This window comes from Streptomyces bungoensis (assembly GCF_001514215.1).
Lineage (GTDB): Bacteria > Actinomycetota > Actinomycetes > Streptomycetales > Streptomycetaceae > Streptomyces > Streptomyces bungoensis.
The window spans coordinates 642,246-696,755 of sequence record NZ_KQ948852.1 but is presented as its reverse complement, the minus strand read 5'-3'; the positions used below and the strand labels follow the sequence as shown (position 1 = coordinate 696,755).

At 73.3% G+C, this 54,510-nt stretch carries 59 protein-coding genes and 1 pseudogene (2 of these 60 running past the window's edge); 31 read left to right on the top strand and 29 right to left on the bottom strand.

Features of this window, described 5'->3' with window-relative positions:
• On the top strand, positions 1-107 hold the end of the coding sequence (gene gcvP / locus AQJ66_RS07405; RefSeq protein WP_061918234.1) for an aminomethyl-transferring glycine dehydrogenase. Its footprint begins 2,779 nt before the window's first position; only the last 107 of its 2,886 coding nucleotides appear in the window; the start codon falls outside the window, past its left edge; its stop codon occupies positions 105-107.
• Positions 108-160: 53 nt separating this feature from the next.
• Here gcvP and AQJ66_RS07400 read toward each other — a convergent pair whose 3' ends face one another.
• From AQJ66_RS07400 to AQJ66_RS07365, 8 genes are all read right to left on the bottom strand, one after another.
• Positions 161-580, bottom strand: a complete 420-nt coding sequence (locus tag AQJ66_RS07400) for a TOBE domain-containing protein (protein WP_061918232.1) — start codon at positions 578-580, stop codon at positions 161-163.
• A gap of 28 nt (positions 581-608) precedes the next feature.
• Positions 609-1,814, bottom strand: coding sequence for an ABC transporter ATP-binding protein (locus AQJ66_RS07395; protein ID WP_079060107.1), 1,206 nt, complete (start codon positions 1,812-1,814; stop codon positions 609-611).
• A gap of 392 nt (positions 1,815-2,206) precedes the next feature.
• A complete protein-coding gene (locus AQJ66_RS07390; protein ID WP_061918230.1) occupies positions 2,207-3,055 on the bottom strand; it encodes an ABC transporter permease in 849 nt (282 codons plus the stop codon).
• A complete protein-coding gene (gene modA / locus AQJ66_RS07385; RefSeq protein ID WP_061918228.1) occupies positions 3,052-3,870 on the bottom strand; it encodes a molybdate ABC transporter substrate-binding protein in 819 nt (272 codons plus the stop codon). The genes AQJ66_RS07390 and modA overlap by 4 nt, the downstream gene beginning before the upstream one ends.
• Positions 3,871-4,061: 191 nt before the next feature.
• Positions 4,062-4,460, bottom strand: a complete 399-nt coding sequence (locus tag AQJ66_RS07380; protein WP_061918226.1) for a TOBE domain-containing protein — start codon at positions 4,458-4,460, stop codon at positions 4,062-4,064.
• Positions 4,461-4,483: 23 nt separating this feature from the next.
• Complete coding sequence (locus AQJ66_RS07375; RefSeq protein ID WP_061918224.1) at positions 4,484-6,436, bottom strand: APC family permease; 1,953 nt, start codon at positions 6,434-6,436, stop codon at positions 4,484-4,486.
• A gap of 336 nt (positions 6,437-6,772) precedes the next feature.
• Positions 6,773-7,330, bottom strand: a complete 558-nt coding sequence (locus AQJ66_RS07370; RefSeq protein ID WP_061918222.1) for a hypothetical protein — start codon at positions 7,328-7,330, stop codon at positions 6,773-6,775.
• A 133-nt stretch (positions 7,331-7,463) separates the two neighbouring features.
• Entirely contained in the window at positions 7,464-7,997 is a 534-nt protein-coding gene (locus AQJ66_RS07365) for a universal stress protein (protein ID WP_061918219.1), read from the bottom strand.
• Positions 7,998-8,289: 292 nt separating this feature from the next.
• Between AQJ66_RS07365 and AQJ66_RS07360 the strand changes: the two genes are divergently transcribed.
• A complete protein-coding gene (locus AQJ66_RS07360; protein WP_061918217.1) occupies positions 8,290-9,333 on the top strand; it encodes an endo-1,4-beta-xylanase in 1,044 nt (347 codons plus the stop codon).
• Positions 9,334-9,450: 117 nt separating this feature from the next.
• Here the strand turns inward: AQJ66_RS07360 and AQJ66_RS07355 are convergent, their stop codons facing one another.
• Positions 9,451-9,657 (bottom strand): DUF5999 family protein, encoded by a 207-nt coding sequence (locus tag AQJ66_RS07355; protein ID WP_061918215.1) that lies wholly within the window; start codon positions 9,655-9,657, stop codon positions 9,451-9,453.
• Between the two features lie 341 nt (positions 9,658-9,998).
• Positions 9,999-10,583: a hypothetical protein gene (locus AQJ66_RS07350; RefSeq protein WP_061918213.1), complete on the bottom strand. Its 585-nt coding sequence runs from the start codon at positions 10,581-10,583 to the stop codon at positions 9,999-10,001.
• 568 nt (positions 10,584-11,151) lie between these two features.
• Between AQJ66_RS07350 and AQJ66_RS07345 the strand changes: the two genes are divergently transcribed.
• Together AQJ66_RS07345 and AQJ66_RS07340 are read left to right on the top strand one after the other, a co-directional pair.
• The gene (locus tag AQJ66_RS07345; RefSeq protein ID WP_061918211.1) at positions 11,152-12,669 is read left to right on the top strand and encodes a glutamate-cysteine ligase family protein; all 1,518 of its coding nucleotides are present in this window, start codon (positions 11,152-11,154) and stop codon (positions 12,667-12,669) included.
• A 404-nt stretch (positions 12,670-13,073) separates the two neighbouring features.
• Entirely contained in the window at positions 13,074-13,868 is a 795-nt protein-coding gene (locus AQJ66_RS07340) for a CPBP family intramembrane glutamic endopeptidase (protein WP_061918210.1), read from the top strand.
• 15 nt (positions 13,869-13,883) lie between these two features.
• On the opposite strand, the gene AQJ66_RS07335 is transcribed toward AQJ66_RS07340, so the two are convergent.
• A complete protein-coding gene (locus AQJ66_RS07335; RefSeq protein WP_061918208.1) occupies positions 13,884-14,696 on the bottom strand; it encodes a PhzF family phenazine biosynthesis protein in 813 nt (270 codons plus the stop codon).
• A gap of 180 nt (positions 14,697-14,876) precedes the next feature.
• Between AQJ66_RS07335 and AQJ66_RS07330 the strand changes: the two genes are divergently transcribed.
• From AQJ66_RS07330 to AQJ66_RS07315, 4 genes are all read left to right on the top strand, one after another.
• On the top strand, positions 14,877-15,512 hold the full coding sequence (locus AQJ66_RS07330) for a PadR family transcriptional regulator (protein WP_061918377.1): 636 nt from the start codon (positions 14,877-14,879) through the stop codon (positions 15,510-15,512).
• Between the two features lie 150 nt (positions 15,513-15,662).
• On the top strand, positions 15,663-16,211 hold the full coding sequence (locus tag AQJ66_RS07325) for a Clp protease N-terminal domain-containing protein (RefSeq protein WP_244162764.1): 549 nt from the start codon (positions 15,663-15,665) through the stop codon (positions 16,209-16,211).
• Between the two features lie 96 nt (positions 16,212-16,307).
• On the top strand, positions 16,308-17,312 hold the full coding sequence (locus tag AQJ66_RS07320; protein WP_061918205.1) for an EamA family transporter: 1,005 nt from the start codon (positions 16,308-16,310) through the stop codon (positions 17,310-17,312).
• Between the two features lie 194 nt (positions 17,313-17,506).
• Positions 17,507-18,451, top strand: coding sequence for a DMT family transporter (locus AQJ66_RS07315; protein ID WP_061918204.1), 945 nt, complete (start codon positions 17,507-17,509; stop codon positions 18,449-18,451).
• 10 nt (positions 18,452-18,461) lie between these two features.
• Here the strand turns inward: AQJ66_RS07315 and AQJ66_RS07310 are convergent, their stop codons facing one another.
• Positions 18,462-19,133 carry a pyridoxamine 5'-phosphate oxidase family protein gene (locus AQJ66_RS07310; RefSeq protein WP_061918202.1) on the bottom strand — a complete coding sequence of 224 codons (672 nt, stop codon included), beginning with the start codon at positions 19,131-19,133 and terminating at the stop codon, positions 18,462-18,464.
• A 35-nt stretch (positions 19,134-19,168) separates the two neighbouring features.
• On the opposite strand from AQJ66_RS07310, the gene AQJ66_RS07305 reads away from it, so the two are divergent.
• On the top strand, positions 19,169-20,500 hold the full coding sequence (locus tag AQJ66_RS07305) for an aminotransferase class I/II-fold pyridoxal phosphate-dependent enzyme (protein ID WP_061918200.1): 1,332 nt from the start codon (positions 19,169-19,171) through the stop codon (positions 20,498-20,500).
• Between the two features lie 61 nt (positions 20,501-20,561).
• Here AQJ66_RS07305 and AQJ66_RS07300 read toward each other — a convergent pair whose 3' ends face one another.
• On the bottom strand, positions 20,562-21,500 hold the full coding sequence (locus AQJ66_RS07300) for a DMT family transporter (RefSeq protein WP_061918198.1): 939 nt from the start codon (positions 21,498-21,500) through the stop codon (positions 20,562-20,564).
• A gap of 75 nt (positions 21,501-21,575) precedes the next feature.
• On the opposite strand from AQJ66_RS07300, the gene AQJ66_RS07295 reads away from it, so the two are divergent.
• Positions 21,576-22,523 (top strand): LysR family transcriptional regulator, encoded by a 948-nt coding sequence (locus tag AQJ66_RS07295; RefSeq protein ID WP_061918196.1) that lies wholly within the window; start codon positions 21,576-21,578, stop codon positions 22,521-22,523.
• Here the strand turns inward: AQJ66_RS07295 and AQJ66_RS07290 are convergent.
• The gene (locus AQJ66_RS07290) at positions 22,520-22,990 is read right to left on the bottom strand and encodes a pyridoxamine 5'-phosphate oxidase family protein (RefSeq protein WP_061918194.1); all 471 of its coding nucleotides are present in this window, start codon (positions 22,988-22,990) and stop codon (positions 22,520-22,522) included. The genes AQJ66_RS07295 and AQJ66_RS07290 overlap by 4 nt on opposite strands.
• A 252-nt stretch (positions 22,991-23,242) precedes the next feature.
• Positions 23,243-23,749 carry a Rieske (2Fe-2S) protein gene (locus AQJ66_RS07285; protein ID WP_061918193.1) on the bottom strand — a complete coding sequence of 169 codons (507 nt, stop codon included), beginning with the start codon at positions 23,747-23,749 and terminating at the stop codon, positions 23,243-23,245.
• Positions 23,750-23,999: 250 nt separating this feature from the next.
• Here AQJ66_RS07285 and AQJ66_RS07280 point away from each other — a divergent pair, with 250 nt between their 5' ends.
• Positions 24,000-24,191: a hypothetical protein gene (locus AQJ66_RS07280; RefSeq protein ID WP_061918191.1), complete on the top strand. Its 192-nt coding sequence runs from the start codon at positions 24,000-24,002 to the stop codon at positions 24,189-24,191.
• A gap of 41 nt (positions 24,192-24,232) precedes the next feature.
• Here the strand turns inward: AQJ66_RS07280 and AQJ66_RS07275 are convergent, their stop codons facing one another.
• The gene (locus AQJ66_RS07275) at positions 24,233-25,003 is read right to left on the bottom strand and encodes an SDR family NAD(P)-dependent oxidoreductase (protein ID WP_061918189.1); all 771 of its coding nucleotides are present in this window, start codon (positions 25,001-25,003) and stop codon (positions 24,233-24,235) included.
• 137 nt (positions 25,004-25,140) lie between these two features.
• Complete coding sequence (locus tag AQJ66_RS07270) at positions 25,141-25,785, bottom strand: CBS domain-containing protein (protein WP_061918374.1); 645 nt, start codon at positions 25,783-25,785, stop codon at positions 25,141-25,143.
• Between the two features lie 165 nt (positions 25,786-25,950).
• On the opposite strand from AQJ66_RS07270, the gene AQJ66_RS07265 reads away from it, so the two are divergent.
• The 7 genes from AQJ66_RS07265 (at position 25,951) to AQJ66_RS07235 (ending at position 32,058) form a co-directional block, all read left to right on the top strand.
• On the top strand, positions 25,951-26,715 hold the full coding sequence (locus tag AQJ66_RS07265) for a HipA family kinase (RefSeq protein WP_061918187.1): 765 nt from the start codon (positions 25,951-25,953) through the stop codon (positions 26,713-26,715).
• Positions 26,716-26,744: 29 nt separating this feature from the next.
• The gene (locus tag AQJ66_RS07260) at positions 26,745-27,161 is read left to right on the top strand and encodes a DUF3037 domain-containing protein (RefSeq protein ID WP_425264267.1); all 417 of its coding nucleotides are present in this window, start codon (positions 26,745-26,747) and stop codon (positions 27,159-27,161) included.
• 145 nt (positions 27,162-27,306) lie between these two features.
• Positions 27,307-28,068: a 3-oxoacyl-ACP reductase FabG gene (fabG, locus tag AQJ66_RS07255; protein ID WP_061918183.1), complete on the top strand. Its 762-nt coding sequence runs from the start codon at positions 27,307-27,309 to the stop codon at positions 28,066-28,068.
• An 11-nt stretch (positions 28,069-28,079) separates the two neighbouring features.
• Positions 28,080-28,832: an SDR family oxidoreductase gene (locus AQJ66_RS07250; protein ID WP_061918181.1), complete on the top strand. Its 753-nt coding sequence runs from the start codon at positions 28,080-28,082 to the stop codon at positions 28,830-28,832.
• A 201-nt stretch (positions 28,833-29,033) separates the two neighbouring features.
• A complete protein-coding gene (locus AQJ66_RS07245; protein ID WP_061918179.1) occupies positions 29,034-30,611 on the top strand; it encodes an ABC transporter substrate-binding protein in 1,578 nt (525 codons plus the stop codon).
• Positions 30,612-30,716: 105 nt separating this feature from the next.
• Positions 30,717-31,400: a uracil-DNA glycosylase gene (gene ung, locus AQJ66_RS07240; protein ID WP_061918176.1), complete on the top strand. Its 684-nt coding sequence runs from the start codon at positions 30,717-30,719 to the stop codon at positions 31,398-31,400.
• A 136-nt stretch (positions 31,401-31,536) separates the two neighbouring features.
• Positions 31,537-32,058: a hypothetical protein gene (locus tag AQJ66_RS07235; protein ID WP_061918174.1), complete on the top strand. Its 522-nt coding sequence runs from the start codon at positions 31,537-31,539 to the stop codon at positions 32,056-32,058.
• 14 nt (positions 32,059-32,072) lie between these two features.
• Here the strand turns inward: AQJ66_RS07235 and AQJ66_RS07230 are convergent, their stop codons facing one another.
• From AQJ66_RS07230 to AQJ66_RS07220, 3 genes and pseudogenes are all read right to left on the bottom strand, one after another.
• A complete protein-coding gene (locus AQJ66_RS07230) occupies positions 32,073-32,543 on the bottom strand; it encodes a hypothetical protein (RefSeq protein WP_061918372.1) in 471 nt (156 codons plus the stop codon).
• Between the two features lie 114 nt (positions 32,544-32,657).
• Complete coding sequence (locus AQJ66_RS07225; RefSeq protein ID WP_061918171.1) at positions 32,658-33,170, bottom strand: DinB family protein; 513 nt, start codon at positions 33,168-33,170, stop codon at positions 32,658-32,660.
• A pseudogene (locus tag AQJ66_RS07220) lies at positions 33,167-33,804 on the bottom strand (TetR/AcrR family transcriptional regulator). Before AQJ66_RS07220 ends, AQJ66_RS07225 begins: the two are co-directional and overlap by 4 nt.
• Between AQJ66_RS07220 and AQJ66_RS38760 the strand changes: the two are divergent.
• Together AQJ66_RS38760 and AQJ66_RS07215 are read left to right on the top strand one after the other, a co-directional pair.
• The gene (locus tag AQJ66_RS38760; RefSeq protein ID WP_159052534.1) at positions 33,709-34,044 is read left to right on the top strand and encodes a hypothetical protein; all 336 of its coding nucleotides are present in this window, start codon (positions 33,709-33,711) and stop codon (positions 34,042-34,044) included. The pseudogene AQJ66_RS07220 and the gene AQJ66_RS38760 sit on opposite strands and share 96 nt — an antisense overlap.
• A gap of 10 nt (positions 34,045-34,054) precedes the next feature.
• Positions 34,055-34,966, top strand: coding sequence for a Gfo/Idh/MocA family protein (locus AQJ66_RS07215; RefSeq protein WP_061918169.1), 912 nt, complete (start codon positions 34,055-34,057; stop codon positions 34,964-34,966).
• On the opposite strand, the gene lnt is transcribed toward AQJ66_RS07215, so the two are convergent.
• The 4 genes from lnt to AQJ66_RS07195 form a co-directional block, all read right to left on the bottom strand.
• Positions 34,884-36,458 carry an apolipoprotein N-acyltransferase gene (gene lnt / locus AQJ66_RS07210; RefSeq protein ID WP_061918167.1) on the bottom strand — a complete coding sequence of 525 codons (1,575 nt, stop codon included), beginning with the start codon at positions 36,456-36,458 and terminating at the stop codon, positions 34,884-34,886. The genes AQJ66_RS07215 and lnt overlap by 83 nt on opposite strands.
• Before the next feature lie 103 nt (positions 36,459-36,561).
• Positions 36,562-37,044 carry a nuclear transport factor 2 family protein gene (locus AQJ66_RS07205; protein ID WP_167359149.1) on the bottom strand — a complete coding sequence of 161 codons (483 nt, stop codon included), beginning with the start codon at positions 37,042-37,044 and terminating at the stop codon, positions 36,562-36,564.
• Between the two features lie 83 nt (positions 37,045-37,127).
• A complete protein-coding gene (locus AQJ66_RS07200) occupies positions 37,128-38,123 on the bottom strand; it encodes a phosphotransferase (RefSeq protein WP_061918164.1) in 996 nt (331 codons plus the stop codon).
• A gap of 28 nt (positions 38,124-38,151) precedes the next feature.
• Entirely contained in the window at positions 38,152-40,212 is a 2,061-nt protein-coding gene (locus AQJ66_RS07195; protein ID WP_208611295.1) for a restriction endonuclease, read from the bottom strand.
• A gap of 279 nt (positions 40,213-40,491) precedes the next feature.
• Here AQJ66_RS07195 and AQJ66_RS07190 point away from each other — a divergent pair, with 279 nt between their 5' ends.
• Entirely contained in the window at positions 40,492-42,027 is a 1,536-nt protein-coding gene (locus AQJ66_RS07190; protein WP_061918162.1) for an MFS transporter, read from the top strand.
• A 27-nt stretch (positions 42,028-42,054) separates the two neighbouring features.
• Here AQJ66_RS07190 and AQJ66_RS37020 read toward each other — a convergent pair whose 3' ends face one another.
• Positions 42,055-42,234: a hypothetical protein gene (locus AQJ66_RS37020; protein ID WP_079060103.1), complete on the bottom strand. Its 180-nt coding sequence runs from the start codon at positions 42,232-42,234 to the stop codon at positions 42,055-42,057.
• A 271-nt stretch (positions 42,235-42,505) separates the two neighbouring features.
• Between AQJ66_RS37020 and AQJ66_RS07185 the strand changes: the two genes are divergently transcribed.
• Genes AQJ66_RS07185 through AQJ66_RS07175 form a run of 3 tightly spaced genes read left to right on the top strand, consistent with a single transcriptional unit; the run spans position 42,506 to position 45,305 of the window.
• On the top strand, positions 42,506-43,663 hold the full coding sequence (locus AQJ66_RS07185) for a Gfo/Idh/MocA family protein (protein ID WP_061918160.1): 1,158 nt from the start codon (positions 42,506-42,508) through the stop codon (positions 43,661-43,663).
• Complete coding sequence (locus tag AQJ66_RS07180; RefSeq protein ID WP_061918158.1) at positions 43,660-44,589, top strand: DUF6807 domain-containing protein; 930 nt, start codon at positions 43,660-43,662, stop codon at positions 44,587-44,589. The genes AQJ66_RS07185 and AQJ66_RS07180 overlap by 4 nt, the downstream gene beginning before the upstream one ends.
• A complete protein-coding gene (locus AQJ66_RS07175) occupies positions 44,583-45,305 on the top strand; it encodes a hypothetical protein (RefSeq protein ID WP_061918156.1) in 723 nt (240 codons plus the stop codon). Before AQJ66_RS07180 ends, AQJ66_RS07175 begins: the two co-directional genes overlap by 7 nt.
• A gap of 34 nt (positions 45,306-45,339) precedes the next feature.
• Here the strand turns inward: AQJ66_RS07175 and AQJ66_RS07170 are convergent, their stop codons facing one another.
• A complete protein-coding gene (locus tag AQJ66_RS07170) occupies positions 45,340-45,810 on the bottom strand; it encodes a winged helix-turn-helix transcriptional regulator (protein WP_061918154.1) in 471 nt (156 codons plus the stop codon).
• 116 nt (positions 45,811-45,926) lie between these two features.
• Between AQJ66_RS07170 and AQJ66_RS07165 the strand changes: the two genes are divergently transcribed.
• A complete protein-coding gene (locus tag AQJ66_RS07165) occupies positions 45,927-47,096 on the top strand; it encodes a thiolase family protein (RefSeq protein WP_061918152.1) in 1,170 nt (389 codons plus the stop codon).
• A 4-nt stretch (positions 47,097-47,100) separates the two neighbouring features.
• On the opposite strand, the gene AQJ66_RS07160 is transcribed toward AQJ66_RS07165, so the two are convergent.
• Entirely contained in the window at positions 47,101-47,886 is a 786-nt protein-coding gene (locus AQJ66_RS07160; protein WP_061918150.1) for a TVP38/TMEM64 family protein, read from the bottom strand.
• Positions 47,887-47,912: 26 nt separating this feature from the next.
• Here AQJ66_RS07160 and AQJ66_RS07155 point away from each other — a divergent pair, with 26 nt between their 5' ends.
• From AQJ66_RS07155 to AQJ66_RS37010, 6 genes are all read left to right on the top strand, one after another.
• Positions 47,913-48,134 (top strand): hypothetical protein, encoded by a 222-nt coding sequence (locus AQJ66_RS07155; protein WP_061918148.1) that lies wholly within the window; start codon positions 47,913-47,915, stop codon positions 48,132-48,134.
• A gap of 97 nt (positions 48,135-48,231) precedes the next feature.
• Positions 48,232-49,410: an elongation factor Tu gene (tuf, locus tag AQJ66_RS07150; protein WP_061918146.1), complete on the top strand. Its 1,179-nt coding sequence runs from the start codon at positions 48,232-48,234 to the stop codon at positions 49,408-49,410.
• A gap of 18 nt (positions 49,411-49,428) precedes the next feature.
• On the top strand, positions 49,429-50,274 hold the full coding sequence (locus AQJ66_RS07145; protein WP_061918144.1) for a spermidine synthase: 846 nt from the start codon (positions 49,429-49,431) through the stop codon (positions 50,272-50,274).
• Between the two features lie 519 nt (positions 50,275-50,793).
• The gene (locus AQJ66_RS07140) at positions 50,794-51,228 is read left to right on the top strand and encodes a cupin domain-containing protein (protein ID WP_061918367.1); all 435 of its coding nucleotides are present in this window, start codon (positions 50,794-50,796) and stop codon (positions 51,226-51,228) included.
• Between the two features lie 243 nt (positions 51,229-51,471).
• Positions 51,472-52,200: an SDR family oxidoreductase gene (locus AQJ66_RS07135; RefSeq protein WP_061918142.1), complete on the top strand. Its 729-nt coding sequence runs from the start codon at positions 51,472-51,474 to the stop codon at positions 52,198-52,200.
• Complete coding sequence (locus tag AQJ66_RS37010) at positions 52,136-52,675, top strand: nitroreductase family protein (RefSeq protein WP_079060102.1); 540 nt, start codon at positions 52,136-52,138, stop codon at positions 52,673-52,675. The genes AQJ66_RS07135 and AQJ66_RS37010 overlap by 65 nt, the downstream gene beginning before the upstream one ends.
• Here the strand turns inward: AQJ66_RS37010 and AQJ66_RS07130 are convergent.
• Both AQJ66_RS07130 and AQJ66_RS07125 read right to left on the bottom strand, forming a co-directional pair.
• Positions 52,579-53,643 carry a DUF8017 domain-containing protein gene (locus AQJ66_RS07130; protein ID WP_061918140.1) on the bottom strand — a complete coding sequence of 355 codons (1,065 nt, stop codon included), beginning with the start codon at positions 53,641-53,643 and terminating at the stop codon, positions 52,579-52,581. The genes AQJ66_RS37010 and AQJ66_RS07130 overlap by 97 nt on opposite strands.
• A gap of 75 nt (positions 53,644-53,718) precedes the next feature.
• A protein-coding gene (locus tag AQJ66_RS07125; RefSeq protein ID WP_061918138.1) for a DUF8017 domain-containing protein crosses the window boundary here: on the bottom strand, positions 53,719-54,510 show its 3' portion. Its footprint extends 192 nt past the window's final position; only the last 792 of its 984 coding nucleotides appear in the window; its start codon lies off the right edge, out of view; the stop codon is at positions 53,719-53,721.

Below are 54,510 nucleotides of genomic sequence, written 5' to 3'. Positions count from 1 at the left end.
TGCCGGCCACCGACAAGTACTGGCCGCCGGTGCGCCGGATCGACCAGGCCTTCGGTGACCGCAACCTGGTGTGCTCCTGCCCGCCGCTGGACGCGTACGAGGACTGAGTGAGCCCTCCGAGGCCCCCGCCCGCTCCACCGGGCCGGGGGCCTCGGTCGTGTCATGCCGTCGCCAGGGACACCTCGGTCGACTTGATCAGGACCACGACGTCGGAGCCCACGAAGAGGCCGAGGTCGGCGGCCGCGTCCTTGGTGATCGCGGCGGTCAGTTCGCCGCCCTCCACGGTGATCTTCGCGCAGGCCATCACCGCGCCGACCGTGAGGTGGGTGAGCGTGCCGGGGAGCTGGTTGCGGATCGACAGGCCCTCGACCCGGCCGGTGGCGAGGGCGACCTCCGTCGACTTCGTCAGGGCGCGGACGGCGGAGCCCGGCGCGAGGCCGAGCTGTTCGGCGGCCTCCAGGGTGATGACCGCCGTGAGGTGCTGCCCGCCGTCCAGGCGGACCTTCACCGCGGCCATCACCTCACCGGGGTGGACCTCGGTGACCGTGCCGGGGAGCTGGTTGCGGATGCTCAGTGTCATGGGCACCCACCGTAGAGCGGGTGACCGTTCAGGCCGGGTATGCGTGGGTCTGGGTCGCCTTGACCGTCGCCCAGACCGGTGCACCCGGGCGCAGGTCGAGCTCTGCGGCGGCGACCGTGGTGAGGTCGGCGGCGAGCGGGAGTTCGCCGGTGAGGTCGGCGCGGATCTGGTCGCCGTGGGTCTCGAGTCCGGCGACCTCGCAGCGCCACAGGTTGCGGGCGCTGGCGCCGGCGGGCCGGTCCCGGAACAGGGTGACGGCGCTCGGCGGGAACGCGACGAACACCGGTCCGGACAGGACCTCCGTGGTGACGACGGACGGCCCGGCGGCGAGCCGCACCGCGTGGCCGTCCGCCTGCCCGCGGTAGAGGTTGAGGCCGACGAGCCGGGCGATGTAGTCCGTGCGCGGACGGCGGGCGATGCCGGACGGGGTGCCCTCCTGCACCGCCCGGCCGTGCTCGACGACCACCAGGCGGTCAGCCAGCACCATGGCGTCCAGCGGGTCGTGGGTGACGAGGACCGCGACCGCCTCGAAGTCGGCCAGGTGGCGGCGGAGCCCGGCGCGGACCTCCAGGCGGGTACGGGCGTCCAGGGCGGCGAGCGGTTCGTCCAGGAGCAGCAGCCGGGGGCGGACGGCCAGGGCGCGGGCGAGCGCGACGCGCTGGGCCTGTCCGCCGGACAGACGGCGGGGCTTGGCACCGGCGTGGTCGGCGAGGCCCATCCGCTCCAGCCAGGCGGCAGCCCGCGCACGGGCCTCGGCCTTGGTCGCGCCCTGGCAGCGGGGGCCGAACGCCACGTTGTCCAGGGCGGACAGGTGCGGGAAGAGCAGGTAGTCCTGGAAGACGACCCCGACGGGCCGGGCCTCCGGCGGCGTCCGCTCCAGAGCGGTGCCGTCCAGCCGCAGATGCCCCTCGGTGAACGGCACGAGACCCGCGAGCGCGCGCAGGGCCGTGGTCTTCCCCGCACCGTTGGGCCCGAGCAGGGCGACGACCTCGCCGGGGGCGGCGGTGAGCGCGACGTCGAGGCGGAACCCGGGCCGATCGACGACGATCCGGGCGTGCAGGCCTTCGGTGGGGTCGGGGGTGGTCGCCGGCCGCGCTCCGGTGGTCGCGGTGTGGGGTGAGGGCGGGGAGGGCTGCGCGAGCGGGGGTTCGGTGCCGGTCGGCGTGGTGCCTGGGGGTGATGGGGCGGGCGCGGCCCCGGCGCGGGGCGAGGCGGCGTCCGGATCCGGCTTCATGGGCGCGGGCCGGGGCGTGGTAGCCGCAGGGGCAGGGGCAGGGGCAGGGGCAGGGGCCGGCGGGACGTGGGCGGGCTCGCAGCGGGGCGGGTCGGCGGCGGCCCGGGTGCGAGCGGACACGCTGTCGCGGTCGGGCTCCGCGTTCGCGGGGACGCTGCCGTCGGATACGGAGCCGGTGGGACGCGCGTCCGAGGGCTCGCCGGCACGGGCACCGGAGGCCTGTGTCAGGGCCATGCCCTCGGCGCCCGGAGCAGGCAGGGGATGGGAGTCGCCGGTATGCGGGGGGTGCGGCGGCGGCGCCGTGTCCCCGGTGCCCGATGTCCGCGGAGGCTGGTCCCCTCCGGCGTGAGGCGTCTGCACGGGCCCGGTGTCGTCCGGTGGCGTGGAGTGGCTCATGAGGGTGTCATCCAGCGGTCGCGCAGGCCCGCGAGGACCGCGATCGAGACCGTCAGCAGGACCAGGCTCAGGGAGATGGCGGCCTCCGGATCGTTCTGGAGCGCGAGGTAGACCGCGAGGGGCATGGTCTGGGTGCGGCCGGGGAAGTTGCCGGCGAAGGTGATCGTCGCGCCGAACTCGCCGAGCGCGCGGGCCCAGGCCAGAACGGCTCCGGCGGCGATCCCGGGGGCGATGAGCGGCAGCGTGACCCGGCGGAACGCGGTGAAGCGGGAGGCGCCGAGCGTGGTGGCCGCCTCCTCGTAGCGCGGGTCGGCGGCCCGCAGGGTGCCCTCGACGCTGATGACCAGGAACGGCATCGCGACGAACGCCTCCGCGACCACCACCCCGGCCGTGGTGAAGGGCAGGGTGATGCCGAACCAGGAGTCGAGCCACTGCCCGACGACCCCGTTGCGGCCGAGCGCGAGCAGCAGGGCCACACCGCCGACGACCGGCGGCAGCACCAGCGGCAGCGTGACCAGGGCGCGCACGAGACGCCGGCCGGGGAAGTCGGTACGGGCCAGCAGCCAGGCCAGCGGCACCCCGAGGACGAGACTGACGGCGGTGGCCGCGGTGGCGCTGATCAGCGACAGCTGGAGCGCCTGCCACACCTCGGGGCTGGTCAGCTGTGTCGGCAGGCCGCGCCAGGGGGCGCGGACGAGCAGCGCGACCAGGGGAAGCAGCAGGAAGGCCAGGGCGAGCACGCCGGGCAGCAGCAGGGGCAGGGGCGCCCGCGCGGAGGCACGGCGGCGCCGCGGTCCGCCCGTCCGGGGGCCGGCCGCGGCGCCGGGCTTGCCGAGCGAGGTCACGGCTCGAGGAAGCCCGCCTCGCCGAGGACCTTCTGGCCCTGGGCGGACCGCACCAGCCCGATGAACGCCTTCGCCGCCGCGGCGTTCTGCCCGTTCTTCAGCGGGGCGATCGGGTAGTCGTTGATCGCGTCGGCCGACTCGGGGAACTCCACGCCCTCCACCTTGCCACCGGCGGCTTTCACGTCGGTCGTGTAGACCACCGCCGCGTCGGCCTCCCTGAGCTCCACCTTGTTCAGGGCGGCCTTGACGTCCTGCTCGTAGGAGACCGGGGTCAGCTTCAGGCCGCCCGCCGCCAGGGCCTTCTGCGCGGCGGCGCCGCACGGCACGCTCCTGTCGCACAGGACGACCTTCAGACCCGGCCTGGTGAGGTCCTTCAGGGAGGACACGTGGCCCGGGTTGCCGGGCATGGTGGCGATCTCCAGCCGGTTGCGGACGAAGGTGACCGGGGAGCCGGCCGCGTCCTTGCCGTTCGTCACGACCGCCATGGTCTTCGGGCTGGCGGCGGCGAACACGTCCGCCGGTGCGCCGCTGGTGATGCTGGCGGCCAGCGCGTCGCTCCCGGCGAAGTTGAAGCTGACCCGGGTGCCCGGGTGCTGCTTCTCGAACTGCCGGCCGAGGGCCGTGAAGCTCTCCTTCAGCGAGGCGGCCGCGAACACGGTGAGCGTGCCGGAGAGCTTCGTGGAGGAGGACTTGTCCGACGCGGCGGTCGACGAGCCGCCGGAGGAGGAGCAGGCGGTGAGGGCCAGCAGGGCGGCGGTCCCCGCCCCGGCCAGCCGCAGTGTCCGCCGGGTCCGGCGCACGGAACGGTTCGTCACGGGTCTACTCCTCGGATCATGGAACTGCGGCCGCGCCCTGCCACGGCCGAACACCGGCCGTGCGGCGATGATACTGCCGCATCTGCCAGCCGTAAGTCTGCTGTGGCATCGCATGAGCTGTTCACTTGTGATCCGAGGCTTGCATGTGCGTTCGTACGGTCAGGTTTCGTGCGGCAGCGTGCGGGGACCGGTCAGAGGCGGTCGATGTGCACGTTCGTGGACTTCACGCGCGCGGTGGCCTCCATCCCGACCTCCAGGCCCAGTTCCTCCACGGCCTCCCGGGTCAGCAGCGACACCAGCCGGTGCGGGCCCGCCTGGATCTCCACCTGCGCGGCCACGTCGCCGAGCTTGACGGCGGTGACGATGCCCGGGAAGGCGTTGCGGACCGAGGTGCGGGACGGGGCGTCCTCCTCGCCGCCGCCCGCCTTGGCCAGTTCGACCGAGAACGCGGCGAGGTCCCTGCCGTCGATGAGCCGCCGCCCGGCCTCGTCGCGATGGGTGGCCACCCGGCCTGCGTCGGCCCAGCGGCGGGCGGTGTCCGGGCTCACGCCGAGCAGCCGCGCGGCCTGGCCGATGGTGTAGGACTGCATGCCGGTCACGATACGAGCAGCGATCAGCCCGTGTGCACGCGCGGTCGCCGGTCCCGGTCCGGCTCCGCCTCGCGCAGCACCTCGCGCGTCACCGGCGCCACCTCGCCCTGCCCGAAGAGGAAGAAGCGCAGGAAGTTGGCGAACGGGTTGCCCTCGGTCCACTCGAAGTAGATGTGCGGGGTGCAGCCCGTCATGTCCCGGGCGTGGAGGAGGAGCGCGGCCAGGGCGTTGGGGATGGAGGAGGACTCCACGGTCAGGATGCGGTAGCGGTGGTGCAGGACCTCGCCGCGCACCGTCAGCCGCCCCTCGAACTCGGAGGGGTCGGTGACCGTCACCTCGACGAAGACGAAGTCCTCCTGCTCGGGCATGTCGTTGTCGGCGCGGATCTGCTCGATCTTGTCGCGGTACTCGGCGTGGTCGCGGTGGCCGGGGTCGTTGGCGATGAAGCGCATCTTGCGGCTGGCCATGTCCCGGACGAATCGTTCCGCCATCGGGTCCATCGTCACGCTGGTCACGCGCAGCTCGAAGGCGCGGGCCAGCCGCGACAGCAGTGACACGAGGATGATCCCCGCGATGAAGCAGGCGCCGATCTTCACGCCGTCGGGCCGCTCGATGACGTTCACGACGGTCGTGTAGAGGAACACCGTGGAGATGACCGCGAACGCGACGGTCCAGCGGCGCTGCCCGGCCTTGCGGGAGGCGATGGTCACCGCGATCGCCGCCGAGCTGATCAGCACCAGGACGCCGGTGGCGTAGGCGCCGCCCTGCTTGTCCACGTTGGCGTCGAAGATCCAGGTGACCAGGAAGGCGATCAGGATGAAGACGATGACCATCGGGCGCACGGCCCGCGCCCAGTGCGGGGCCATGCCGTAGCGGGGCAGGTAGCGCGGCATGAGGTTGAGCAGGCCGGCCATCGCGGAGGCTCCCGCGAACCAGAGGATGGCGATGGTCGAGACGTCGTAGACCGTGCCGAAGGCGCCGCCGAGGTAGTGGTGCGCGAGGTAGGCGAGCGCGCGGCCGTTGGCCTTGCCGCCGGTCTTGAACTCGTTCTCCGGGATCAGCAGCGTGGTGATGAAGCTGGTGGCGATCAGGAAGCCGCTCATGATGAGCGCGGCCGTGGTCAGCAGCTTCTTGGCGTCCCGGATCCGGCCGGTCGGCTTCTCCTCGGTGTCGCCCGGGTCGCCCTGGACGTGCGGCATGACGGCGACGCCGGTCTCGAAGCCGGACAGGCCGAGGGCGAGCTTCGGGAAGACGATCAGGGCCACGCCGACCATGGCGAAGACGCTGCCGTGCTGCGCCGTGAGAGCACTGGCCCAGTCGGTGACCAGGTGCTCGGCGGTGAGGACGTGCCACAGGCCCACCAGCACGACGACGAGGTTGAGCGCGAGGTAGACGCCGACCAGGGCGACGGCCACGCCGACCGCCTCCAGGAAGCCCTTGAGGAAGACCGCGCCGAGCAGCGCCACCAGGAACAGGGTGATCAGCATCTGGTGGCCCTGCAGTACGCTGGTCAGGTGCGGGTTCTCCACCAGGTGGGTGGAGGCGTCGGCCGCGGACAGGGTGATGGTGATCAGGAAGTCGGTGGCCGCGAAGCCGAGCAGGGTGAGGACGAACAGCTTGCCCTGCCAGAAGGAGAGCAGCCGCTCCAGCATCGCGATGGACCCCTCGCCGTGCGGGCTCTCCTCGGCCACGCGCCGATAGACCGGCAGGGCGCCGGCCAGGGTGACGACGACGAGCACGATGGTCGCGATCGGCGAGAGCAGCCCCGCGGCGAGGGCCGCGATCCCCGGCTGGTAGCCGAGGGTGGAGAAGTAGTCGACGCCGGTCAGGCACATCACCCGCCACCAGCGCTGGCCCTGGTGCGGGGGCTCCGGCTCGGCGTGGGGCCCGGTGTGGCCGCCGCTCTTGCCCATGTCGGACAGCCCCTCCAGCATCCACGCCCGCAGGCGACTGGGAGGGTGTTCGGTCGTGACCATCGGCGTGCTCCTGGTGTGCGGCTCAGCTGGTTCCGGCCATCACACGGACGGCGGATTCAGCGTATGCAGAGAGTGACGCCTGGGCCCACGGATCGGGGGCCCGCGGGCGTCAATCTTGCGTTAAAACGGCCCGGTGGCCGGGCCGGCACAGCGCGAAGCTCGAGGCCCGGGGGCTGACGGGTCGCAGTGCGCCGCACGGGGAGGGGGGTGGCCGCACTCGGGGAGCGGACACCGAGCGTCATCTCGTACGACACCTCCATGCTGCCCCGGCGCCCGGGGATCCGCAGCCGCAGCGGAGCGCCTCGCGCGGGCCGGTCCACCAGGGCCGTCGAACCGCTACTCCAGGTCCGAGACCCGGAAGACCGCGAGAGCCGTTTCCCGGTCGATGCGCTCCGCCAGACGGTGCAGGGCCGCGGTGCCGCACAGGAGGGTGCCGGACGCCTCCGAGGCGCGGACGCCCTCGGCCAGGTGGTACCAGAGGCAGGGGTTGCGCAGCAGCACCTCGGGGTCGATCTCGACGCGGGCGCCGAGGGCGTCGCGCAGCACCAGGCGTCGTGCGACCCCGTCCAGCGGACGGGCGGCCACCAGCAGGTCGGTGCGGATCCGGCGGGTGCGCAGCAGACGGCGGGAGGCCAGCCAGCCGTCACCGGCCGAGACCCGGGCGGGCAGCAGGACCAGGAACAGCAGCAGGGCCAGCGCGGCCCACATGACGCCGCGCCACCAGGTGAGGGTCCCGGCCGACCCGTCGACGAGCAGGAGCATGCCGAGCAGGACGCAGGCACAGCGGGCCGAGTGGTGCAGGTCCGCGCTCCACCGGCGGTCGTGGGCGACGCTGCCCCGACCGGGCGGGCGTGCGGCTGTCACCCCCATGCGTGTGCCGTCGTGGTGCTCCATAGGACCGACGGTAGAGAGCCGCGGGCCGGGCGCAACGCGGTCGCGCCGCACCTTGACGCGGCCCTGACGTCGCACGTCCTTTTCTTGACGCGCCCGCAGCGCCGGGCGCTCGCACCGCCGGCCGGGCGCTCGGTCACAGCCCCCGGGTGTCCATCGGCAAATGCCAGGTGTTGCGCCGGTGCACGGCCAGCAGGTCGGACTCCAGCGGTGACGGCGGCACGGCGAGGACCGGGCAGACCGCGTGGGCGAGGCAGTGCCGGGACACCCGCCCCGAGAACGCGCGCTGCAGGCCGCGCCGGCCGGCGCCGACGACCAGGAGGTCGCCCTCGCGGTCGGCGGTCGCGACCAGTGCCCGGCCGGGGGTGCCGCGCACCACGACGGGGTGCATCGGGACTCCCGGGGCCGTCACGTCGCCGAAGACCTCGTCGAGCACGGCGGCCAGCCGCTGCTTGGCCAGCCGGTGCCACTCCTCGACCAGCAGGCCGGCGGCGGGGGAGCGGCGCGCCGCGGAATCACCGCCGGGCGGCTCCCAGGCCAGCACCGGCCAAAGTTCGGCTCCCAGCCGCCGGGCGAGCGCGGTGGCCCGGCGCAGGGCCGTGACGCTGCCCAGGGAGCCGCTCACACCGACCACCACACGGGCGGTCGCCGAGGCGTCGTAACCGGACATGACTCCACCGTTCCTCACGGCCCGCGAGCGTCCTCGCGTCCTCCTCCGGCCGGGCCCGCGAGCAGGTTCACCTCCCATCCCACTCCCGCGCGGGCGATCCGACCAGTCGGCGGGGCGGTCGTGCCGCCCCGCCGAAACTTTCGTGACCCGTGAGGCGCTCATGAGGGCGGCTTGTGCGCGACACCTTGACGCCCCTCCGGCCGCGTTCCTAGAGTCGCCGCTCGGAACGTGCGGAAATCGCATCGAAACTTTCGAGGCAAGCGCACCCCTTCCCAGAGACAGGAGCCGCACCATGCCCATGACGCGCCTCAGACTCGCCGGCGCCCTCGCGGCCGTCCTCGTGGCGGCAGGCCTGGCCACCGGACCCGCCGCCCAGGCCCACGAACGCCAGCCCACCCTGGCCGAACTCGCCCACCGGCACGGCCGCTACTTCGGCAGCGCCACCGACAACCCCGAACTCACCGACAGTGCCTACACCAAGATCCTCGGCAGCGAGTTCGACATGATCACGCCCGGCAACGGCATGAAGTGGTACGCCACCGAGCCGCGGCAGGGCGTCTTCGACTGGACCGACGGCGACCAGATCGTGCGGCTGTCCCGGGCGAATCACCAGCGGGTCCGCGCCCACACCCTGGTCTGGCACAGCCAGTTGCCGGACTGGCTCACCTCCCGGCAGTGGACCGCGAGCGAGCTGCGGGCCGTGCTGAAGAAGCACATCCTCACCGAGGTGCGGCACTACCGGGGCAAGGTCTACTCCTGGGACGTCGTCAACGAGGCCTTCAACGAGGACGGCACCTACCGCGACACCATCTGGTACCGGACGCTCGGCCCCGGCTACATCGCGGACGCGCTGCGCTGGGCGCACCAGGCCGACCCGCACGCGAGGCTGTACCTCAACGACTACAACATCGAGGCCGTCGGCCCGAAGAGCGACGCCTACTACCGGCTGGCGCAGGACCTCAGGGCGCAGGGCGTGCCCCTGAACGGCATAGGTCTCCAGGCGCACCTGGCCCTGCAGTACGGCTATCCCGCCACCGTCCAGGAGAACCTGGCCCGGTTCTCCCGCCTCGGTCTCGACACCGCCCTCACCGAGGTCGACGTCCGGATGCAACTGCCCGCGACCGGCGAGAAGCTGGCGGAGCAGGCCACGTGGTACCGCGACCTCACCGAGGCCTGCCTGGCGGTCCGCCGCTGCGTGGGCGTGACCGTCTGGGACTTCACCGACAAGTACTCCTGGATCCCGGCGGTCTTCCCGGGCGAGGGCGCGGCCCTGCCCTGGGACGAGCAGCTGAACCCCAAGCCGGCCTACGCGGCCCTGCGCGAGGCGCTGCGGTAGCGTCCGGCTACGGACCGTAGCCACCCCGGGACACAGGTCGGGGCCGGAGCGCACCGTGCGTGTGCGGCCGGCCCCTCAGGTCACCGGGCGGTGCGGCGGAACCGCCCGGCGTGTGGTTCAGGCGGCGGTCATCACCTGATCCGCACCGAGCGGGCGGTGCGGGGCGATGACGCGGCCGTCGGGCAGAAGCTCACCGGTGTCCTCGAAGAGCAGGACGCCGTTGCACAGCAGGCTCCACCCCTGCTCCGGGTGGTGCGCCACGAGGCGGGCGGACTCCCGGTCGGCGGATTCGGCTGGCGGACACGGTGGCTGGTGCTGGCACATGGAAGGGATCTCTCGCTTGGTTGTGGTCATGTCCGTCCCCCGTGGTGATAAGTCGGTCGGAACCCAGTGTTGCCCTCAGGGCGTCGTTCCGCAGGGATTTCGCAGCACCGCTTCTCACAGGTTCATGACGCGTCACCCGCCCGGACGGTTCATTCCAACCGCACTGTCACTTCGGGTGGTTCTGGATGGCCATAAAGGGCTAGTCCGCCGGGCAGAGATCCCTATCCGGCTCTTCGGAGCGTGGAATTGCTCGTACGAGCGAAGGGTGAGCGTGCGCGGGCGGCCGGAAAACACGGCCGTACCCCGCTTCCCTCACGGGGAGCGGGGTACGCGGGTGCCGTTCAGGCCGGGGAGCCGAGGAGCTTGACGGGAGTCGCGCGATGGGTCAGGACCGGGAGCAACTCGGCTACCTGATAGGGCCGGTGGGCCGAGATGCCGGGAGGCGCCGGGGCGAGGGGCACGAGCAGGTCGCTCGCGGCCGGATGGCCCTCGGCGGCGTCGGCGGTGGTGTCGCCGTGCAGCCACAGCGTGAGCATGTACAGACCGGGCACGGACAGCAGGCGCGGCTGGTACGGCTGTTGCAGCGCCTCGGCCTGCTGCAGCGCGCGCTCGGTGGACGGGATGTAGGGGCCCTCGAAGAAGTGCGAGAAGGCCCAGCCGTCCGGGGTCAGCATGCTGTCCGCCGCGGCCACCGCACGCTCGCCGCAGCGGATCAGGAAGCGCCAGCCGGCCAGTCGGGTCGCGGACAGGCCCTGCGGGGTGATGCGGTCCAGCACATGGACGGGAAGCGGGAGTTCGGGCGTCGCGGGTCCCTGGGCGGCGCGCAGGGACGGAGTTCGCGCCTCACGGACCGCGGTGGGGGAACCGAGGGCCGTCAGGACGGAGCGCAGGGCGGGCGCGGGGGCAGGGGGCACGTGCAGCGGCATGGTGGGTCGCCTCTCGTTCGACAGGCGCGACGGCGCGAGGAGGATGGGGCGGACGGCGCTGTCTGCTCACGGGTGGCCTGAGAGGTGGGGGCCCGGAGTGGTGCACGAGGGTGCGGCTGAGGCCTGCCGTCCGTCACCTTGACGGCAGGAACACGACAGGAACCGAGACCGCGGGCGCCAACCTCAGGCCTTGTCGGCGAGTTTATACGACACGTGTTCAGACCATGTTTCGGCTAACGTATTCCGGCTCGCGGGACAAGGCGCCAATCGGCCGGAGAATTGTGTGTATCATCCCGATTTCACGTCCCGGGGGGCGCCGCTGACCTCGTAATACGCCGTCTCCGCGGTCGGCCGAAAGTCGTCGGCGTTTTTCACGAGGCTATCGGGGCACACGGAGTTGCACGTTGCTTCATGCCCCGTGAATGTGCCGCGGGGAACATTCCCACAGAGTAGCGGGTGCCGAGCCCGCGTGGGACGTTATCGATCGCTTCCGGTGGGCATCATCCCACCTGACCCGGGACCCCGGCGGCCGGATCTGCGGCCCGCCCATCCGAGGAGGGACACTTCGATGGGGGAGAAGGTCGTGGCAGGGCAGTTCGACCTGTCCGATCGCCAGCGCTACCGCGAAAAGCTCCAGAAGTGCCTGGCGGGACTCGAGCGGCTGCTCGACGAGAAGCGGTTCGACCGCCCCAAGAACCTCATGGGTGTGGAGATCGAACTGAATCTCGCGGGTTCCGACGGCCTGCCCAAAATGCTGAACGGCGAGGTGCTGGAGCGCATCGCGAGCCGCGATTTCCAAACAGAACTCGCCATGTTCAACCTGGAAGTCAACATCGCACCACACCGGTTGGGCGGCCGGGTATTCGACCGCCTCGCCGAGGAGCTGCGCACCTCGCTGGCGTACGCGGACCGCAAGGCGGGCGAGGTCGACGCCGGGATCGTCATGATCGGCATCCTGCCGACGCTCGGCCGTGACGACCTGGTCTCCTCCAACCTCTCGGCGGTGGACCGCTACACCCTGCTCAACGACCAGATCGTCTCCGCCCGCGGCGAGGACTTCCTGCTCGACATCGACGGGGTGGAGCACCTCCGGTGCACCTCGAAGTCGATCGTGCCCGAGGCGGCGTGCACCTCCGTGCAGCTGCACCTGCAGGTCACCCCCGGCCGCTTCGCGGACGTGTGGAACGCCGCGCAGGTGGCCTCGGCCGCGCAGATCGCCGTCGGGGCCAACTCGCCGTTCCTGTTCGGGCACGAGCTGTGGCGCGAGTCCCGGCCGCCGCTGTTCCAGCAGGCCACGGACACCCGTCCGCCGGAGCTGCAGGCCCAGGGGGTGCGGCCGCGCACCTGGTTCGGGGAGCGGTGGATCACCTCCGCCTTCGACCTCTTCGAGGAGAACCTGCGGTTCTTCCCGGCGCTGCTGCCGATCTGCGACGACGAGGACCCGCTGGAGGTCCTGGACGCCGGCGGCGTCCCGCGGCTCAGCGAGCTCGTCCTGCACAACGGGACGGTGTACCGGTGGAACCGGCCCGTCTACGACATCGCGGACGGCGTTCCGCACCTGCGGGTGGAGAACCGGGTGCTGCCGGCCGGCCCGACCATCACCGACGTGATCGCCAACGCGGCCTTCTACTACGGCCTGGTGCGCGCCCTCGCCGAGGAGTCGCGCCCGCTGTGGAGCCGGCTGCCCTTCGAGGCGGCCGCGGCCAACTTCGACGCGGCCTGCCGGTACGGCATCGACGCGCGCTTCGTCTGGCCGCGCCGGGGGCGGTACGGCGGCACGGGCGAGGTCGACGCGGTCACCCTGGTCCGCGACGAACTGCTTCCGCTGGCCTCGGCCGGCCTGGACGCGTGGGGCGTCGAACCCGCCGACCGCGACCTCTACCTCGGCATCATCGAGGAGCGCTGCCGCCGCCGCGTCAACGGCGCCTCCTGGCAGGCGGCCACCTTCCACCGCGCCCTGGAGCAGGGCCTCGGCCGCGACGCCGCCCTCGCCGCCACCACGCGCCGCTACGCCGAGCTGATGCACGTCGGCGAACCGGTCCACACCTGGCCGGTGGGGCTGCCGGAGGCGGTTCCGCTGGGGTGACCGGACGGTGGGCCGGTCTGCCCGTAGCGGCAGGCCGGCCCGGCTGGACGTGCGGGCGCGGACGACCAAGGGTCCTGACTGCGCCGGGCCCGGTCGGGTGACGTCCGCCCATCCCGGCGGCTGCCCGGCCAGCCCGGTCCACGGACGCGCCCGGTGCGGGCCGGAGTCCGTAGGACGACTTCCCGTCGGCCGCGCCGAGGCGGAACAGGCCAGCGCTCGGCGGGTTTTCGCTCTCTTGCCGTCCGCTCGTCCGCTCCTCCGCTGCCGTGCCGTCGGGGCCGTCGGCCCCGCATCCTCTCCCCGTCCCGCCGGGGCAGCACCGGCAACCCCCTCCCGGGCAAGCGCTCCTCAGGTTCATCCGGCATGCTGTGGGCTCGCAGAGCCGGATCGACGGCGGGAGTGGCGTGGAGGTTGAGCCGGTGGCTGAGGCGGGCCCGTGGGACAGGTTCTCGCGACGGATCTTCCGGGACGAGACGCTGCTCGTGCTCGGGCTCTCGCTCGGCGCGAGCGGTGTGTCCGCGCTGATCAGCTTCGTGGGGTCGGTGACCAAGCCGGGCGGGCTCAAGGACCAGGCGGCCACCCTCAACGCCTCGGCGGCGCCCGGCCGCCCGTGGCTCGACCTCGCCTGGCAGCTCTTCGGCATCGCCACCGCCCTGGTCCCCGTGGCCCTCGTCGCCCACCTCCTGCTGCGCGAGGGCGAGAGCCTGCGCACGCTCGGCTTCGACCGCACCCGGCCCTGGCCCGACCTCGGCCGGGGCGCCGCGGTCGCGGCCGTGATCGGCAGCACCGGCATCGCCTTCTACCTGGCCGCGCGCGGCCTCGGCTTCAACCTCACCGTGGTCCCCGAGGCGCTGCCCGGCGTGTGGTGGAAGTACCCCGTGCTCGTGCTGTCCGCGCTGCAGAACGCGATCCTGGAGGAGGTCATCGTCGTCGGGTACCTGCTGCGCAGGCTGGGGCAGCTCGGCTGGACCCCGGGGACCGCGCTGGTGGCCAGCGCGGTGCTGCGCGGCTCGTACCACCTCTACCAGGGCGTCGGCGGCTTCGTCGGCAACATGGTGATGGGCGTGGTCTTCGTCCTCCTGTACCGGCGCTGGCGGCGGGTCGGCCCCCTGGTCGTCGCGCACTCCCTGCTCGACATCGGCGCGTTCGTCGGCTACGCCCTGCTCGCGGGGAAGGTCGGCTGGCTGCCGACCGCCTGACGCCCGGCCGGCGGGTCAGGCGAGCAGCTCGCCGTCGATGACCGTGACCGCGCGCCCGGTCAGCAGCGTGCGGTCGCCGCGAAGTCCGGTGCGGACCACTCCGCCGCGGCGCGACGCCTGCAGGCCGGTGAGGTCGTCCCGGCCGAGGCGGGCGGACCAGTGCGGGGCCAGCGCGGTGTGGGCGCTGCCGGTGACCGGGTCCTCGTCGATGCCCAGCCGGGGGAAGAAGCAGCGCGAGACGTAGTCGTGGCCGCCGGACGGGGCGCCGGCGCGGGCGGTGGCGATGACGCCGCGCGAGGAGTGCGCGGCCAGGGCCCTGAGGTCGGGGGCGAGTCCGCGCACCGTCTGCTCGTCGGCCAGCTCCACCAGCAGGTCGCCCACCTGGGGACCGGTGTCGTGGACCGCGACGGGGTCGGCGCCGAGCGCCTCGGCGAGTCCGGGCGGGGGCGCGACCGGCGTGAGCGGCGCGGTCGGGAAGTCCAGGGTGATCCAGCCGTCCGCGCCGGGCGTGGCGATGAGGACGCCGCTGCGGGTGGCGAACCGCACCGGGCCGTCGTGGGCGCCGCTGGTGTGCAGGACGTGGGCCGTGGCGAGCGTGGCGTGCCCGCACATGGCGACCTCGGCGACGGGCGTGAACCAGCGCAGCGCCCAGTCCGCCTCCCCGCCCCCGGGCAGGCGGTGCGCGAACGCCGTTTCGGCGTGGTTGACCTCCAGGGCCACGTTCTGCAGCCGCTCGTCCTCCGGGAAGGCGTCGTCCAGGAGCACGACTCCGGCCGGGTTGCCGGTGAAGGGGCGGTCGGTGAAGGCGTCGACGATTCGGATACGCATGACGCAGACGCTAGAGCCCCCGGCAGGCCGCTGACCAAGGCCAATCGGCGAGTCCTGGCCCGTCCCGGCGCACCTCCCGGAAGAGCCTTGTCATGCGATCGGTTCCGATATATCGTTGACGCATCGCGTAAGGGACGCGAGTCAGACGCAATAGATCAACGATGGAATGGAGTGATCCGCATGCGTACGCACGGATTCGAACACGGTCACGGCCACGCGGGTCCGAGCCGGGGCGGCCGGGGTGCCTTCGGTGGCTTCGAGGGGCTGCGGGCCGCGTTCGGCCCCTTCGGTCCCGGCGGTCCGGTGTGGGGGCCGGGCGGGCCCGGTTTCGGGCCGGGGCCCTGGGGGCCGCGCGGGCGTGGCGGCCCGCGGGGGCGGGCGCGGCGCGGTGACGTGCGCGCCTCGATCCTCGCCCTGCTCAAGGAGCGGCCCATGCACGGCTACGAGATGATCCAGGAGATCGCCGAGCGCAGCGGCGGTGCGTGGAAGCCCAGCCCCGGCTCGGTCTACCCCACGCTCCAGCTGCTGGAGGACGAGGGCCTGATCGCCAGCGAGAGCGAGGGCGGCAAGAAGCTGTTCGCCCTCACCGACACCGGCCGCAGCGCCGCCGAGGAGGGTGCGGACGCCCCCTGGGAGGATGCCTCGCGCGGGGTCGACTGGGAGGCCCTCGGCGAGGTCCAGCAGGCCGGCTTCGGCTTGATGCAGGCGTTCGGGCAGGTCTGGAGCACCGGCAGCAAGGAGCAGCGCGAGAAGGCGCTCGTCGTGCTGAACGAAGCCCGCAAGAAGCTGTACCTGATCCTCGCCGACGAGCACTGAGGTCCACAGGTCCGCTGCGGCAACCGTCGGATCGGCCTGATCTCCTCCTTGAGGATGAGATCCCGCGCGGGGTTGTCCACTTTCCGTGGGACGCGCGCATGGTTCCCCTCGTGGATGACGCGGCCTGCCGTGTCTGATGGGGTGGAGGACGTGCAACCCGGTACGACCCACCAGGCCGCCCACGGCGAGAGCGGACCGCGCACGGACGACGACGCCTGGCCCGGCGCCGAGCAGGCAGCGGTGGTCGCGGGTGCCCGCCGCAGGGCCGTGCGGGACGGGGACCGCCAGACCGACACCGCCCATCTGCTGCACTCCCTCCTGGAGTCCGACGCCGAGGTCCGTGCCGCCGTCGGGCCGCACCTCGCCCGGCTGATGGGCTACCTCGTGCAGCGCAGCATCGGCTACGGGCTGCGCTGGCAGGGCAGCGTGGAGGACTCCGGCGCGCTCGCCGTCGTCCCCCGCCCGGCCCGAGCCGGCGGTGCCGCGGGCGACAGGGAGAACTGGTCGCCCGTCGCGCGCGCCGCCCTGGAGGCCGCCGGCCGGCGCGCCCGGGAGTGCGGTGCGTCCGGCGTCGCGGGCACCGATCTGCTCGCCGCGCTCGTCGCGGACCCGCAGTCCCGGGCCGTCGAGGTCCTCGAACGCGCCGGCGTCCCACTCGACGAACTGCGCGCCCGGCTGGGGCGCCAGGCGGCGGACTGACCGGCCCCGAACGGCTCCGCGGGAGCCGTCGCCGGCAGTCCAGCTGCTGAGACAGGTGTCAACAGGGGTGACGCTCCTGTCGTCGCCTGTCATCATGTGCCGGTGCTTACGTCTGAGAGCAGCCGGGGCAGCCGCGGCAAGGGTGCCGGGCTCGGCCTCGCCCTTGTGTCCGCGCTGGCCTTCGGCGGGTCCGGGGTGGCGGCCAAACCGCTGATCGAGGCGGGGCTCGACCCGCTCCACGTCGTGTGGCTGCGGGTGACGGGCGCCGCCGTGGTGATGCTGCCGCTCGCCGTGCGGCACCGGGCGCTGCCGCGCCGCCGCCCCGCGCTGCTCGCCGGGTTCGGGCTGCTCGCCGTCGCCGGTGTCCAGGCCTGTTACTTCGCCGCCCTCTCCCGGATCCCGGTCGGCGTGGCGCTGCTCGTGGAGTACCTGGCGCCCGCGCTCGTGCTCGGCTGGGTGCGGTTCGTGCAGCGGCGGCCCGTGACGCGTGCCGCCGCGCTCGGCGTGGTGCTCGCGGCCGGGGGGCTTGCCTGCGTGGTGGAGGTCTGGTCGGGGCTCGGCTTCGACGCCCTCGGACTGCTGTTCGCGCTCGGCGCCGCCTGCTGCCAGGTCGGCTACTTCGTCCTGTCCGACCAGGGCAGCGACGCCGGTGACCAGGCGCCGGACCCGCTCGGCGTCATCGCGTACGGCCTGCTGGTCGGCGCCGTGGTGCTGACCTTCGTGGCCCGGCCCTGGGCCATGGACTGGCCGGTGCTCGCCGGTCCGGCGCACCTGAACGGCACCACCGTGCCGGCGCTCGTCCTGCTGGCCTGGATCGTGCTCGTCGCCACGGTCGCCGCGTACACCACCGGCGTGCTGTCCGTGCGGCGGCTGTCCCCGCAGGTCGCCGGCGTCGTCGCCTGCCTGGAGGCGGTGATAGCCACCGTGCTGGCCTGGGTGCTGCTCGGCGAGCACCTGTCCGCGCCGCAGGTGTTCGGCGGTGCGGTCGTCCTCGTCGGCGCCTTCACGGCCCAGTCCGCCACCCCGGCCAAGGGCTCCCCGGATCCGGTGGCCGCCGGGGGCGCGGAAAGGGAGTTGTCCGCCCGGGGAACGGCTGCCTAAGGTGCGCACCATGCCGCTGCACGCACTCGTCCTTCCGCCCCCGGCCGCCTGAGGCGGGCCGCCGGAGAGAACACGCCCCGCGCTCGGCGCGGGGCGGGACGGTGCTGCCCGCAGACGAAGTCCGCGCGGCCGTTCAAACGGGCCGCTTCCCGAACTTCCGCACCCCCTGGGTGCGCTTCTGCGGAGAAACCCTCGTGCCGAACACCGCTGCCGGCCTGCCCGTCGGGCGTGGCCTGCTCTACCTGATCGTCACCGGTGCCACCTGGGGCACCGTGGGCGCCGCCGCCTCCCTGGTCTACCGGACCGGCGACATGGGCGCCTTCACACTCTCCTTCTGGCGGTGCGCCGCCGGACTCGTCCTGCTGCTGGCGGACCGCCTGCTGCGTTCCCGGGCCCGCCCGGCCGCCGCCGAACCCCTGCGTCGCCGGATCGCCAAGGCCGTCGCCACGGGTCTCGGCCTGGCCGTCTTCCAGACCGCCTACTTCGCGGCCGTGGCCTCGACCGGGCTCGCCGTGGCGACGGTCGTCACCCTCGGTGCCGGCCCGGTCCTCATCGCGCTCGGCGCCCGGCTCACCATGGGGGAGCGGCTCGGCACGGGCGGACTGCTCGCCGTCGCCGGAGCCCTGGCCGGGCTGGCCGTCCTGACCCTCGGCGGCTCGCAGGCCACCGTCCGGCCGACGGGCGTGCTGTACGCCCTGCTGTCGGCGGCAGGCTACTGCGCCATGACCCTGCTGACCCGGCGCTGGGGCCGCGACGGCCGCGCCGACGCCTCCGGCACCACCATCGGGGCCTTCGGGGTCACCGCGCTCTGCCTGCTGCCCTTCGCCCTGGCCGAGGGGCTGTACCCGCACACCGGCCACCCGGTGCGGATGCTCGTGCTGCTCGCGTACATCGCGTCGGTCCCGACGGCCCTCGCCTACGGCCTGTACTTCGCGGGGGCGGCCGTCGTGCGGTCCGCCACCGTGTCCGTGATCATGCTGCTGGAGCCGGTCACCGCCGCCGTGCTCGCCGTCCTGCTGCTCGGCGAGCACCTCACGGCGGCCACGGTGACGGGCACCCTGCTGCTGCTCGGCGCGGTCGCGGGTCTGGCGCTGAGCGAGGCCCGCGGGCACCGGCGGATGGCCCCCCTGGCCCCCTGACGGGCGGGACTCACCGCGCCGTCAGGTAGTCCGGGAGCTCGATGCCGGGCGCCAGGTCGGCGTTGGGGACCGGGGTGTCGTAGCCCCTGCGGAGCGGGACGACGCCCGCCCAGTGCGGCAGCGACAGGTCCTCGGACTCGTCGTTCGCGCCGCCGCCGCGGACCTTCGCCGAGACCTCGTCGAGGTCGAGCCGGATGACCGCGGTGGCGGCCAGCTCCTTCTTGTTCGCGGGCCGGGAGTCGGCGGCCCGGCCCGGTACGACGTGGTCCACGAGCGCGTCCAGGGCCAGCCGCCGCTCCTCGGGGTCGGTCACCTCGTGCGCGACGCCGTGGACCACCACCGAGCGGTAGTTGATCGAGTGGTGGAAGGCGGACCGGGCCAGCACCAGGCCGTCGACGTGCGTGACCGTCAGGCAGACGGGCAGGCCCGGGTCGGCCTCGCCCGTCATGCGCAGCGGCCGCGACCCCGTGGAGCCGTGCACGTAGAGCCGCTCGCCGACCCGCCCGTACAGCGTCGGCAGCACCACCGGGGCGCCGTCCCGCACGAAGCCGAGGTGGCAGACGTACCCCTCGTCGAGTATCGCGTGCACCAGGTCCCTGTCGTACGACGCCCGGTTCGCGGACCGGGTGGGCACGGTGCGGTCGGTCGGGGTGTAGGCGGCGGGCTCCTGGGTCCCCTGCATGGCGTTCTCCATTGCACTAGTGCATAATGTGGTTTGTGCTAGGAGAGTATCGGATCCAGGGCCGGGGCGCAGCGGAGATCGCGGCCGACGTGGAGCGGGCCGTCGGCGCCGGTGAGCTGGAGCCGGGCCAAACGCTGCCGCCCATGCGGGAGTTGGCGGCCCGCCTCGGGGTGAACCCGAACACGGTCGCGGCCGCCTACCGCACCCTGCGCGAGCGCGGGGTGATCGAGACCGCGGGGCGCCGGGGCAGCAGAGTCCGGCCGAAGCCGGCCACGACCGGCCGCGAGCGGATCCGGGTGGACGTCCCCGAGGGCGTCCGGGACCTGGCCGACGGCAACCCGGACCCCGCGCTCCTGCCGCCGCTGGCCGAGGCGTTCGCGGCCGCCGCCGCCCTGAGCGACCGCGCGCCCGTGCTGTACGGCGACGACCACGTCGAACCGGAACTGGCGCGCCTCGCCCGTGCCGCCCTGGACGCCGACGCGGTGCCGGACGGCCCCGTGGCGGTGGCCTCCGGCTCGCTCGACGTCGTGGAGCGGGTCCTCGCGGCGCATCTCAAGCCCGGTGACGCGGTCGCGGTGGAGGACCCCGGGTGGGGCAGCCTGCTCGACCTCGTCCCCGCGCTCGGCCTGCGCACGGTCCCGGTCGGCGTCGACGACGAGGGGCCCCGCCCCGACGACGTCCGCCGGGCGCTGGACTCCGGGGCCCTCGCCCTGATCGTCACCGACCGGGCGCAGAACCCGACCGGTGCCGCCGTGACCGCCCCCCGCGCGCGTGCGCTGCGGGCCGTGCTCCGGGAGGCCCCCGGGACCCTGCTGATCGAGGACGACCACGGCCACGGCATCGTCGACGTACCCCTGCACCCCCTCGCCGGAGCCACTCGCCACTGGGCCTTCGTACGGTCCGTCGCCAAGGCCTGGGGCCCCGACCTGCGCCTGGCGGTGTTCACCGGCGACGCCGTCACCGTCGACCGCGTGCGCGGGCGGCAGCGGCTGGGCCCCGGGTGGGTGAGCCGGCTCGTCCAGCGGGCGGTGGTGCGGCTGTGGGCCGACGGCGCGGTGGACACGCGCGCGGTGGCGGCCTCGTACGGCGCCCGCCGGGAGGCCCTGATCGGGGCGCTGGCCGAGCGGGGTGTCACGGCGCACGGCCGCACCGGCATGAACGTGTGGGTGCCGGTCCCCGACGAGACGGGCGCCGTGGCCCGCCTCCTGCACGGCGGCTGGGCGGTCGCCCCAGGAGCCCGGTTCCGCCTGGCCTCGCCCCCCGGCATCCGCATCACGGTCTCGACCCTGACCCCGCGCGAGGCCGCCCCCCTGGCGGAGGCGGTGGCGGCGGCGATCGGCCCGGCACCGGCGCGCACCTACGTCTAGACCGCGCCGGTCTACCCCCGAGCCGTCGGAAGGCTGACAGGGCCGGTCCGCCTTCGAGGCGTCAGGAGGCGCCGCCCTTCGGCTTCACCTGGGTCAGAGCCGCCCCCGCGAGGACGATCACCGCTCCCACCGGGGTGGTCCAGCGCAGCGACTCCCCGAGGATCGCCACGCCCGCGGCCGTGGCGATGACCGGGATGAAGTAGGTGACCATCTGCGCCGTCGTGGGCCCGACCTCGGCGACCAGCCCGTACTGGACGAGCACCGCCAGCCCCGTCCCCAGCGCACCGAGCGCCGCTACCGCCAGCAGCGGGACCAGCGCGAAGTGCGCCGGCACGGAGGTGAACAGCGGCGTCACCACGGCCAGTTGCACGGTGGCCAGCAGCAACTGCGCCCCCGTCATGGACAGATGCGAGTTCCCGGACCCGGCCAGCGTGCGCCGCACGTAGATCCACCCCACCGGGTAGCTCAGCGAGGCCAGCAGCGCCATGGCCGTGCCCCGGGCGTCCAGCCCGTGGAACCCCTGCCAGGCCCCCAGCACCGTGAGCACCCCGAGGAAACCCAGGCCCAGACCGGCGACACGGACCCGCGTGGGCCGGTCCTCGGAGAGCGCGACCATGGACAGCGCCATGCCCCACAGCGGCGAGGTGGCGTTGCAGATGCCGGCGAGCGTGGACGGGATGGTCAGTTCGGAGTACGCGAAGAGGGAGAACGGCAGGGCGTTCAGGAAGAACGCGGCGACCGCCATGTGCCCCCACAGCCGGGCCCCGCGCGGCAGCCGCTCCCGCTTCACGGCCATCGCCGCCACCAGGACCGCCGTGCCGAAGACCAGCCGGCCCAGGGTGACCTGGAACGGCGCGTAGCTCTCCGTGCCCACCTTGATCAGCAGGAAGCTGAAGCCCCAGATCAGGGACAGGGCGCCGAAGCGCAGCCGCCAGCCGAGGCGGGGACGGGGGCGGGCGGGGGCGGGGGACTGGGTCCGGGTGGCGGCGACGGTGCTCATGCCGTCCACGATGCGGGAGGCCCACTTCGTAGCACAATCGAGAATTCACACCCGGTACCTCTTAGAATCGCTTACATGTTGAACCTGGAGCGCCTGCGCACCCTGGACGCCCTCGCCCGGCACGGCTCGGTGAGCGCCGCCGCGGACGCGCTGCACGTCACCACCTCCGCCGTCTCCCAGCAGCTGGGCAAGCTGGAGCGGGAGGCCGGCCAGCAACTGCTCGCCCGGAACGGGCGGGGCGTGCGGCTCACGGACGCCGGGCGGCTGCTGTCCGAGCACGCCGCCCGCATCCTCTCCCAGGTCGAGCTGGCCCAGTCCGACCTGGAGGCGCACCGCGGCCAGGTCGTCGGCGAACTGCGGCTGTCGGCGTTCCCGACCGCCGCCCGCGGCCTGTTCCCGGCCGCGCTCGCCGCCCTGCGCGCCGAGCACCCGGGGCTGCGGGTGCGCTCGAGCGAGCTGGAACCGGAGAACGGGGTGGCCGGTGTCGTCCGCGGCGACCTCGACCTCGCGGTCGTCCTCGACTGGTACAACAAGCCGATGCCGGTGCCCGACGGCCTGGTCAAGGCCGCGCTGCTGGACGATCCGGCCGACGTCGCGATGCCCGCGGGGCACCGGCTCGCGGACCGGGACGAGGTGGACCTCGCCGAGTTCGCCGAGGACGAGTGGATCACCTGGGGCGAGGGCGAGTTCTGCCACGAGTGGCTGATGTTCACGCTGCGCTCGAAGGGCATCGAGCCCATCGTCGGCCACCGCGCCGGCGAGACCCACACCCAGCTGGGGCTCGTCGCCGCCGGCCTGGGCGTGTGCATCGCACCGCTGCTGGGCCGCCACCCGGTGCCGAGCGGCATCGTCATGATCCCGCTCAGGCAGCGCGTGCGGCGCCACGTCTACGTCGTCTGGCGCGCGGACGCCGACCGCCGCCCCTCGATCCGCGCGGCGGTCGGGGCCCTGCGTGCGGCGGCCCGGCAGCTGGGCCAGGAGCAGGACGATCGGCGGGGCGAGGGGCGGGGCGAGGGGCTCTAGACAGCTCCCAGCTTCCGGAAGTCCCAGGAGACGATCCGCTCCGGGGTGAGCCGGGCCCAGGCGTGCCGTCCGTCGTGCGGCATCTCGTCCAGGCCGAAGTTCTTGCGGGCGAACAGCGTCTCCGCCGTGTCGAGTTCGGCGCACAGCTCCCCGGTGCGCGGCACCTCGCCCACGAACTCCACCCGCCCGGACAGCTCGACGCCGCGCAACTGGTCGTACTCCTCGCCCGAGTCGACCACCACCGCCACCCGCGGATCGCGGCGCAGCTGGGCCCAGCGCCTGCTGCGCACCACCGAGTACAGCCACAGCGATGTGCCGTCCCAGGCGAACCACAGGGCGCTCACGTGCGGTGCGCCGTCCGCCGAGACGGTCGCGACCCGGCAGGTGCGCTGGCTGGTCAGGAACTCGTCCAGCTCCCCGGGCGTCATCATGATCTTCCGGCCCCGGCGCTGCTGCGTGACGGTCATACGGCCCCCTCTTCTCCCACGTGATGCCAGAGAACGTCCGGCTGCGGCCGATCCTCTGGCATCACGTCAGAGAAGGGAACGGGTCGGCTCCCGCCCGCGCCCCGATGTGGTCGCTCTCACCGCCCACCTCCTGGCATCAGCGGCGAGGGGGCGTCACGCCGTCCTGCGCGAAGCCCGGCGCGCCGCTCGCTCGCCGTCGCGGGCGGGCCCGCCGGCTGCGTCCCCTCGGCCGCGCCGGCGGGCCGGACCGGCTCAGGCCAGCTTGATCTCGTCACCGGAGACGGTGATCTTCTCGGCGGCCAGCGGCTGGGTGGCGGGCCCGTGCTTGACGCTGCCGTCGGCGACGGAGAAGTGGCTGTTGTGGCACGGGCACACGATCACGCCGCCCGTGACGCTGCCCACCGCGCAGCCCTGGTGGGTGCACTTGGCGGAGAACGCCTTGTAGGTGCCCGCCGTCGGCTGCGTGACCACGACTCCCTTGTCCTTGAATATCTTGCCGCCGCCCTCGGGGATGTCCGAGGTCTTGGCGAGGGCCGTGCCCCCGGCCGAGCCGGTGTCCTCGGAGGCGCCGCCGGCGGACCCGGCCCCGGTCGAGCCGGTCGAGCCGGAGGCACCGGAGCCGGTGGTGACGTTCTTCGAGGAGTCGTCGTCGCTCGAACCGCAGGCGGTCAGCGCGGCGGCGAGCCCGGCCGCTCCGGCCGCCGCCACGACGGTACGGCGGGCCGGTCCCGGTGCGGGCTGAGGCGAGGCGCTGGTCATGTGGGGGTTCCCCTTCCGCGGAGCTCTTCGTGACGTACAGGGGTACGGCCTGCGGGCACCGCCTGTTCAGAACGTCACCCGGATCCCCGCCGTCCCGGCGTGCGGCGGCCGCGAGCCGCGCCGCCCCGCGCCCCGCCACCGTGCCGGGGCTCCGCCCCGGCTCGCGGCATTGGATACTCGGTCCGTCACATGATCGGCTCGCAGCTCGGCGGTTGCCGTGCCGCGTCAACCTCAGAAGGCGGATGCCAGCGTGTTCCAGGAAACCCCCATCTTCAACCGCCTGGTCGCGGAACGGGGTGACGTGCCGACTCAGGCTCGTGCCGAAGCCGACCGCGTGCGCCACGAGCTGTCGCGCGTGCTGCCCTCCGCGCCCTGGCCCGGCGCCCGCCCGCCGCAGCAGCCTCAGCTGCCCGGCGGCAACGTCTCTCCCGGTCTCCTGTGACCTGCGGCGGAGGAACGCGCTCATCGATCTGACCGACGAGGTCAGGTCCTCGGCCAGGTTTCCGGGAGGCTGTGGCCGCCGTCGGCCACGAGGACCGCGCCGGTGACGAACGAGGCCGACTCGTGCGCCAGGAACGCCACGCAAGCGGCGATCTCCTCGGGCGTCCCGCTGCGCCCCGGGGGACCCGCTGCCGCGGCCTCCGCCTCGAAAGCCGACTGCGAGCCGGTCGCCACATAACCGGGCGCCACGACGTTCACCGTGATGCCGTCTCCGACGACCTCCAGGGCGAGCGCCCGGGACAGCCCGACCAGGCCCGCCTTCGCCGCGGTGTAGGTGGCCTGTCCCGGCATCGCGTTGACCGTGCCGGTGGTGGAGCCGACGGAGACGATCCGGCCGTAACCGGCTGCCCGCATGACGGGGACCGCCGCCCGGGACATCAGGAAGGCCGTCGTGAGGTTGCGGGCGAGCGCCGCGTTCCAGTCGGCGAGCGACAGGGCGGCGACGTCCTCCTCGGCGTCCCAGCCCGACGTCACCGACGTCATACCGGCGTTGTTCACCAGCACATCCAGCCGGTCCCACCGTCGCAGCGCCGCCCGCACCAGGGCGTCCGCGCCTTCTTCGGCGGTCAGGTCGGCCACCACACCGACGGCGGCCTCACCGATCTCCGCCGCACGCTGGTGTATCCGCTCGGACGTCGCCCCCAGGACCACCCGGCAGCCTTCCGCCGCCAGTCCCCGGGCGACAGCCATGCCGATGCCGTCGGGACCACCGGCGCCGGTGACGATCGCCACTCGATCGCGGAAGCGAGTCATGGCCGCACCCTCTGTCTTCCCCACGCGGGGAGCTGCTTCTCACAGCCCTCAGGACGATGAAATCGGTGCTGCAACATATCGCTCGCGACTGATTCCGTGCGCACGGGGCCCGCTCACGCCGAAGACGCCACCGCGGCCTAGTCCGTGCGGGCGGCGGCAAGGTGGGCGTCCACGGCGACCACACCGTCGACCCCCTGGCAGAGGCCCACGACGACAGGGACCAGACGCGGTTCCGGGACGTGCCCCCGCAGGGTCACAGTCCCTTCCCGGACCTCGACCGCGACGGTGCCCTCCTCCAGGCCCAGGATGCGCTCCAGGACGACCCGCTCGACGTCGCCGCGGATCTCGGCGTCGGAGCGGATGAAGGTGTGGAGCAGGTCGCTGCGGCTGACGATGCCGGTGAGGAGTCCCTTGTCGCCCACGACCGGCAGTTGCTTGACGTGCCGCCTGTGGAGTTCCCGTGCGGCCCGCGGGATCGTCCAGTCGGCGCGGGCCGTGAAGACGGGGCTGCTCATGAGCGCGCCCGCGGTCCGGGCCCGGGCCTTGCCCCAGGCGCGCTCGTCGCTCCCGTCCAGTCCCTGGGCGTCGGGCATGCCGGTCTCGTGCCGCAGCACGTCGGACGAGGACACGACGCCGACGGGGGCGCCGTCGTCGTCGACGACCGGGGCCGCGGCGATGTCGTTCGCGTCGAGCAGGGCGGCGATCTCGTTGAACGGCGTGTCGGGGCGGAGGGTGATGACCTCCTCGGTCATCACGTCACCGACCGTGCGACGGTGCAGCATGGCGTCAGCCTCCTCCGCTTCGCGCCGGCGCGGCGGCTCGTCCACGCCGTCTTCCCCTACCTATGACAGCACCGCGGCGCGGTTTGTGGGCGGTGACCGGTGCGCCGGCGGGCTCCGTTCGAGTGCGTACGGCCGCTGCCGCCCGCGCCCCAGTAGCCTGGGGCGATGCTCAAGGAAGTCACCGCGACCCGCTACATCACGCCGCTGCGTGAGGGCGGCTCGCTGCCGGGGCTCGTCGAGGCCGACGACTTCGGGACCTACGTCGTCAAGTTCACCGGCGCCGGACAGGGCCGCAAGACGCTCGTCGCCGAGGTCGTCTGCGGCGAACTCGCCCGGCGGCTCGGATTCCGGATGCCCGGCCTGGTCACCGTGCGGCTGGACCCCGTGCTCGGCCTCGGTGAACCCGAGCCGCAGGTGCAGGAACTGCTGAGGTCCAGCGCAGGCGCCAACCTCGGCATGGACTTCCTCTCCGGCGCCCTCGGCTACGACCCGCTCGCCTTCCCCGTGTCCGCCGCGGAGGCCGGGCGGATCGTCTGGTTCGACGCGCTGGTCAACAACGTCGACCGCTCCTGGCGCAACCCCAACCTCCTGGTGCACCGCGGGGAGCTGTGGCTCATCGACCACGGCGCCACCATGATCTGGCACCACAACTGGCCCTCCGCCGAGGCCTCCGCCGCCCGTCCCTACGACGCCTGCGACCACGCCCTCGCCCGGTTCGCGCCCGACGTCGCCGGCGCCGCGGCCGAGCTGGCGCCCCGGATCACCGAGGACCTGCTCGCCGAGGTCACCGCGGACATCCCCGACGCCTGGCTGGAGGGCGAGCCCGGCTTCGACACCGCGGACGACCTCCGCCGGGCCTACGCGCGCCCGCTGCTCGCGCGGGCCGCCGTCATCCACGAGCGCGTCACCGGCATCGAGGGGGCCAAGTGAGCGACAGCAGGATCAACGTGGCCGGTCACCTGACCGAGCGCCACATCACCCGGGCGGGCCAGGGCGGCGACCGGGACGTGTTCGAGTACGCGGTGCTGCGGGTCGTGCCCCGCGTGGAGCGGGGCGAGTGCATCAACGCGGGCGTGGTCCTCTACTGCCGCGCCCAGGGCTACGTCGGCGCCCGCACCCACCTCGACGAGGCCCGGCTGCTGGCCCTGGACCCCGGCGCCGACGTGGCCGGGGTGCGGGCCGCGCTCGGCGCGGTGGAGCGGGTGTGCGCGGGCGGTGCGGAGGCCGGGCAGGCGGCCGGCGACGACGCCGGGCGGCGCTTCCGCTGGCTGATCGCGCCCCGCTCCACCGTCGTCCAGCCCGGCCCGGTGCACACCGGGCTGACCACCGACCCGGTGGCCGAGACCGAGCGCCTGCTGGACGTCCTGGTGAGGTAATGGATCACACCCGCCGGGTGTCCGTTGACACCGGGTGCCAGGGTCTCTAGCGTCACGGGTGGAGAAGGTACTAAGCGGTCGCTCACCGCACGAGAGGCTCTCTCAAGAGCCTGACAGGTTCTCTCAAGGGCGAGGAGAAGCAGCAATGTCCACCACTGAACAGCGGGTCGCGGTCGTCACCGGCGCGGCGCGCGGGATCGGCGCAGCCACCGCCGTACGACTGGCGGCCGAGGGTCGCGCGGTCGCCGTGATCGACCTCGACGAGGCCGCCTGCAAGGACACCGTCGAGAAGATCACCGCGGCCGGCGGCAAGGCGATCGCGGTCGGCGCGGACGTCTCCGACGAGGCGCAGGTCGAGGCGGCCGTCGCCCGGATCGTCGAGGAGCTCGGCGCCCCGACCATCCTCGTCAACAACGCCGGCGTGCTGCGCGACAACCTGCTGTTCAAGATGAGCGCCGCCGACTGGGACACCGTCCTGAACGTCCACCTGCGCGGCTCCTTCCTGATGACGAAGGCCGTCCAGAAGCACATGGTCGACGCCGGCTTCGGCCGCGTCGTCAACCTCTCCTCCTCCTCGGCGCTGGGCAACCGCGGCCAGGCCAACTACTCGGCCGCCAAGGCCGGTCTGCAGGGCTTCACCAAGACCCTCGCCATCGAGCTGGGCAAGTTCGGCATCACCGCCAACGCCGTCGCGCCCGGCTTCATCGCCACCGAGATGACCAAGGCCACCGCCGACCGCGTCGGCATGGGCTTCGAGGACTTCAAGAAGGCCGCCGCCACCCAGATCCCGGTGCAGCGCGTCGGCGAGCCCGAGGACATCGCCAACGCCATCGCCTTCTTCACCGGTGAGGCGGCCGGCTTCGTCTCCGGCCAGGTGCTGTACGTCGCCGGCGGACCGCTCAACTAGGAATCGGGACCATGACTGAACTCTCCGGCAAGGTCGCGCTCGTCACGGGCGCCAGCCGCGGCATCGGCTACGGCGTCGCCGAGGCGCTGGTCGCCCGCGGTGACCGCGTGTGCATCACCGGCCGCAACGAGGACGCCCTGAAGGAGGCCGTCGAGAAGCTCGGCTCCGACCGGGTCATCGGCGTCGCCGGCAAGGCGCACGACCTCGCGCACCAGAGCGAGGCCGTCGGGCGCACCATGGAGGCCTTCGGCCGCCTCGACTTCCTGGTCAACAACGCCGGCACCAACCCGGTCTTCGGCCCGATCGCCGACCTGGACCTGGACGTCGCCCGCAAGGTGTTCGAGACCAACGTGATCTCGGCGCTCGGCTTCGCCCAGAAGACCTGGCACGCCTGGCAGAAGGACAACGGCGGCGCGATCGTGAACATCGCCTCGATCGCGGGCCTCGCGCCGTCGCCGTTCATCGGCGCCTACGGCGTGAGCAAGGCGGCGATGATCAACCTGACCCAGCAGCTGGCGCACGAGTTCGCGCCGAAGGTCCGGGTCAACGCGATCGCGCCGGCCGTCGTCAAGACCAAGTTCGCCCAGGCCCTGTACGAGGGCCGGGAGGCCGAGGCCGCCGCCTCCTACCCGCTCGGCCGGCTCGGCGTGCCGTCCGACATCGGCGGGGCCGCCGCCTTCCTCACCTCGGAGCAGTCCGACTGGGTCACCGGTCAGACGCTCGTCGTGGACGGCGGCATCTTCCTCAACGCCGGCGTCGGCTGACCGCCCGCGTCAGGTCGTCTCTTTCGGGCGCCGATTCCCGGCGGAACGGCGCCCGAAACGCCCTCCCCGCAACGCACAGGAGAATGACAACGTCGTCATAGCACAATCGATCAAGAAGACCTGCTCCGGGACCGGTTCCGGGGCCCGGACGCTGCGGTATGGTCTGCCGACCCTTGGTATGGCAGATCGAGGAGCGTGCGCGTGTTCAACCGGAACCGATTCCTGCGGAGAGTCGCGGCGATCGCGTCCATATCCCTGGTGGCCGGCTGCAGTCTGCTGTCCGACGGAGACTCCGGGAGCAGCGGCCCGATCGTCGTGGGAACCACCAGCGCCCCCAGCACGCTGGACCCGGCCGGCGCCTGGGACGGTTCCTGGGAGCTGTACCGGAACATCTTCCAGACGCTCGTGGCCTACCCCAACGGCGCCACCACGCCCCAGCCCGACGCCGCCGAGAGCTGCGCGTTCACCGACGCCACCAGCCGCACCTACCGCTGCAAGCTGCGCACGGGCATGAAGTTCGCCGACGGCGACCCGCTGAACGCCGAGGCCGTCCAGCACTCCATCGACCGCATCCGCACCATCAACGCCCCCGGCGGGCCGGCCGGACTGCTCGGCAGCCTGGACCGCGTCGAGACGGTCGGCGACAACGAGGTGGTCTTCCGCCTCAACCAGCCCGACGCCACCTTCCCCTTCGTGCTGGCCACGCCCGCCATGTCGATCGTCGACCCCGACGACTACCCCGCCAACTCCCTGCGCAAGGACACCAAGGTCTACGGCTCCGGCCCGTACGAGCTCCAGTCCTACGAGGAGGGCAAGGAAGCGGTCCTGGTCCGCAACGGCAACTACAAGGGGTTCGCCGAGCGGGAGAACAACGCGGTGACCATCCGCTACTTCCAGACGTCCGCCAGCATGGTCAAGGCGCTGCGGGACAAGCAGATCGACGTCACCTACCGCGGTCTCGCCGCCGACGACATCATCGCCCTGCAGCAGCACGGCGACAGCGATCTGCAGTTGGTGGACGGCGCCGGCACCGACATCAGCTACCTGGTGTTCAACCCCAGGGACCCGTGGGCCAAGCAGCCCGCCGTGCGCAAGGCCGTCGCCCAGCTCGTGGACCGGGGCGCCATCGCGCACAAGGTCTACAAGGACACCGTGGACCCGCTGTACTCGATGGTCCCCAAGGGCCTGACCGGCCACACCACCGCCTTCTTCGACGACTTCGGCGACCCGAGCGTCTCCAAGGCCCGCAAGATCCTCACGGACGCGGGCATCACCCAGAAGGTGCCGCTCACCCTCTGGTACACCACCGACCGCTACGGCTCCGAGACGGCCCTGATGTTCCAGGAGCTGAAGCAGCAGCTGGACGACTCCGGCCTGTTCACGGTCACGCTCAAGAGCCGGCCCTGGAAGACCTACGTGGTCGGCTACCAGAAGGGCGAGTACCCGGTGTTCGGCCGCGGCTGGTTCCCGGACTTCCCCGACGCGGACAACTTCATCGCGCCCTTCGTCGGCGAGCAGAACGCGCTCGGGACGCCCTACCCGTCCAAGCAGATCACCTCGGTCCTGCTGCCCCGCTCGCGCGCCCAGAGCGACCGCGCGAAGGTGGTCAAGGACCTCGAGGCGGCCCAGTGGCTCATGGTCCGCGACGCCCGGCTGATCCCGCTGTGGCAGGGGCGGCAGTACATCGCGGCCAGCGACGACATCTCCGGCGGCGAGCAGGCCCTCGACCCGTCGACGATCATGATGATGTGGGAGCTGCACCGCAAGACCAGCTGGTGAACCGGCCGTCCGGCAACGGTTGTCAGTGGTCGCCTGTAGGTTCTGGAACCTGGAAGTGACCGCACGCAGCACGCAGTAGCTGATTGACATCGTGAGGACGTTGACGTGACCGACATCGCCATGCTGCCCGAGTCCTGGCGCGGGGTTCTGGGCGACGAACTGCAGCAGCCCTACTTCAAGGAGCTGACCGAGTTCGTCGAGGAGGAGCGGGCGAAGGGCCCCGTCTACCCGCCGCGCGAGGAGGTCTTCGCCGCGCTCGACGCCACGCCGTACGAGCGGGTCAAGGTGCTCGTCCTCGGCCAGGACCCTTACCACGGCGAGGGCCAGGGGCACGGCCTGTGCTTCTCGGTGCGCCCGGGCGTGAAGACCCCGCCCTCCCTGCGGAACATCTACAAGGAGATGCAGGAGGAGCTGGGCCTGCCCGTGCCGGACAACGGCTATCTGATGCCGTGGGCCGAGCAGGGGGTGCTGCTGCTCAACGCGGTCCTCACGGTGCGGGCCGGGGAGGCCAACTCGCACAAGGGCAAGGGCTGGGAGAAGTTCACCGACGCCGTGATCCGCGCGGTGGCCTCCCGGCCGGACCCGGCGGTCTTCGTCCTGTGGGGCAACTACGCGCAGAAGAAGCTCCCGCTGATCGACGAGACCCGGCACGTGGTCGTCAGGGGCGCCCACCCCTCACCCCTGTCCGCCAAGAAGTTCTTCGGCTCCCGCCCCTTCACCCAGATCAACGAGGCGGTGGCCCGGCAGGGCCACACCCCGATCGACTGGCGCATCCCGAACCTGGGCTGAGCCGGCCGCGCGGCATGCTTCCGGTGGGGGTGCTGTGGCGCCGCGTACGGGGTCGCCTGCCCGGGATCCGACGGGAATGCGGTTAGCGTCGGACGAGGCGGCCGGGAGCCGGCCGACGTACCGTCCGGAGGGCGCGGTGGCGGAGCGACAGGAGCAGGCGGCGCCGGATGCCGTGCTGACACGGATCGGGCAGGTCGTGATGCTGCACCACGGCGGGGACCGCGAGGAGGCCCGGCGCCGGTTCCTGGAACTCTGGGCGGAGATGGGCGAGAGCGGGGACCCGCTGCACCGCTGCACGCTGGCGCACTACCTGGCCGACACCCAGGACGATCCCGGCGACGAACTGGCCTGGGACCTGAGGGCCCTGTCGGCGGCCGAGGAACTGACCGACGGGCGGCCGGGAGCCGACCCCGCGGCGGTGCGCGGCTTCTACCCCTCCCTCCACCTCAACCTCGCCGCCGACTACCTGAAGCTGGGCCGCGCCGAGGCCGCCCGCGCCCACCTCACCCGGGCCCGCGGCGCGGCCGGCGCGCTCGCCGACGACGGCTACGGCGCCGGAGTGCGGGCGGCGATCAGCCGGCTGGAGCTGCGCCTGCTGCGGGACGCGCCACCGGACGGCGACGCCTGGGGGCCGCCCCGGCAGCGGCCCACCGACTAGGCGCGCCGGTCGGGTCAGTGGCCGTAGGTCTGGTTGCAGATCACCGACGCCGGGCTGTCCGGCTGCCAGCCGCCGTACCTGCGGCCCAGCGCGCACACGTCCGGGGCGGTCGGCACCGGCTGCGAGAAGTCCGGCGGGTCCACCCGCTGGTGGCGCGGATGCTCCCGGTGCGGCCGGGAGCGCGGCACGGCGGGCGGGGCCTGCGGCCCGTGCGCGGCCGGCGGCTCCGCCGTCCGGCGCCCCGGCTCGCGGTGCGGGGCCGGGCGCGGCTGCCGGGACGGGCCGACCATCTCCAGGGCCTCCCGCGCCGGCGCCTGCACCGCCCGGGGCCGCGCCTTGCCGTCCGGCCGGGGCGCCGCCGGCTGCGAGGGCACGGTGTCCGGTGGGGGAGCCGGTGCCGCCGGCCGCCCGACCGTCACACAGCCGGAGAGGGCCGAGACGGCCACGGTGACCAGAAGCGCTGCGGTGGTCGTCGTTCGATGCACCCACACAACTCTGCTGAAGCGCGGCGGGGTTGGCACCGCCTTCCGGAGTTTCGTGCCGCCGCACGGGTGATCACGCACCCCGTACGAGGGGACGCCGCGGCCCGAAGCTGACGCTCAGTCGCCGGTGGCGCCGTCGATCCGCTCCCGGACGAGGTCCGCGTGGCCGTTGTGCCGGGCGTACTCCTCGATCATGTGCGTGTAGATCCAGCGGAGGCTGAACGGCTCGTCGGTGAAGCGGCTCCGCCCCTTGGAGAGGTCGTCGAGCCCGAACCCGGCCGCGATGCGCCGGGCGGCCGTGATCTCCGCCTGCCAGGTGCCGTAGGCCTCCTGCCAGGTGTCCGCCCCGGTGAGGTGGAACTCGCCGTCCGGGTCCTCCTCGGTGCAGTAGATCAGGCCGGGGTCGTCGCCCACCAGCACCTTGCGGAACCAGGCCCGCTCCACCTCGGCCATGTGACGGACCAGGCCCATCAGGGAGAGCTCGGACGGCGGCACGGAGGCGGTGCGCAACTGCTCGTCGGTCAGGCCCTCGCACTTCCACGCCAGGGTCCGGCGGTGGTAGTCCAGCCAGCCCTCCAGCATGGCGCGTTCACCGGCGGTCTGAGCGGGCTCTTGTCGTGCGGTCGTCATGCCCGCATCCTCGCATCCCCGTCCGCCTCGTCACCAGCGTATTTCCGGGCGCCCAGCATCCCCGCCGGCAGCTCCCGCAGCCCCCCGCGCACCTCGTCCGGGCCCGGCATCTCGGCGCTGAAGAAGCCGGCCGCGCGGGAGAACATCGGGCCGTCCGCCCAGGCGACCAGCGACAGCACGTGCCGGGCCGGGGCGGGCGAGCCGGCGGCGGTCAGCATCGCCGCCAGCCGCTCCCTGAAGGCGGCGCCGGTCGCGGCGTAGAAGGTTCGCAGCCCGGGGCGACGGGTGGCCTCCAGGACCAGTTCGCAGCGGGCGATCAGCAGCTCACGGCCCCGGGTCAGCGAGCGGTGCACCGCCAGGGCCGGTCCCTCGGCCGGCGCGTCGGGCCCGCCGTGCGGGTCGGGCAGCTCCTCGGCGGACAGCACCCGCGCCTCCCGCTCGGCGTGCCGGCGCACCGCGAGCTCCGTCAGCGCCTGCCGGGTCCGCGCCGCGTTCGACGTCGACCCCTGCGGCAGCCCCGCGCCTCGTCCACCGCCCGGTGCGTCAGCCCGAGCATCCCGCGCTCGGCGAGCAGGGCGAGGGCGATGAGGGCGGCGACCAGGCCGTCGAGGACGCGGTCGTCCTCGCCCACCACGGCGGCGACCCGGCCGCCTACCCCGCCGCCCCGCTCCCGCGCACGACCGCGATCGCCCGCCGGGCCGTGCGCGCCGCCCGCCTGAACACGGCCGGCAGCCGCACCGCCGGCGCCGTGCGCGACACCGCGGTCGCCACCCTGTCCAGGGCCGCCCCCGCCCTGCCGCTGCGCGGCTTCGACGGCATCGCCGGCCGGCAGCCCCCGTATGCTTCCGGCAGGGAATCCGCAGGCAACCGGTAGGGGAGCGCACGTGAAGGTCGGCTGCATCGGACTCGGCGACATCGCGCAGAAGGCCTACCTGCCGGTCCTCGCGACCCAGCCCGGGATCGACCTGCACCTGCAGACCCGGACGCCGGCGACCCTCGACCGGGTCGCCGGAAGCCTGCACCTGCCCGCCGAGCGGCGGCACACCACCTTGGACTCCCTGCTCGCCACCGGCCTGGACGCGGCCTTCGTGCACGCGCCCACCGCCGTCCACCCGGAGATCGTCACCCGCCTGCTCGAAGCCGGCATACCGACGTACGTCGACAAGCCGCTCGCCTACAGGCTCGCCGAATCCGAGCGTCTGGTGGCCCTGGCCGAGGAGCGCGGCGTCTCCCTCTGCGTCGGCTTCAACCGGCGCTACGCCCCCGGGTACGCGCAGTGCGCCGACCACCCGCGCGAGCTGATCCTCATGCAGAAGAACCGGGTCGGGCTGCCCGAGGAGCCCCGCTCGATGATCCTCGACGACTTCATCCACGTGGTCGACACCCTGCGGTTCCTGGTCCCGGGGCAGGTCGACGACGTCAGCGTGCGCGCCCGCACGGAGGGCGGGCTGCTGCACCACGTGGTGCTCCAGCTCGCCGGCGACGGCTTCACCGCGCTCGGCGTGATGAACCGGCTCAGCGGCTCGGCGGAGGAGATCCTGGAGGTCTCCGGGCAGGACACCAAGCGCCAGGTGGTCAACCTCGCCGAGGTCGTCGACCACAAGGGCCAGCCGACGGTGCGGCGGCGCGGCGACTGGGTGCCGGTGGCCCGGCAGCGCGGCATCGAGCAGGCCGTCCTCGCCTTCCTCGACGCCGTGCGCGCGGGCACGGTGCTCAGTGCCCGTGACGCGCTGGCGACTCACGAACTGTGCGAGCGGGTCGTGGAAGCGGTTCTCGGCCCGTCCGCCGCAACCTGAGCGTCCGTCCGCCCTCCACCGCGCACAGCGCGGCCAGGACCAGCAGCGCGGCGTGCACGGTCCAGTCGCCGTAGCGGACGTACGGCGTCACACCGTGCGCCAGCGGTACCTCGTACACGCGGGCGGTGCTCGCGTCCGTGCCGAGCCACGGCCCCAGGCGCTGCCCGGCCGGGCCGTAGACGGCGGAGACGCCGGTCAGCGTCGCGTGCACCATCGGGCGGCCGGTCTCCGCAGCCCGCAGCGCGGCCAGCGAGGCGTGCTGCTCCGGCGCCCAGCTGCCCTGGAAGGTGGAGGTGGAGGACTGTCCGAGGAGCACGTCCGCGCCGTCCCCGGCGAGGTGGCGGCTCATGTCCGGGAACGCGGTCTCGAAGCACACCAGCGGCCCGACCCGCAGCCGGTGCCCGACGTTCATCACCACCTGCTCGGTGCCGCGCCGCCGGTCCTCGGCGGCCGCCCTGCCCATCGAGGTGACCCAGCCCAGCACGGACCGGGCCGGGATGTACTCGCCGAACGGGATGAGCCGCATCTTGTCGTAGCGCTCACCGGTCGGGCCGTCGGGGCCGACGAGGACGGAACTCTTGTAGATGCCGGGCCGGTCGGAGCGGCGGGCGTCGACGTTGACCAGCACGTCGGCGCCGGTCAGCCGGGACAGCGCCGCGATCCGCCGGGCCAGGTCGGGCCGGTCGGCCAGGTCGTAGCCGACGCTGGACTCGCCCCACACCACCAGGTCGACGCGCTGCCCGGCGAGCCGCCGGGTCAGCTCTTCTTCGCGGTCGAACCGCTTCGCGGGGCTGTCGCGCCCGGCCACGATCCCGGGCTGCACCACGGCGATCCGCACCCGCCCGTCCGGGTGCGGGCGCGGTGCCCACGCCCAGGCGGCGGAGGCCGCCGCGGCCGCGGCGACCAGACCGGCCACGGCCGGCACGCGCGAGCGGCGCACGGCCACCAGGACCGCGACCGCCACGTTGACGGCCACCACCAGGAAGCTGATCAGCCACACCCCGCCGACCGAGGCCAGCCGCAACGCCGGTCCCACCTGCCACTGGCTGGAGCCGAGCATCCCCCAGGGCCCGCCGAGCCCCTGCCAGGAGCGCACCAGCTCCACCGCCAGCCACGCCGACGGCAGCACCAGCAGCCCGGCCGCGCACCGCCCGGGCGGAGGCGTCCCGCCGAGGAACCTGCGCACGAGCCACCCCCAGGGCGCCCACAGGACGCTCAGCAGCCCGGCTATCAGGAAGATGAACACGTGCAGGCTCGGCAGCAGCCAGTGGTGCACGGCCACCATGAACCCGAACCCGCCGCACCAGCCGTCGAAGGCGGCCCGCCGGCCGGTCTGCGCCGAGCGGGCGAGCAGCATCCAGGGCACCAGGGCGACGTACGCGAACCACCACAGCGAAGGCGCCGGGAACGCGAGCACGGGCAGGGCACCGGCGAGCGCGGCGGCACCCGAGCGCCGCCACGGGGAGGTCAGCCAGCGGTCGATCGTCCTCATGGGAAGTCTCCCTACCCAGGGCTGGCTCCAGTGTGCGCGCCGGAAGCGATCTCCGACAGGGCACGCGGTCCCCTCCGGGCGGCCGGGCGGGTCCCCGGCCTCCTCAGCCGGTCACCCCCACCGGCCTGCGCTCCTGCGTCCGGCGCCACTTCTCGTGCACGACGACCTCGCGCAGCCGCCAGCCCTCCCGTGTGCGCAGCAGACCGAAGTCGTACCGGCCCCCGCACTCCAGGTCCGGCGCCCCGCGGTCGCCGGCGGCCGTGAGCCGCATCGGGTTGAGGTAGTCGGCCCGCACCCGGGCGGTGTCCCCGGTGTCGTGCTCCAGCACCCCGAACCGCACCCGGCGGTTGACGATCAGGTGCTGCCGCGTCGCGAACACCGCCAGACTCTGCGCGAGCCACCCGGCCACCTGCCCGGCCTCGCCCTCGATACCGCCGGCGGACCGGTAGTCGGCCCGCCCGTCCGCGGTGAACAGCTCCCGGTACGCGGTCCAGTCACCGTCGTCCACCGCTCCCGCGTAGTCGGTCACCACGTCGTCCACGGCCAGCCGGTCCATCACGGTCGCCAACTCCACGCGCTGCGTCATCGGCACAGTGTTGGGCAACCGGGGCGACGTGCCAAGAGGGCGTGCGGCGATGTCCGGCCGCGGCCCGGGAACGGCACCGTCCGTCAGGGACGTCGGGGAAGGAGCGCCAGGGCTTCCGTCAGGTTGTGCTCGACGATCCGGAGCATGGTGTCCCGGTCGGGGAAGTCGCCGTCGAGCAGCCGCAGCGGCCCGGCGACCAGGGACAGGTGCAGGGCGAGCGCGTAGAGGTCCAGCCGCCGCGGGTCGAGACCGGGCCGGGACAGCACGGGGTAGTGCGCGCCGAAGCGGAGCCGGAGGAACACGTGTTCCCACTCGACGTCGAAGTGCATGAGGCCCTCGACGTCGATCAGCACCGCGTGCCCGGCGGCGTCGACCAGGACGTGGTCGGGCCCCAGCTCCCCGTGGATCAGGCCGTGTTCGGCACGGGGGGTCACCAGTGCGGCCAGGCCGTGGAGGCGGTCGCGCAGCCGACCGTGCACCGCGGCGATCCTGCGGTCCCGTTCCGAGGCTTCGCCGAGGTCGCGCAGGGCGCGGTCGAGGACCAGCTGCTCGCAGGAGACCCCGCTCGCCGTGCCGCCCCGCTCCAACAGGTCCACCCGGCCGTACCGCGCGACGCGGTGCCGGTGCATGCGGTCCGTCACCGTGGCCAGGTCCCTCAGGGCCGCGGCCGCGCGGGCGGGGTCGCTCGCGAAGAGCGCTTCGAGCGTGTCCTCGGAGACGTCCTCGACCACGGCCACGTCCGCCCGGTGACGGAGCCGGCCGCCGTCCGCCAGGAAGATCCGCGGGACTCTCACGCCCAGGCCGTCCAGGCTCCGCCGGGCGGCCAGGAACGGGGCGAGACCCGAGGCGGGGGCGAACGGGTCGGCGGAGTCGGTCCCGCGCTCGGCGGGCCAGAAGTTCTCCGCCTCGGCCCAGCTGTAGACGATCACGCTGCCCAGGGGCGCACCGTCGACCCGGACCCGGTACACCCCCTTCTTGCTGCCGCCGCGCAGCCGGTCCACCGCGACCGCGCGGCAGCCCGGCCCCAGCGCGGTGCGCACCAGTCCCGACAGGTCCTCGATCTCCGCGAGCTTTCGCATCGTCGGAACCTAGCGGACACGCGGCCGGCTACTCGACCTCGATTCCGAAGTCCCGCACGAGTTCCTCCAGGCCGCCCGGGTAGCCCCGGCCGCCCAGGACGAAGTCCCAGTCCCCGTTCGCCCTCCGGCGGAACGAGCCGAGGACCAGGGCGGTCTCGTGCGGCCGGCCGTCGGAGACGTCCAGGCACCCCTGCTCCGCCAGCGTCGGGTCGAGCAGGCGGATGCGGGCGTCCGTGAAGCCGGAGAGGTCGGCGTCCGGATTGACCTCCGGGTCGATCGCGGCCACCAGGACGAACCGGTCGGCCTCGGCCGGCAACCCGTCGAAGGAGACGCGGACGGCGGCCTTGTCGGGTGCGGTGGCGGGAAGGGCCCGCACGGAACCGTCCGGGGTCTGCGGGTTGTTGTAGAAGACGAAGTGGTCGTCGCTGAGGACGCGGTCGCCACGGCAGACGAGCGCGCACACGTCCAGCGCGACGCCTCCGGTCCACGACATGCCGAGGATGCTGTAGTCCTCGGGCAGCCGGGTGTCCGCAACCGTGGGCGTCGGCTGCGCCGTGGTCCGGCGGGCACCGCCTCCCAGCCGTCCGGGCAGGCCGTGACGGTGCAGCAGGTCGACGAGTTCGGCTCCCGAGACCAGTTCCAGCGGCTTGCCGTTGGCGAAGGTGTGCGAGCCGGGGCCGAACCGCGAGGTCGTCACGAGGACGCCCTTGTTGGCGCCGGTGTCCTGCACGGTTCCGTACAGGTCGCGCACCGCGGTCGGCGGCACCGTGTTGCGGTAGCGCTTGACCTGCACGACGATCTTGCCGCCCCGGATCGGTGCCGGGTCCAGCGCGTCGACGTCCACGCCGCCGTCGTTCGAGCGCTGGGTGGTGACCGCCTGCATCCCCATGGCGCGGAAGAGGTCGGCGACGAGGTTCTCGAAGGCGATCGGGTCCATCTCGTACAGGTCGGGCTCGTCGTCGCCGCCGTGCGTGACCACCCGGTTCCCGACCTCCTGCGGCCGGCGGCCCGGCCGCACCGGGGTGAGCTGGTCGGGGCGGGCCGAGAGCTGGCCGCGCAGGGCGTCGGCCAGGCAACTGCAGGCGTCCACCTGCGCCAGGTGCAGGTCGCGGAACGTCGAGCGGGCGGCCATCACCGTCGCCAGGTAGACGGGGCCCGGCCGGCCCGTCGTCGGGTCGTGCCCGTCCACGAACCCGTTCAAGCTCACCGACTCCAGCGCGCCCGCCTCGTCCGCGGCGAAGAGTTCGTGCAGGACGAGCAGCATGCACTGGGCGAGGACCTCCCGGTACAGGGCGCGGCGCTGCCCGACCGGCCGGGGGGTCTCCTTGTCCTGGTCCGCTCCGGACACGTACCGGACGGACTTCACCTCGGGAATCACGTCGCAGCCGGGCAGCTCCCAGTCCAGGACCAGCTGTCCCGCCGCCGCGTCGTACGCCGCCGCCACCTGACGCGGGAACCCCTCCGGCCACGCGGTCGAGGCGTAGAGCGCGGCGGAGAAGTACTCGATCACGGCGTCGGGATCGCGGCGCCGCACCCCCTCGGTCAGTTCGGTGACGCCGGCGTTGTGCCGCCGCACCTCGGCCGACCGGGTGTCGGCCCAGTTCTGGTACTGCCGCTGGTACTCCGCCAGTTGCTGCCGCCGCCGCGCCTCCGCCGCCTGGGCCGCGTGCCAGTCCCGCTCGAAGCGCGCCCGGGCCTCCGCCTGCGCCTGGGCGCGGCGGCCGGCGGTCCACCCGCTCTGCGTCTGGTAGTGATCGAAGACCGGCAGCGGAACGGGCTGGGCCAGCGCACCCGGCGCGAAGGGCGCGATCTCCTCCGAACGCAGCAGAGCCGAAGCCCGGAAGGGCGGAGCCTGGCATCCCGAGGCCAGCAGACCCTGCAGCGACGCGACCTGGGCGTCCAGTTCCCCGGTGCGGCGCATGGCCTCCGCCTGCCGGTACTCGCGGTAGCTCTGGGCGGCCCGCCGCTGGTGGGCCCGCTCCTGCTGGGCCTCCTGCCGGCGTCGTCTGGCCTCGGCCTCCATCTGGCGCTGCTGCTGCCTCTGCATCTCGGCCCAGATGCCGACCATGCCACTGGAGCGACGACTCATGTGGTGCGGGCCCTCCCCAACGCGCTCTGGCTGTCCCCACAACCAGGTGTGACGGGATGACTGTATCCAGCAGTCGCCTTCTCGCACATCCGCCCGGCGGCAGCGACCCGGGCGGGCCGGGTCCGCGGGCCGCCGTGACGCGGGGACCGCTCCCGGAGCGGGCCCCCGCTGGGCCGAACGCCGGGCTTCCGCGCGCGTCGGGGCCGGACGGGCCGGTGGCGCGGGATGGCCGCGTTAGCGTCGAGCCTCATGTGACGTGGGAGCACGGGAGGTGTCGCGGTGCCGGCAGCCGGGTCACGCGACCACACGCCGCTCCTGCCGGTCGTGCTCGGGCTTGCCCTGGCGTTCACGGTGACGGTCGTCGACCCGCTGGTGCTCAGCCTGAACCTGCCGGAGGTGAGCCGGGGCCTGCACGTGCCGCCGCAGGCCGTCGGGCTGCTCGGGGGAGCGGCGACGCTGGTGATGGCCGCCTCCGTCCTCGCCGCGGGCAGGCTCGGGGACGCCGTCGGGCTCAAGCGGCTGCTGATGACGGGGCTGAGCGTCGTCACGGTCGTCGACCTGCTCTCCACGCTGTCTCCCGGCTTCGGCTTCCTGCTGGCGATGCGCTTCCTGACCGGGCTGGGCATGACCGCGCTGCTGGGCGTGCCGCTGGCCCTGCTGAAGGTGTCCGTGCCGCCGGAGAGGCGGCCGGTGGCCATCGGTGTGCTGATGGCCGTCGACGTGCTCCTGTGCGGGGTGACACCCGCGTTCACGGGCTGGGCGGTGTCGGTCGTCGGCTGGCGGTTCCTCTTCCTGATCGCGCCGGTCCTGTGCCTGGTCTCGCTCTGGCTGACCGCCCGGTACGTCAAGGAGTCACCCGCCCAGCCGGGCCGTCACCTCGACCTGCCCGGTGTCTCCCTGATCGGGGTGACCCTGCTGGGCCTCGTCGTCGGTCTCGCCGCGGCCCAGAACGGCGTGTCCCGGCCCCAGACCTGGGTGCCGCTGCTGGTCGGCACGGTCACCCTCGTGCTCTTCGTGCTGCGCGAGCGCCGCGCCCCCGACCCCGCCCTGGACCTGGGGCTGTTCCGCAGCGCGCCCTTCTGCGTGGCCCTCGCGGCGACCCTCACGCTCAACTTCCTGATCGCCGGGCTCAGCATCGTCCTGGGGCAGTTCGGCAGCGCGATCCTGGACCTGTCCCCCGAGAGCATCGGCCTGCTGTACCTGCCCGGCACCGTGCTGATCGCCGGTGCCGTGATCGGGGCCGGGCGCCTGATCGAGAAGTACACCCCGCGGCCGGTGATGGTCACCGGCCTGCTGGTGATGGCGGCGAGTGGGCTGCTGCTGGCGGGCACCGCCGGCCCGAAGATGGCGGTGTGGCTGCTCGTGCCGACGATCTGGCTGTGCAACCTCGGGTCGGTGGTCGCCTCGGCCTCGGTGTCCGAAACGGTCCTGTCCCAGGCGCCGCCGGGGCGTTCCGGCACGGTGGCCTCGGTGCAGATGGGCTTCGCGGTGACCGGCTCCGCCTTCGGGCCCGCCGTCTACCTCCTGCTGCTGAACACCTTCTTCCACCGGCAGTGGCTGGCCGACGCGCAGGCGCGCGGCCTGTCGGCGACCGAGGCCCAGCAGGCCGTGGACGCGGTGCGCAGCGGGATGGCGCACAGCCCGGGCCTGACCGTGTACGACCCGAACCTGCTCCGTCAGGCCTCGGGACTGAACCTCGGGCTGGACTTCACCGCCGGCCTGCGCCTCACCATGCTGATCGTCAGCGTCCTGCCGGTCGCCGTCGCGCTGGCGGCGCTCCTGCTGATGCCGCGCCGCAGGGCGTCCGGGGCGTAGGGCCTGCCGAGACTCCGGCCGCGGGGCTCAGGCCGCCTCGATGATCCGGTCGCGGACGGCCTTCGCCCACTCGACCACCAGCGACTCGTACTCCGCGCGCTCCTGGGCCGTCAGGGATCCGCCCGCACGCAGCCACAGCGCCCGGATCTGCTCGTTCAGTTCGGCAGCGGAGCGCACGGAACCAGGAGGCATCGAATCGGGGGACATGCGGACAAGCCTAGGGGCAAGCACTGACACTGCGCTACCACCCGGCTACGCAGACCGTATGGGTTCGGTCACGTGCCGGCGCGGTATGCGGCGCGTGCCGCCGATCCGGTCCGCGAGACCGGGAGGGCGCGGGCGTACGCCGGGAGCGACGCCAGGGGTGTTGACCTGCGTCGGGGCCGCCGCTTACGTTGCAGCGCAGGGGAAAGCGCTTGCTGCACGCCGTGTGCCAGCGACGCCCGTCGCCGTCCCCGGAGGAGTGCTGAAACCGCCCATGCCCCGCTCCCCACTCCCGACAGCCCCGCTCACCGGTCGGCCCGTGCGGGCCGCCGTCGTCGGCGCCGGCGCCATCGGGCGCGGCTCCCACCTGCCCGCGCTCGCCCGGCTCGCCGAGGAGGGCGAGACGGAGGTCGTGGCCGCCGTCGACGTCGACCAGGACGCCGTGGAGGCGCTCTGCGCGGAGGCCGGCATCCCGCACGCCTACACCGACCTGGACCGGATGCTGGCCGAGCAGCGGCCCGACCTGGTCACCGTCTGCACCCCGCCGACGCTCCACCGCGCCCAGACCGTCGCCGCGCTGCGCGCCGGGGCCTGGGTGTGGTGCGAGAAGCCGCCGGTGCCCTCGCTCGCCGACTTCGACGCGATCGAGGCGGCGGAGGGCACCGACGGCGGGCCGTACGCGGCGATCGTCTTCCAGCACCGCTTCGGGTCCGGAGCGGCCCACGTGGGGCGGCTGCTCGCCGAAGGGGCCCTCGGGCGCCCGCTGGTGGCGCACTGCCAGACCACCTGGTACCGGGACGCCGCCTACTACGCCGTGCCCTGGCGGGGCCGCTGGCACACCGAGGGCGGCGGGCCGGCGATGGGCCACGGCATCCACCAGACGGATCTGCTGCTGGACCTGCTCGGGCCCTGGAGCGAGGTGCGCGCCATGGCCGCGCGGCTGGTCCACGACGTGGAGACCGAGGACGTCTCCACCGCCCTGGTCCGGTTCGAGAGCGGCGCGCTGGCCACGGTCGTCAACAGCGTGCTCAGCCCCGACGAGGTCAGCCGCATCCGCATCGACTGCGAGCGCGCCACCGTCGAACTGACCCACCTGTACGGCCACGCCAACGGCGACTGGCGCGTCACACCGGCCCCGGACGTGCCCGCCGGGCAGGTCGCCGCGTGGCGGGACTTCGGGCCCGACGTGCCCAGTTCGCACCTCGCGCAACTGCGGGAGCTGGTCGCGAGCATGCGCGCGGGGCAGCGGCCGCGCAGCAGCGGCACGGACGGGCGCACCAGTCTGGAGCTGATCACCGCGCTGTACAAGTCGGCGTTCACGGACACGACCGTACGGGCGGGTGAGATCGGTCCCGGCGACCCGTACTACACGGCCCTGCACGGGGGCGCGCCCGGCTGGGCGCCCGTGACCGCCGAGGAGGTGCCGGCGTGAGCGGCGCCCTGCGTCTCGTCCACACGCACGGCGACCGGATCACGGTGACGGAACCGGCCACCGGCATCGAGCTGTTCGCCTACGTCTACCGCCCGGAGGCCGCCTGGGAGGCGCCCAAGCCGTACCTGCACCCGGTCCGCACCCTCGCCGGCGACGCCGTCACCGGCTACCGGCCCCACGACCACCGCTGGCACAAGGGCCTGTCGCTGACCGCCTCGCACCTGTCCGGCGCCAACCTGTGGGGCGGCAACAGCTACGTGCACGGCCGGGGCTACCTCGAACTCCCCGAGCGGGTCGGCTCGATGCGGCACGCCGGGTTCGCGGAGGTCGGGGCGGACGGCGGCCGGGCCGTCATCGCCGAGCGGCTGACCTGGCACCCGTACGACGGTGAGCTGTGGGCCGAGGAGGAGCGGCGGATCGAGGTCCACGACGTCGACCTGGAGTCCGGTTCCTGGGCGCTGACCTGGACCACCGCCGTCACCAACCGGCGCGCCGAGCCGCTGAGGTTCGGCAGCCCGACCACGGCCGGGCGGGAACTGGCGGGCTACACCGGGCTGTTCTGGCGCGGTCCCCGCGCCTTCCGCGCCGGGCGGATCACCGGGCCCGAGGGGGAGGGGCCCGGGATGATGGGCACGCAGGCGCCCTGGCTCGCCTTCTGCGGTGAGCACGACGGCAGCGACGGCCACGCCACGCTGCTCTTCGAGCACGCCCCCGAGAACGACCACACGGGCGCACGCGGAGCCCACCCGGCCCACTGGTTCGTCCGCAGCGAGCCGTTCGCCGCGGTCGCCCCGTCCTGGGCCTACTACGAGGAGCTGGAACTCGCGCCCGGCGACACGCTCCGCCGCCGGTACCGGGTGGTCGTCGCCGACGGGGCGTGGGAGCGGGCGGACATCGCCACGTACCTGGAGGCGCATCCGTGGTGACCCCCGGGGAGTTCACGGGCCTGCCGGGCGGGGTGGCCGTGTCGCGGCTGTGCGTCTACGACTGGCCCGCCGCCGACGGGGTCCGCGGCGGAACCCCCCATCTGCACCTGGCCTGCGCCGAGGCGTACGTCGTCACCGGCGGCCGGGGCGCGGTGCAGACGCTCACCGCCTCCGGGTACGCGGTCACGCCGCTCGTGCCCGGCACGGTCGCCTGGTTCACGCCGGGCACGATCCACCGGCTGGTCGACGAGGATGCCCTGCGCATCACCGTCCTCATGCAGAACAGCGGCCTCCCGGAGGCCGGGGACGCGGTGCTCACGCTGCCGCCCCGGTACCTGGCCGACCCGGAGGCGTACGCCGCCGCGACCACCGTCCCGGCCGGCGCGCCCGAGGAGGAGAGGGAGCGGTTCACCCGTGCCCGGCGCGACCTCGCCGTCGAGGGCTACCGCGCGCTGCGCGAGACCCCGGGCCCCGAGGCGCTGGCCGCCTTCCACCGGGCCGCCGCCGCGCTCGTACGGCCCCGGATCGCCGAGTGGCGCGAGCGGTGGCGGCGGGGCGCGCGGGCGGCGGCCGAGGCCACCGGACACCACCTCGACCTGCTGGAGCGGGGTGACGCCGGCCACCTGGCCGGAGCCGTCGTACGTGTCGAACAGCCGCTCGAGCGGGGCCGGTTCGGGATGTGCGGGCGGCTCGACGTGTACCGGCAGGGACGGTAGCGGCCCGTCAGCAGGCCCCGTGAGCAGGCGGGGGTCAGGCCGCGCTCGGCCCCGCGACGGTCCAGCCCGGGGCCTGCGGGTGGGCCGTCAGGTCCTCGTGGCGCACGGGCTCGCCGCAGGCCCGGCAGGTGAGCACCGGCACCAGTTCGCTGCCGCAGACGTGCTCGACGACCATGGGCAGGCCGGCGCCCTTGCGCACGTGCCGGTCGCCCCACTCCTTGAGGGTCATCAGGACCGGCTCCAGCTCCAGACCCGCCTGCGTGGGCCGGTACTCGAAGCGCTGCGGGCGCTCGTTGTAGGCGCGTCTGGTGAGGATCCCGGCGTCCACGAGCCGGCGCAGCCGGGCGGCCAGCACGTCGCGCGGGGCGCCGATGTTGCGCACCAGCTGGTCGAAGCGGCCGTTGCCCAGGCACACCTCCCGCAGCACGAGCAGGGAGTACTTCTCGCCGACCAGCGCGAGGGCGTCGGCGATCGAGCAGGGGCGCGGGTCCTTCGTGACGGCCATACGGCCAGTCTAGAGGAGGGTTTGATTTTCCAACGCACCGCGCTATGGTGAGTTTGGATTTCCTACTCACCGGTAATCGCGCCGGTCACCGCCCGCCGGCCAAGGAGGCCCGCACCATGCGCGACGCAGTCATCGTCGAAGCCGTACGCACCCCCATCGGCAAGGGGAAGCCGAGCGGCTCCCTCGCCCACGTCCACCCCGTGCAGCTCCTCGCCCACACCCTGCGCACCCTGGTCGAGCGCTCCGGCGTCGACCCGGCGCTGATCGACGACGTCATCGGCGGCACCGTCGACCAGGTCGGCGAGCAGGCCATGAACACCACCCGGTACGCCGTCCTCGCCGCCGGTTTCCCCGATTCGGTCCCGGCGACCACGGTGGACCGCCAGTGCGGCTCGTCCCAGCAGGCCGTGCACTTCGCCGCCCAGGGCGTCATGTCGGGCGCCTACGACCTCGTCGTCGCCTGCGGAGTGGAGTCGATGAGCCGCGTGCCGATGTGGTCCAACGTGCCGGCCGGCCAGGACCCCTTCGGCCCCGGCGTCGCCGAGCGCTACCCGGAGGGGCTGGTCCCGCAGGGCGTCAGCGCCGAGCTCATCGCGGCCAAGTGGTCGCTCACGCGCGCGCGGATGGACGAGTTCGCGGTCGCCTCGCACCGCAAGGCGGCCGCCGCGTGGCGGGCCGGCCTGTTCGACGCCGAGACCGCGCCCCTGGACGGCGTCTCCCGCGACGAGTGCGTGCGCCCGGACAGCACGCCCGAGATCCTCGCCGGGCTCAGGCCCGCCTACCACGACCCCGTCTTCGCCGAGCGCTTCCCGCAGATCGAGTGGAACGTCACCGCGGGCAACGCGAGCCCGCTCAACGACGGCGCCTCCGCGGTCCTGATCACCTCCGGCGAGACCGCGGCCCGGCTCGGCCTGCGCCCCCTCGCCCGCCTGCACAGCTTCGCCGTCACCGGATCCGACCCGCTGCTGATGCTCACCGGCGTCATACCGGCCACCGAGAAGGTGCTGCGCAGGGCGGGGCTCACGCTGGACGACATCGACCTGTTCGAGGTCAACGAGGCCTTCGCCAGCGTGGTCCTGGCCTGGCAGCAGGCCACCGGCGCGGACCTCGGCAAGGTCAACGTGCACGGTGGCGCCATCGCCCTGGGCCACCCGCTGGGCGCCAGCGGCACCCGCCTGACCACCACTCTGGTGCACGCGATGCGCGAGCGCGGCGCGCGCTACGCCCTGCAGACGATGTGCGAGGCGGGCGGACTCGCCAACGCGATGATCCTGGAAGGGGTCTGACGGCTCACCGGCCGCGCAGGTGGTGGCGCTTGTGCCAGGCCACCACCGTGCCCGCGAGCGCCGGTACGGCGATACAGGCCATCGCGATCAGGAAAGCGGGCGACGTCGGCGCCGAGGCGCGGGCGCCGGCGACCGCGTAGGCGGCCGTGTTCGGGACCGAGCCGAGCGCCGTGGCCAGCAGGAACGGCAGCCAGCCCATGCGGGAGACGGCGGCGCAGTAGTTCGCCGCCCAGAACGGCACCCCGGGGAAGAGCCGCGCCGCCAGCATCGAACGGAAGCCGTGCCGGCTCAGCTGCCCGTCGGCCGCCTTCAGCCAGCGGCCCCGCAGCAGCGGGCGCAGCGCGTCCTGCCCGAGCAGCCGGCCGAGCCCGAAGGCCACCCCGGCCCCGAGCACCGTGCCCGCCAGGGACGTCCCCAGCCCCAGCTGGGAGCCGAACAGCGCGCCCGCCGCCAGGTTGAGCAACGGCCGCGGCACGAAAGCCACCGTGCACAGCCCGTACGCCACCGCGAACACCGCGGCCGCCGCGGCTCCGCCGAGCTGCGGCGGCCAGCCGTGCGTCAGCAGCCGCTGGGGCTCGAACAGCAGCACGCACACCGCGGCACCCGCGAGGAGGGCCAGCAGCAGCGACAGCCGCGCGTACGGCGACAGCACCGCGCGCCTGCAGCGGGCAGCGAGTCCCGCGCGGGGCGGCATGGGCGGCGCGCCCACGGGGGCGGGAGCGAGCTCCGAGGCGGTGGCCCGGGGAGAGGCCGTGGCGGTGCCCCCAGAGCGGTTGGTGGCATCGAGCATCCGGCGACACTAACCGACGAACGGGTGTGATCGCCGTATGGTCCGATCGTCAGACCCCGGACCTGCGCTCACCCGGCCACCCGGCCACCCGGCCGGCCGCGGAAAACCATTCGACGCCGGACACCGCCCCGGCGATGATCGGTGTCATGTTCCGGTACGCCTTCCTCCTCGCGGCATCCGCCCTCGCGGATGCGCCGAAGGCTGCCGTCCCGATCCTCGTGGCCGCTGCCGGCGGCGCCCGAAGCTGACCCTCCCCGGATCGTCCGGCGGACCCCGCAGGGGGAGGGTCGGCGGTTCGCCGGGGTCCCGCGTCTTCTCACGGCTGAGAGGCTTCGAGGTACAGCCATGTCCAAAACGGCGTACGTGCGCACCAAGCCGCACCTCAACATCGGCACCATGGGCCACGTCGACCACGGCAAGACCACCCTGACGGCGGCCATCACCAAGGTCCTGGCCGAGCACGGCACCGACGGCACCACCAAGTACGTCTCGTTCGACCGCATCGACCGGGCGCCGGAGGAGGCCGCCCGGGGTATCACCATCAACATCGCGCACGTCGAGTACGAGACCGGCACCCGGCACTACGCCCACGTCGACATGCCGGGCCACGCCGACTACGTCAAGAACATGGTCACGGGCGCGGCCCAGCTCGACGGGGCGATCCTGGTCGTCTCCGCGCTGGACGGCGTCATGCCGCAGACCGCCGAGCACGTCCTGCTGGCCCGGCAGGTCGGCGTCGACCACATCGTCGTCGCGCTGAACAAGGCCGACGCGGGCGACGAGGAACTGACCGACCTGGTGGAACTGGAGGTCCGTGAGCTGCTCACCGCGCAGGGCTACCCGGGGGACGCGGTCCCCGTCGTACGGGTCTCCGGGCTGGGGGCCCTGCGGGGCGAGCCGCGCTGGACGGCGTCCGTCGAGGCGCTGCTCGACGCGGTCGACACCTACGTACCGGTGCCCGAGCGGTACCTGGACGCGCCGTTCCTGCTGCCGGTGGAGAACGTGCTCACCATCACCGGGCGCGGGACCGTGGTCACCGGCGCGGTGGAGCGGGGCGTCGTGCGCGTCGGCGACCGCGTCGACGTGCTCGGCGCGGACGTGCAGACGGTCGTGACCGGGCTGGAGACCTTCGGCAAGCCCATGCAGGAGGCGCAGGCCGGGGACAACGTGGCCCTGCTGCTGCGCGGGGTCCCGCGGGACGCGGTCCGGCGCGGGCACGTCGTGGCGGCACCGGGAAGCGTGGTGCCCGCCCGGCGTTTCACGGCACGGGTGTACGTGCTCTCGGGTCGCGACGGAGGCCGCACCACCGCGGTCACCACCGGCTACCGGCCGCAGTTCTACATCCGCACCGCGGACGTGGTCGGGAACATCGACCTCGGCGAGGCGGCGGTCGCCCGGCCCGGGGAGACGGTGGAGATGACCGTCGAGCTGGGCCGCGCGGTGCCGCTGGAGCCGGGGCTCGGGTTCGCCGTCCGGGAGGGTGGCAGGACGGTGGGCGCCGGGACGGTCACCTCGGTCGGCTGAACCGGTGACAATGGTGCCGTGAGCGAAGCGATACCGGTCATCAGGACCACCGACCACGGCACCGCCCGGCTCATGCCGGACGTCGACCGGGAGCGGGCCTGGCTGCTCACGGTCGACGGGGCCCCGCAGTCGTACGTCGATCTGGACGACCCCGCCCATCTGGAGTTCGAGTACGCGCGGCGGCTCGGGCACGTGCTGGACACCCTGGGCGGGGACGGGCGGCCGCTGGACGTGGTGCACCTGGGCGGGGGAGCGCTCACCCTGCCCCGGTACCTCGCCGCCACCAGGCCCGGCTCCCGGCAGGACGTGGTCGACGCCGACCGCGCGCTGCTGGAGCTGGTCGCCGAGCATCTGCCGCTGCCGGCGGGCTCGGGCGTCGTGCTGCACGCCGCCGACGCCCGGGCCTGGCTCGAGAACGCTCCGGACGACTCGGCCGACGTACTGATAGCCGACGTCTTCGGCGGGTCCCGGGTGCCGGCCCACCTCACGTCGGTCGCCTACGCCCGCGAGGCCGAGCGCGTGCTGCGCCCCGGCGGCGTCTATCTGGCCAACCTCGCCGACGCCGCGCCGTTCGGTTTCCTCCGCTCCCAACTGGCCAACTTCTCGGCCGTGTTCGAGGAGCTGGCGCTGATCGCCGAGCCGGGGGTGCTGCGCGGCCGGCGGTTCGGCAACGCGGTGCTGGTGGCCTCCCACCTGCCGGTCGAGACGGCCGCCCTGGCCCGGCGCACCGCCGCCGACGCCTTCCCGGCCCGCGTCGAACACGGCCCGTCCCTGCGCGACTTCATCGGCAGCGCCCGGCCGGTCGAGGACGACGAGGCCGTTCCCTCACCCGAGCCCCCCGACGGAGCGTTCGGCATCGGCTGACGGACTAGGCCGGCCCGGCCAGGGTCGTGGCGAGGGGCGGCAGGGAGACCGAGCCGAACCAGTCGTAGGCCGGGACACGGGACAGCTTGTCCTCGGGGATCTCTGGTGCAGCGCGCAACACCTGAGTGAATGCAACCGCCCTCCCCGCTGTCTTGGTCTTCGCTCAACTGGCGGACCGCTGATCGCCGGACCCATCGCCGCGAACCAGCCGTGGAACCGACGCGCGGCAGAGCCCGCTGATGTCATGGCGCCATGCGATCTCGATGCCGCCGGCTCCCGGATTGTGGCGGCCGCCGACGGGAGGCAGGGTGGTCTTGAGACCGTTCGGGCGAAGCAGGACACACACGACCCGTCTTGGATGCGGGCTGTGGCCTGTCCTCATCACGGAGCGAGTGGTGTGAGCCGGGAACCGGCGGACTCGATCATCGCTGAACGAGTGCGTCGGTGCACCGGTTCGGCACGTCGGCCGACTCAGGATCGTCCATTTCGGGCCGGCTCACAGAGGTGGAGGTGTGGGAGATGTCGGAGAAGAACCCAGAGCACGGGACGAACGAGGTCTCCTTGCCGCCCGAAGTCACATTGCTGCAGGAAGTCACTCCGCCCTTCTTCCCCGAAGGCGGTTCGGGCATGACCATTCTCGTCGATTGGCCTCCCGGTCACCCCGGGCTCCCTCCGCACCGCCACTCGGGCCCGTCGTTCGGCTACGTGATGGAGGGCGCGCTCCGGTTCGAACTCGAGGGCGAGCCGGAGCGTGTCGTCGAGGCCGGTGGGACGTTCTGGGAGCCAGGCGGTGACGTGATCCACTACCAGGACGGCAACGCACTCCCTGACGCACCGACCAAGTTCCTGGTGACCATGTTGTGCGCGCCGGGCCGACCGATGCTCACGTTGGTCGACGAGGAGGAGCTGAAGGAACGGGCGCACCTGCGCGCCCCACGCCCCTCCGAAGGCTGACCTGCGAGAGATCGACCCTGTCACCCCCGGACGAACTCGTCCTCTTCTGCGGCATGTCGATCGGGTTCGAAGACGCCACCGCACGTGACGCCCGCGCAGGCCGGGCCTCGCTCGACGAGACGGTCACCTTCCTCGACGGTCCCTGACGGCGACCCCCTCAGCCGATCGAGGCGCATGTTGCCACACTCGCACATCGCCCTACATGCCGTATTTCGCCCATCTATTCCCGAGGGAAGGCACCTGATGAAGATCGCAGTCATCGGCGGTACCGGGCTGATCGGATCGCAGGTCGTCACAGACCTGAACGCCGCCGGGCACGAGGCGGTACCCCACTCGAAGTCCTCGGGGGCCGACGTCATCAGCGGACAGGGACTGGACGACGCGCTGGCGGGCGTCGACGTCGTCGTCAACCTGACGAACTCTCCGACCTTCGACGAAGCCGCCCCCGCCTTCTTCCGGACCTCGATGGACAACCTCTTGGCCGCGGCCCGCAAGGGCGGCGTCGGTCACTTCGTCATCCTCTCGATCGTCGGGACGGACCAGGTACCCGAGCTGGACTACTACAAGGCCAAGCTGCTCCAGGAGCAGATCCTCGCGGCCGGGCCGGTCCCCTACTCGATCGTTCGGGCGACGCAGTTCATGGACTTCATGGACGCCGTCCTGTCCTGGACCGCCGACGGCGACACCGTCCGGCTGCCCGCCACGCCGATCCAGCCGATCGCCTCCAAGGACGTGGCCCGGGCGGTGGCGGAGGTCGCCGCCGGGACACCGCTGAACGGCATCCGCACCATCGCGGGCCCCGAGATCTTCCCCCTGGACGAGCTGGGCCGCATCACCCTGTCCCACAAGGGTGACGACCGCACGGTCGTCACCGACCCCACCGCCGGCATGTTCGCGGTCGTCAAGGGTGACGTCCTCACCGACAGGAACGCCCACCTCGCCCCGACCCGCTACACCGACTGGCTCTCCTGACGCGGACGTCCACGAGGCGGTCACGAGCCGACGAGCGGTTCGCGGATTCACCGACCGGGATGTCCCGAGGGCTGTGCTGGAGCGCGTGCTCTCCGCCGCGGCCCGGGCGCCGTCCGGACCGAACCTCCGGCCGTGGCGTGCCTGCGTGCTGACAAGTCCCCGCACCACGAGCGCCGGTCGGCCTTCGGCCCCGAGCCCGACAGCGCACTCGGCAGGAACACCACCAGCGGCAGGGTGCGGGCGGCGGCCACCAGTCCCACGTACCCGCCGAACGCGTCCAGCATCGGGAGGCGGGCCGGCGGTCGAGGTCACCGGGCGACCGTCGCCGCTCACCGCCGGGCCTGCCAAACGGTTTCCCGGTCCACCCGCGCCGTGCGGTCAGTTCTCGGTCGGGTCGCCGTGCAGCCGTACCGAACTGACCATCTTCATGATCGTCGCGGTGTCGACCTCGCCGTGCACGCCCTTGGCGCCGTAGAAGTCGAACGACACTATGTTGTCGGCCGAGTTCTTGAAGGCGAACGTCAGCGACTTGCCGTCGCTGGCGCACTTGCCCTTCTGCGGGCTGCCGGCCGAGTGCGCCCAGGCGTAGGCGCCCACCACGCCCGACTTGGTCGTGTAGGGCTTCGCCTTCTTGTCGAAGGTGATGCTCTTCTTGTCGGGCTGGGTGTAGCCGCCGTAGACGTACCACGGCACCCGTGTGACCGCGGCCTGCGCCGGGCTCTTCGCGCCGTTCTCGCCGCGGGTGCCGGCGACGGCCAGCGCGGTGTCCTCGGCCTTGCCGTCCTTGTCGCTGTCGTCCGTGCACCACTTCGACTTGTACGAGGCCGGGGCGGACACCGAGGTGATCAGCTTGTCGTTGTCGGCGTGGTCCTCCATGAAGAAGGAGACGTCGGTCGACTGCAGCTCCCAGTCCGCCGGCACGTCGAACGCCGTGCCGAACTTCGGGTTGACGACGACCTTCCAGCCCGGGATGACCGGCTTCTCGGTCGCGTCGCCGCGCGGGTTGTCCGGGGCGGACGAGGACGCGGACGGGTCCGGCGCGGCCGACTTGCTCGCGGCGGGCTTGCCCTTGCCGCCGCCCGCCTCGTCGTCCTTGGAGCCGCCGCCGAGGACCAGGTACCCGGTCACGCCGGCCGCCACGACGACCGCCGTGGCCGCCACGATCGCGACCAGCTTGGTCCGGCCGCCGCCCCCGCCCTTGCCTCCGCCGGGCGGCGGCTGCGGCGCGCCGACGGGCGCCGTCGGTCCCCACTGCGGCTGCTGCCCGTAGGGACCCGGCTGCGGCTGCTGACCGTACGGGTTGGGCTGCTGCGGGTTCGGCTGTTGCGGGTACTGCTGGTAGCCGGGCTGCTGGTACGGATTCGGCTGCTGGTAACCCGGCTGCTGGTACGGGTTGTTCTGCGGGTTCTGCGCGCCCCCGGGCGGCTGCTCTCCTGGCCACATGGCGAGTAACCCTAGTGCGCCCGGGGACACGATTCGGTCACCGGCCCTTGTCAGGGACGTACCGAAGCGACCGGTTCAGGAACCCGGCGACGTGTCGTACAGCCGCACCGTCGCCATGATCCTGCGTACGGTCGCGTCCGGGACCTCCTCGGAGACGCCCGCGGCGCCCACGAGGGACCAGGACAGCAGGGCCCCGTCCGGGTCCTTGAAGGCGAACGTGACCGCCTTGCCGTCGACGTCGCACCTGCCCTTGCGCTCCACCCCCGAGGACCGCGAGGTGGCGACGCTGCCCGTGATGCCGGAGGTGGTGGTGAAGCTGGTGACCGCGCCGGTCGAGACCTTCTTGCGGTCGGGCTGGGCGTACTGGCCGTAGACCCAGTTCGCCGAGGTCCCGCGGGCGGCCTCGGCGGCCGTCCCGGCGTCCTTCTCGGCCCGGGTGCCCACGTCGGCGAGCGAGGAGTAGTCGGTCCTGCCGTCCCTGTCGTCGTCCGCGCCGCACCACTTCTCCTTCAGCACGGCGGGGGCCTTCATGGCGGCCAGGATCTTCTCGTCGGAAGCGGCGTCGTCGGTGACGTAGTGGATCCAGGACTTGGAGCGCACCTGCCAGTCGGCGGGGACGTCGAAGGCGATGCCCGTGTCCGGGTTCACCACGACCTTCCACCCGGCGATCGTCGGCTTCTGCCCGCCCGAGGCCGAACGCGAGTCGTCCGCCGCCGGGGAGGCGGAGCCGGAGGCGGACGCGGAGGCGGAGGCGGTGGGGCCGGGACCGGCGTGGTCGTCGCTCTTGCCGCCGAGCAGCAGGAACCCGGTCACGCCCGCGGCGACGACCACGGCCGCGGCCGAGAGGACCGCCACCAGCTTGGTGCG

Excerpts from the sequence above, each read along its gene's own strand:
- AQJ66_RS07395 (WP_079060107.1), bottom strand. The coding sequence starts at position 1,814 with ATGAAGCCGGATCCGGACGCCGCCTCGCCCCGCGCCGGGGCCGCGCCC.
- AQJ66_RS07360 (WP_061918217.1), top strand. The coding sequence starts at position 8,290 with ATGCCCATGACGCGCCTCAGACTCGCCGGCGCCCTCGCGGCCGTCCTC.
- AQJ66_RS07285 (WP_061918193.1), bottom strand. The coding sequence starts at position 23,749 with ATGACCAGCGCCTCGCCTCAGCCCGCACCGGGACCGGCCCGCCGTACC.
- AQJ66_RS37020 (WP_079060103.1), bottom strand. The coding sequence starts at position 42,234 with ATGTCCCCCGATTCGATGCCTCCTGGTTCCGTGCGCTCCGCTGCCGAA.
- AQJ66_RS07350 (WP_061918213.1), bottom strand. The coding sequence starts at position 10,583 with ATGCCGCTGCACGTGCCCCCTGCCCCCGCGCCCGCCCTGCGCTCCGTC.
- AQJ66_RS07225 (WP_061918171.1), bottom strand. The coding sequence starts at position 33,170 with ATGACGACCGCACGACAAGAGCCCGCTCAGACCGCCGGTGAACGCGCC.
- AQJ66_RS07270 (WP_061918374.1), bottom strand. The coding sequence starts at position 25,785 with ATGCTGCACCGTCGCACGGTCGGTGACGTGATGACCGAGGAGGTCATC.
- fabG (WP_061918183.1), top strand. The coding sequence starts at position 27,307 with ATGTCCACCACTGAACAGCGGGTCGCGGTCGTCACCGGCGCGGCGCGC.
- AQJ66_RS07345 (WP_061918211.1), top strand. The coding sequence starts at position 11,152 with ATGGGGGAGAAGGTCGTGGCAGGGCAGTTCGACCTGTCCGATCGCCAG.
- lnt (WP_061918167.1), bottom strand. The coding sequence starts at position 36,458 with ATGAGGACGATCGACCGCTGGCTGACCTCCCCGTGGCGGCGCTCGGGT.
- AQJ66_RS07290 (WP_061918194.1), bottom strand. The coding sequence starts at position 22,990 with ATGACCGTCACGCAGCAGCGCCGGGGCCGGAAGATCATGATGACGCCC.
- AQJ66_RS07185 (WP_061918160.1), top strand. The coding sequence starts at position 42,506 with ATGCCCCGCTCCCCACTCCCGACAGCCCCGCTCACCGGTCGGCCCGTG.
- AQJ66_RS07205 (WP_167359149.1), bottom strand. The coding sequence starts at position 37,044 with ATGACGCAGCGCGTGGAGTTGGCGACCGTGATGGACCGGCTGGCCGTG.
- AQJ66_RS07310 (WP_061918202.1), bottom strand. The coding sequence starts at position 19,133 with ATGCAGGGGACCCAGGAGCCCGCCGCCTACACCCCGACCGACCGCACC.
- AQJ66_RS07170 (WP_061918154.1), bottom strand. The coding sequence starts at position 45,810 with ATGGCCGTCACGAAGGACCCGCGCCCCTGCTCGATCGCCGACGCCCTC.
- AQJ66_RS07140 (WP_061918367.1), top strand. The coding sequence starts at position 50,794 with ATGTCGGAGAAGAACCCAGAGCACGGGACGAACGAGGTCTCCTTGCCG.
- AQJ66_RS07295 (WP_061918196.1), top strand. The coding sequence starts at position 21,576 with ATGTTGAACCTGGAGCGCCTGCGCACCCTGGACGCCCTCGCCCGGCAC.
- tuf (WP_061918146.1), top strand. The coding sequence starts at position 48,232 with ATGTCCAAAACGGCGTACGTGCGCACCAAGCCGCACCTCAACATCGGC.
- AQJ66_RS07365 (WP_061918219.1), bottom strand. The coding sequence starts at position 7,997 with ATGTCCGGTTACGACGCCTCGGCGACCGCCCGTGTGGTGGTCGGTGTG.
- AQJ66_RS07370 (WP_061918222.1), bottom strand. The coding sequence starts at position 7,330 with ATGGAGCACCACGACGGCACACGCATGGGGGTGACAGCCGCACGCCCG.
- AQJ66_RS07165 (WP_061918152.1), top strand. The coding sequence starts at position 45,927 with ATGCGCGACGCAGTCATCGTCGAAGCCGTACGCACCCCCATCGGCAAG.
- AQJ66_RS07160 (WP_061918150.1), bottom strand. The coding sequence starts at position 47,886 with ATGCTCGATGCCACCAACCGCTCTGGGGGCACCGCCACGGCCTCTCCC.
- AQJ66_RS07195 (WP_208611295.1), bottom strand. The coding sequence starts at position 40,212 with ATGAGTCGTCGCTCCAGTGGCATGGTCGGCATCTGGGCCGAGATGCAG.
- AQJ66_RS07265 (WP_061918187.1), top strand. The coding sequence starts at position 25,951 with ATGCTCAAGGAAGTCACCGCGACCCGCTACATCACGCCGCTGCGTGAG.
- AQJ66_RS07335 (WP_061918208.1), bottom strand. The coding sequence starts at position 14,696 with ATGCGTATCCGAATCGTCGACGCCTTCACCGACCGCCCCTTCACCGGC.
- AQJ66_RS07400 (WP_061918232.1), bottom strand. The coding sequence starts at position 580 with ATGACACTGAGCATCCGCAACCAGCTCCCCGGCACGGTCACCGAGGTC.
- AQJ66_RS07130 (WP_061918140.1), bottom strand. The coding sequence starts at position 53,643 with ATGTGGCCAGGAGAGCAGCCGCCCGGGGGCGCGCAGAACCCGCAGAAC.
- AQJ66_RS07250 (WP_061918181.1), top strand. The coding sequence starts at position 28,080 with ATGACTGAACTCTCCGGCAAGGTCGCGCTCGTCACGGGCGCCAGCCGC.
- AQJ66_RS07200 (WP_061918164.1), bottom strand. The coding sequence starts at position 38,123 with ATGCGAAAGCTCGCGGAGATCGAGGACCTGTCGGGACTGGTGCGCACC.
- AQJ66_RS07300 (WP_061918198.1), bottom strand. The coding sequence starts at position 21,500 with ATGAGCACCGTCGCCGCCACCCGGACCCAGTCCCCCGCCCCCGCCCGC.
- AQJ66_RS07380 (WP_061918226.1), bottom strand. The coding sequence starts at position 4,460 with ATGCAGTCCTACACCATCGGCCAGGCCGCGCGGCTGCTCGGCGTGAGC.
- AQJ66_RS07275 (WP_061918189.1), bottom strand. The coding sequence starts at position 25,003 with ATGACTCGCTTCCGCGATCGAGTGGCGATCGTCACCGGCGCCGGTGGT.
- AQJ66_RS07375 (WP_061918224.1), bottom strand. The coding sequence starts at position 6,436 with ATGGTCACGACCGAACACCCTCCCAGTCGCCTGCGGGCGTGGATGCTG.
- AQJ66_RS07135 (WP_061918142.1), top strand. The coding sequence starts at position 51,472 with ATGAAGATCGCAGTCATCGGCGGTACCGGGCTGATCGGATCGCAGGTC.
- AQJ66_RS07330 (WP_061918377.1), top strand. The coding sequence starts at position 14,877 with ATGCGTACGCACGGATTCGAACACGGTCACGGCCACGCGGGTCCGAGC.
- AQJ66_RS07355 (WP_061918215.1), bottom strand. The coding sequence starts at position 9,657 with ATGTGCCAGCACCAGCCACCGTGTCCGCCAGCCGAATCCGCCGACCGG.